The 55583-nt window shown below is 60.4% G+C and carries 56 protein-coding genes and 5 pseudogenes (2 of these 61 cut by a window edge); 23 read left to right on the forward strand and 38 right to left on the reverse strand.

The genetic code is table 11. The features are described 5' to 3' along the window. Positions 1–164, reverse strand: partial view of an ABC transporter substrate-binding protein gene (locus tag ACTIEN_RS09985; protein ID WP_439522987.1) — the 5' portion only. 850 nt of this gene lie to the left of the window's left edge; only the first 164 of its 1014 coding nucleotides appear in the window; the start codon lies at positions 162–164; its stop codon lies beyond the left edge, outside the window. Positions 165–516: 352 nt separating this feature from the next. Then, complete coding sequence (locus tag ACTIEN_RS09990; RefSeq protein WP_439522988.1) at positions 517–1461, reverse strand: hypothetical protein; 945 nt, start codon at positions 1459–1461, stop codon at positions 517–519. A 73-nt stretch (positions 1462–1534) separates the two neighbouring features. On the opposite strand from ACTIEN_RS09990, the gene ACTIEN_RS09995 reads away from it, so the two are divergent. Continuing rightward, positions 1535–2314, forward strand: coding sequence for an IclR family transcriptional regulator (locus ACTIEN_RS09995; RefSeq protein ID WP_439522989.1), 780 nt, complete (start codon positions 1535–1537; stop codon positions 2312–2314). 101 nt (positions 2315–2415) lie between these two features. Here the strand turns inward: ACTIEN_RS09995 and ACTIEN_RS10000 are convergent, their stop codons facing one another. The 4 genes from ACTIEN_RS10000 to ACTIEN_RS10015 form a co-directional block, all read right to left on the reverse strand. After that, complete coding sequence (locus ACTIEN_RS10000) at positions 2416–3735, reverse strand: TRAP transporter large permease (RefSeq protein ID WP_439522990.1); 1320 nt, start codon at positions 3733–3735, stop codon at positions 2416–2418. Beyond that, complete coding sequence (locus ACTIEN_RS10005; protein WP_439522991.1) at positions 3735–4235, reverse strand: TRAP transporter small permease; 501 nt, start codon at positions 4233–4235, stop codon at positions 3735–3737. Before ACTIEN_RS10005 ends, ACTIEN_RS10000 begins: the two co-directional genes overlap by 1 nt. 72 nt (positions 4236–4307) lie before the next feature. Further along, positions 4308–5279, reverse strand: a complete 972-nt coding sequence (gene dctP, locus ACTIEN_RS10010; RefSeq protein WP_439522992.1) for a TRAP transporter substrate-binding protein DctP — start codon at positions 5277–5279, stop codon at positions 4308–4310. A 25-nt stretch (positions 5280–5304) separates the two neighbouring features. Continuing rightward, positions 5305–6435 (reverse strand): FAD-dependent monooxygenase, encoded by a 1131-nt coding sequence (locus ACTIEN_RS10015; protein ID WP_439522993.1) that lies wholly within the window; start codon positions 6433–6435, stop codon positions 5305–5307. 197 nt (positions 6436–6632) lie between these two features. Between ACTIEN_RS10015 and ACTIEN_RS10020 the strand changes: the two genes are divergently transcribed. Then, the gene (locus ACTIEN_RS10020; RefSeq protein WP_439522994.1) at positions 6633–7436 is read left to right on the forward strand and encodes an IclR family transcriptional regulator; all 804 of its coding nucleotides are present in this window, start codon (positions 6633–6635) and stop codon (positions 7434–7436) included. Here ACTIEN_RS10020 and ACTIEN_RS10025 read toward each other — a convergent pair. From ACTIEN_RS10025 to ACTIEN_RS10055, 7 genes are read right to left on the reverse strand one after another with little or no spacing between them, the layout of a single operon-like run. Beyond that, positions 7433–8917, reverse strand: a complete 1485-nt coding sequence (locus ACTIEN_RS10025) for an aldehyde dehydrogenase family protein (protein WP_439522995.1) — start codon at positions 8915–8917, stop codon at positions 7433–7435. The genes ACTIEN_RS10020 and ACTIEN_RS10025 overlap by 4 nt on opposite strands. Positions 8918–8927: 10 nt before the next feature. Then, entirely contained in the window at positions 8928–9755 is an 828-nt protein-coding gene (locus ACTIEN_RS10030; protein ID WP_439522996.1) for an aspartate dehydrogenase, read from the reverse strand. Further along, positions 9755–11407 carry a thiamine pyrophosphate-binding protein gene (locus tag ACTIEN_RS10035; protein ID WP_439522997.1) on the reverse strand — a complete coding sequence of 551 codons (1653 nt, stop codon included), beginning with the start codon at positions 11405–11407 and terminating at the stop codon, positions 9755–9757. Before ACTIEN_RS10035 ends, ACTIEN_RS10030 begins: the two co-directional genes overlap by 1 nt. A gap of 27 nt (positions 11408–11434) precedes the next feature. Next, a complete protein-coding gene (locus tag ACTIEN_RS10040) occupies positions 11435–12226 on the reverse strand; it encodes an SDR family oxidoreductase (RefSeq protein WP_439522998.1) in 792 nt (263 codons plus the stop codon). 3 nt (positions 12227–12229) lie between these two features. After that, entirely contained in the window at positions 12230–13144 is a 915-nt protein-coding gene (locus tag ACTIEN_RS10045) for a VOC family protein (protein ID WP_439522999.1), read from the reverse strand. Further along, entirely contained in the window at positions 13141–13995 is an 855-nt protein-coding gene (locus ACTIEN_RS10050; RefSeq protein ID WP_439523000.1) for an alpha/beta fold hydrolase, read from the reverse strand. The genes ACTIEN_RS10045 and ACTIEN_RS10050 overlap by 4 nt, the downstream gene beginning before the upstream one ends. Then, positions 13992–14489 carry a hypothetical protein gene (locus tag ACTIEN_RS10055; protein ID WP_439523001.1) on the reverse strand — a complete coding sequence of 166 codons (498 nt, stop codon included), beginning with the start codon at positions 14487–14489 and terminating at the stop codon, positions 13992–13994. Before ACTIEN_RS10055 ends, ACTIEN_RS10050 begins: the two co-directional genes overlap by 4 nt. A gap of 217 nt (positions 14490–14706) precedes the next feature. On the opposite strand from ACTIEN_RS10055, the pseudogene ACTIEN_RS10060 reads away from it, so the two are divergent. Continuing rightward, positions 14707–15066: pseudogene (locus tag ACTIEN_RS10060) on the forward strand (ISKra4 family transposase); the annotation flags it as partial. Positions 15067–15107: 41 nt separating this feature from the next. Here the strand turns inward: ACTIEN_RS10060 and ACTIEN_RS10065 are convergent. Genes ACTIEN_RS10065 through ACTIEN_RS10080 form a run of 4 tightly spaced genes read right to left on the reverse strand, consistent with a single transcriptional unit; the run spans position 15108 to position 19287 of the window. Next, complete coding sequence (locus tag ACTIEN_RS10065) at positions 15108–16277, reverse strand: ABC transporter ATP-binding protein (RefSeq protein WP_439523002.1); 1170 nt, start codon at positions 16275–16277, stop codon at positions 15108–15110. 15 nt (positions 16278–16292) lie between these two features. Further along, complete coding sequence (locus ACTIEN_RS10070) at positions 16293–17117, reverse strand: carbohydrate ABC transporter permease (RefSeq protein WP_439523003.1); 825 nt, start codon at positions 17115–17117, stop codon at positions 16293–16295. After that, entirely contained in the window at positions 17117–17986 is an 870-nt protein-coding gene (locus ACTIEN_RS10075) for a carbohydrate ABC transporter permease (RefSeq protein ID WP_439523004.1), read from the reverse strand. The genes ACTIEN_RS10070 and ACTIEN_RS10075 overlap by 1 nt, the downstream gene beginning before the upstream one ends. A gap of 53 nt (positions 17987–18039) precedes the next feature. Next, positions 18040–19287 (reverse strand): extracellular solute-binding protein, encoded by a 1248-nt coding sequence (locus ACTIEN_RS10080; protein WP_439523005.1) that lies wholly within the window; start codon positions 19285–19287, stop codon positions 18040–18042. A gap of 261 nt (positions 19288–19548) precedes the next feature. Between ACTIEN_RS10080 and ACTIEN_RS10085 the strand changes: the two genes are divergently transcribed. Next, positions 19549–21570 carry a glutaminase domain-containing protein gene (locus ACTIEN_RS10085; protein WP_439523006.1) on the forward strand — a complete coding sequence of 674 codons (2022 nt, stop codon included), beginning with the start codon at positions 19549–19551 and terminating at the stop codon, positions 21568–21570. A 218-nt stretch (positions 21571–21788) separates the two neighbouring features. On the opposite strand, the gene ACTIEN_RS10090 is transcribed toward ACTIEN_RS10085, so the two are convergent. From ACTIEN_RS10090 to ACTIEN_RS10125, 8 genes are read right to left on the reverse strand one after another with little or no spacing between them, the layout of a single operon-like run. Continuing rightward, the gene (locus ACTIEN_RS10090) at positions 21789–22541 is read right to left on the reverse strand and encodes an ABC transporter ATP-binding protein (RefSeq protein WP_439523007.1); all 753 of its coding nucleotides are present in this window, start codon (positions 22539–22541) and stop codon (positions 21789–21791) included. Next, entirely contained in the window at positions 22538–23401 is an 864-nt protein-coding gene (locus tag ACTIEN_RS10095) for an ABC transporter ATP-binding protein (RefSeq protein ID WP_439523008.1), read from the reverse strand. The genes ACTIEN_RS10090 and ACTIEN_RS10095 overlap by 4 nt, the downstream gene beginning before the upstream one ends. Next, entirely contained in the window at positions 23398–24312 is a 915-nt protein-coding gene (nikC, locus tag ACTIEN_RS10100) for a nickel transporter permease (RefSeq protein WP_439523009.1), read from the reverse strand. The genes ACTIEN_RS10095 and nikC overlap by 4 nt, the downstream gene beginning before the upstream one ends. Next, a complete protein-coding gene (locus ACTIEN_RS10105) occupies positions 24309–25370 on the reverse strand; it encodes an ABC transporter permease (protein WP_439523010.1) in 1062 nt (353 codons plus the stop codon). The genes nikC and ACTIEN_RS10105 overlap by 4 nt, the downstream gene beginning before the upstream one ends. Further along, positions 25371–26966, reverse strand: coding sequence for an ABC transporter substrate-binding protein (locus ACTIEN_RS10110; protein WP_439523011.1), 1596 nt, complete (start codon positions 26964–26966; stop codon positions 25371–25373). A 25-nt stretch (positions 26967–26991) separates the two neighbouring features. After that, complete coding sequence (locus tag ACTIEN_RS10115; RefSeq protein ID WP_439523012.1) at positions 26992–28041, reverse strand: dipeptidase; 1050 nt, start codon at positions 28039–28041, stop codon at positions 26992–26994. After that, positions 28038–28505, reverse strand: coding sequence for a GNAT family N-acetyltransferase (locus ACTIEN_RS10120; protein ID WP_439523013.1), 468 nt, complete (start codon positions 28503–28505; stop codon positions 28038–28040). Before ACTIEN_RS10120 ends, ACTIEN_RS10115 begins: the two co-directional genes overlap by 4 nt. A gap of 59 nt (positions 28506–28564) precedes the next feature. Next, a complete protein-coding gene (locus tag ACTIEN_RS10125; RefSeq protein ID WP_439523014.1) occupies positions 28565–28765 on the reverse strand; it encodes a DUF2783 domain-containing protein in 201 nt (66 codons plus the stop codon). A 40-nt stretch (positions 28766–28805) separates the two neighbouring features. Here ACTIEN_RS10125 and ACTIEN_RS10130 point away from each other — a divergent pair. The 6 genes and pseudogenes from ACTIEN_RS10130 to ACTIEN_RS10155 all read left to right on the forward strand — a co-directional run. Beyond that, positions 28806–29147, forward strand: a pseudogene (locus ACTIEN_RS10130) (ISKra4 family transposase); the annotation flags it as partial. 303 nt (positions 29148–29450) lie between these two features. Continuing rightward, a complete protein-coding gene (locus ACTIEN_RS10135) occupies positions 29451–30980 on the forward strand; it encodes an ABC transporter substrate-binding protein (protein WP_439523015.1) in 1530 nt (509 codons plus the stop codon). Between the two features lie 53 nt (positions 30981–31033). Further along, positions 31034–31951, forward strand: a complete 918-nt coding sequence (locus ACTIEN_RS10140; RefSeq protein ID WP_439523016.1) for an ABC transporter permease — start codon at positions 31034–31036, stop codon at positions 31949–31951. Then, positions 31948–32907 carry an ABC transporter permease gene (locus ACTIEN_RS10145; protein ID WP_439523017.1) on the forward strand — a complete coding sequence of 320 codons (960 nt, stop codon included), beginning with the start codon at positions 31948–31950 and terminating at the stop codon, positions 32905–32907. Before ACTIEN_RS10140 ends, ACTIEN_RS10145 begins: the two co-directional genes overlap by 4 nt. A 1-nt stretch (position 32908) precedes the next feature. Further along, complete coding sequence (locus tag ACTIEN_RS10150) at positions 32909–34735, forward strand: dipeptide ABC transporter ATP-binding protein (RefSeq protein ID WP_439523018.1); 1827 nt, start codon at positions 32909–32911, stop codon at positions 34733–34735. Further along, the gene (locus ACTIEN_RS10155) at positions 34732–36069 is read left to right on the forward strand and encodes a lyase family protein (RefSeq protein WP_439523019.1); all 1338 of its coding nucleotides are present in this window, start codon (positions 34732–34734) and stop codon (positions 36067–36069) included. Before ACTIEN_RS10150 ends, ACTIEN_RS10155 begins: the two co-directional genes overlap by 4 nt. A gap of 4 nt (positions 36070–36073) precedes the next feature. Here ACTIEN_RS10155 and ACTIEN_RS10160 read toward each other — a convergent pair whose 3' ends face one another. Continuing rightward, positions 36074–37003, reverse strand: coding sequence for a LysR substrate-binding domain-containing protein (locus ACTIEN_RS10160; RefSeq protein WP_439523020.1), 930 nt, complete (start codon positions 37001–37003; stop codon positions 36074–36076). A 291-nt stretch (positions 37004–37294) separates the two neighbouring features. Between ACTIEN_RS10160 and ACTIEN_RS10165 the strand changes: the two are divergent. Beyond that, positions 37295–37465: pseudogene (locus ACTIEN_RS10165) on the forward strand (IS6 family transposase); the annotation flags it as partial. Between the two features lie 359 nt (positions 37466–37824). Here ACTIEN_RS10165 and scpB read toward each other — a convergent pair. Both scpB and ACTIEN_RS10175 read right to left on the reverse strand, forming a co-directional pair. Further along, positions 37825–38421 (reverse strand): SMC-Scp complex subunit ScpB, encoded by a 597-nt coding sequence (gene scpB / locus ACTIEN_RS10170; RefSeq protein WP_439523021.1) that lies wholly within the window; start codon positions 38419–38421, stop codon positions 37825–37827. Positions 38422–38423: 2 nt separating this feature from the next. Continuing rightward, positions 38424–39308 (reverse strand): DUF1403 family protein, encoded by an 885-nt coding sequence (locus tag ACTIEN_RS10175; RefSeq protein ID WP_439523022.1) that lies wholly within the window; start codon positions 39306–39308, stop codon positions 38424–38426. Between the two features lie 156 nt (positions 39309–39464). On the opposite strand from ACTIEN_RS10175, the gene ACTIEN_RS10180 reads away from it, so the two are divergent. Further along, on the forward strand, positions 39465–40562 hold the full coding sequence (locus tag ACTIEN_RS10180; RefSeq protein WP_439523023.1) for a tyrosine-type recombinase/integrase: 1098 nt from the start codon (positions 39465–39467) through the stop codon (positions 40560–40562). Positions 40563–41298: 736 nt separating this feature from the next. Here the strand turns inward: ACTIEN_RS10180 and ACTIEN_RS10185 are convergent. Beyond that, positions 41299–41880 (reverse strand): Crp/Fnr family transcriptional regulator, encoded by a 582-nt coding sequence (locus ACTIEN_RS10185; RefSeq protein WP_439523024.1) that lies wholly within the window; start codon positions 41878–41880, stop codon positions 41299–41301. A 90-nt stretch (positions 41881–41970) separates the two neighbouring features. On the opposite strand from ACTIEN_RS10185, the gene ACTIEN_RS10190 reads away from it, so the two are divergent. Then, positions 41971–42507, forward strand: coding sequence for a hypothetical protein (locus ACTIEN_RS10190; RefSeq protein ID WP_439523025.1), 537 nt, complete (start codon positions 41971–41973; stop codon positions 42505–42507). Here the strand turns inward: ACTIEN_RS10190 and ACTIEN_RS10195 are convergent. After that, the gene (locus ACTIEN_RS10195) at positions 42494–43378 is read right to left on the reverse strand and encodes a LysR family transcriptional regulator (RefSeq protein ID WP_439523026.1); all 885 of its coding nucleotides are present in this window, start codon (positions 43376–43378) and stop codon (positions 42494–42496) included. The two genes, ACTIEN_RS10190 and ACTIEN_RS10195, sit on opposite strands and share 14 nt — an antisense overlap. A gap of 97 nt (positions 43379–43475) precedes the next feature. On the opposite strand from ACTIEN_RS10195, the gene ACTIEN_RS10200 reads away from it, so the two are divergent. The 8 genes from ACTIEN_RS10200 to ACTIEN_RS10235 all read left to right on the forward strand — a co-directional run bounded on the left by ACTIEN_RS10200 (position 43476) and on the right by ACTIEN_RS10235 (position 49808). Beyond that, on the forward strand, positions 43476–44456 hold the full coding sequence (locus tag ACTIEN_RS10200; RefSeq protein WP_439523027.1) for an NAD(P)-dependent alcohol dehydrogenase: 981 nt from the start codon (positions 43476–43478) through the stop codon (positions 44454–44456). A 50-nt stretch (positions 44457–44506) separates the two neighbouring features. Beyond that, positions 44507–44845, forward strand: coding sequence for a VOC family protein (locus ACTIEN_RS10205; RefSeq protein WP_439523028.1), 339 nt, complete (start codon positions 44507–44509; stop codon positions 44843–44845). Between the two features lie 151 nt (positions 44846–44996). Then, positions 44997–45962 (forward strand): LysR substrate-binding domain-containing protein, encoded by a 966-nt coding sequence (locus tag ACTIEN_RS10210; RefSeq protein WP_439523029.1) that lies wholly within the window; start codon positions 44997–44999, stop codon positions 45960–45962. A 107-nt stretch (positions 45963–46069) separates the two neighbouring features. Beyond that, the gene (gene wrbA, locus ACTIEN_RS10215; RefSeq protein ID WP_439523030.1) at positions 46070–46693 is read left to right on the forward strand and encodes an NAD(P)H:quinone oxidoreductase; all 624 of its coding nucleotides are present in this window, start codon (positions 46070–46072) and stop codon (positions 46691–46693) included. Further along, the gene (locus tag ACTIEN_RS10220; protein WP_439523031.1) at positions 46693–47346 is read left to right on the forward strand and encodes a DsbA family oxidoreductase; all 654 of its coding nucleotides are present in this window, start codon (positions 46693–46695) and stop codon (positions 47344–47346) included. The genes wrbA and ACTIEN_RS10220 overlap by 1 nt, the downstream gene beginning before the upstream one ends. A gap of 168 nt (positions 47347–47514) precedes the next feature. Beyond that, positions 47515–48504 (forward strand): EamA family transporter, encoded by a 990-nt coding sequence (locus ACTIEN_RS10225; protein WP_439523032.1) that lies wholly within the window; start codon positions 47515–47517, stop codon positions 48502–48504. Next, positions 48504–49202: a DUF4386 domain-containing protein gene (locus ACTIEN_RS10230; protein ID WP_439523033.1), complete on the forward strand. Its 699-nt coding sequence runs from the start codon at positions 48504–48506 to the stop codon at positions 49200–49202. The genes ACTIEN_RS10225 and ACTIEN_RS10230 overlap by 1 nt, the downstream gene beginning before the upstream one ends. Before the next feature lie 99 nt (positions 49203–49301). Next, the gene (locus ACTIEN_RS10235) at positions 49302–49808 is read left to right on the forward strand and encodes an AAA family ATPase (protein ID WP_439523034.1); all 507 of its coding nucleotides are present in this window, start codon (positions 49302–49304) and stop codon (positions 49806–49808) included. 322 nt (positions 49809–50130) lie between these two features. On the opposite strand, the gene ACTIEN_RS10240 is transcribed toward ACTIEN_RS10235, so the two are convergent. The 8 genes and pseudogenes from ACTIEN_RS10240 to ACTIEN_RS10275 all read right to left on the reverse strand — a co-directional run. Continuing rightward, positions 50131–50388, reverse strand: coding sequence for a hypothetical protein (locus ACTIEN_RS10240; protein WP_439523035.1), 258 nt, complete (start codon positions 50386–50388; stop codon positions 50131–50133). After that, positions 50385–50606 (reverse strand): annotated as a pseudogene (locus ACTIEN_RS10245) (YcbK family protein); the annotation flags it as partial. The gene ACTIEN_RS10240 and the pseudogene ACTIEN_RS10245, both read right to left, overlap by 4 nt. Before the next feature lie 361 nt (positions 50607–50967). After that, a complete protein-coding gene (locus ACTIEN_RS10250; protein WP_439523036.1) occupies positions 50968–51690 on the reverse strand; it encodes a recombinase family protein in 723 nt (240 codons plus the stop codon). A 67-nt stretch (positions 51691–51757) separates the two neighbouring features. Further along, positions 51758–52270, reverse strand: a complete 513-nt coding sequence (locus ACTIEN_RS10255) for a phage terminase small subunit P27 family (protein ID WP_439523037.1) — start codon at positions 52268–52270, stop codon at positions 51758–51760. After that, positions 52270–52728: a hypothetical protein gene (locus ACTIEN_RS10260; RefSeq protein ID WP_439523038.1), complete on the reverse strand. Its 459-nt coding sequence runs from the start codon at positions 52726–52728 to the stop codon at positions 52270–52272. Before ACTIEN_RS10260 ends, ACTIEN_RS10255 begins: the two co-directional genes overlap by 1 nt. A 73-nt stretch (positions 52729–52801) precedes the next feature. Continuing rightward, positions 52802–53290, reverse strand: coding sequence for a phage terminase small subunit P27 family (locus ACTIEN_RS10265; protein ID WP_439523039.1), 489 nt, complete (start codon positions 53288–53290; stop codon positions 52802–52804). Continuing rightward, positions 53290–53613 carry a DUF7220 family protein gene (locus tag ACTIEN_RS10270; protein WP_439523040.1) on the reverse strand — a complete coding sequence of 108 codons (324 nt, stop codon included), beginning with the start codon at positions 53611–53613 and terminating at the stop codon, positions 53290–53292. Before ACTIEN_RS10270 ends, ACTIEN_RS10265 begins: the two co-directional genes overlap by 1 nt. After that, positions 53610–53981 (reverse strand): annotated as a pseudogene (locus ACTIEN_RS10275) (DNA methyltransferase); the annotation flags it as partial. The pseudogene ACTIEN_RS10275 and the gene ACTIEN_RS10270, both read right to left, overlap by 4 nt. 224 nt (positions 53982–54205) lie before the next feature. Here ACTIEN_RS10275 and ACTIEN_RS10280 point away from each other — a divergent pair. Further along, positions 54206–55432 (forward strand): NAD-dependent epimerase/dehydratase family protein, encoded by a 1227-nt coding sequence (locus tag ACTIEN_RS10280; protein WP_439523041.1) that lies wholly within the window; start codon positions 54206–54208, stop codon positions 55430–55432. A gap of 46 nt (positions 55433–55478) precedes the next feature. Then, positions 55479–55583, forward strand: partial view of a hypothetical protein gene (locus ACTIEN_RS10285; protein WP_439523042.1) — the 5' end (the start) only. The gene runs 1458 nt beyond the window's last position; only the first 105 of its 1563 coding nucleotides appear in the window; the start codon lies at positions 55479–55481; its stop codon lies beyond the right edge, outside the window.

The following is a 55583-nucleotide window of genomic DNA, read 5'->3' on the forward strand; positions in this document are numbered from 1 at the left end:
GCATCGCCATAGAGCACAGAGGCAAACGACAGCGAAAAGCTGAAGGGCGTGATGAAACGGAAAGTCGTGTCCTGGGCGAAGGCCGGGCCGCCTGCTGACAGGCAGGCAAAGCCGGCGGCTGACGATCCGAGAAACGTGCGGCGGCTGAACGGGATACGGGTCATGGTTCTGGTCCTCTGCTGTTGGAGCAGCCCTTTTTTGTCGGCTGCTTTCTGTTTTCCGGACACGATAATGATGCCCCCAAGGCTCACAATTAGCCGTTTTCCAGGTAAAACGCGGGGCGTCGGATCATCCATTTTTCTTGACAATGCACGAGTTCGTTTTTGCTGGCGGACCATTTTATTCACGTTAAGACCATGACTGCATCGGTGGTCGAACACACGTCAGCGCCCGACACGCCACGGCTTGGCCGTGTCATGGATTTGGCCACAAACAAGGAAACAAGCTGTCGACGTGAAACGACAAAACGCGCCGGGCGCTCCCGACGCGTTTTGCCATGTCATGTGACGGCGACCCTTATGCCGCTTGGTATTTCACATCGTCCTTGTCTGACGAGCCGATCACATGCCAGACCGTTGCGGCCTCGACACCGTCGTTGCGGATCCAGTGCCGGCGCCCAGCCGGCGTCTTGACCAAGTCCCGTGGGCCAAGCTCGACTTCCACTGTTTCGCCATTTTCTTCCCAACCCATCTTCAGGCTGCCTTCAAGCACCAGAAAGGCGTCTTCGACAGCGCGGACGAACGGCTTCAGACCGCACCGTGACGGGATACCCCACATTTCCTTGCGGCAGGTGTCATGCGTGAGACCACCTTCACCGACATAGACTTTCCGGGTGAACCCCGCTTCTTCCCAGATCGTGGGCTGTTCGGAGTAGCGGATCACATAGTTCCGCATCAGCTGTTGCAGTGGGTGATCTCCGTTCGGGTCGTATTTGATGGTCTCGCCCGGCTTTGCCCCAAAGCGGCGGGCAAGCTCGGTGTCGTGCTCCTTTGGGTGGTAGTGATAGACCGGCGGCAAGGGCTTGCCGACATCGACCGAAATCGACATCAGCACCGGCTCGACCCCGTCAACACGAAACCCGTGTCCGATTTCGCGGGCGTTTAGGATCATGTCCCTGGGTCCGAGGTTGATTTCGCAAACTTCTCCGTCCTTTTCCCACCCCACGACCAGGGTGCCATCAATGATCAGAAAGCTTTCTTCGATCTCATGGCTGTGGCAAGCAGCAAAGCGTCCCGGCTCCTTGTAGATCAGCGACACTGTGAAATTGTCGGCCTTGAGCGTGGACGTGTCCCCGACCTTGGGTGAACCACCTGCCCCGACATAGCGCATCTGTGCGCGTGCAAGCTCGGGATAGCCCGAATTTGACGGGAAGGCGTCCCAATCAAAGGCCTTGTCAGTAAATCGGCCCGTATGAGCCGCGAGTTCCGCCGCGAGCGGCGATGCTTTCGTGTACATGTTCATGGTTGTCTCCCTTGGTCGATCCTGTTCGATCCGGGTATAGGCAAAGCGAAAAACAGGGCCTATGCTGCGTTTCATGGATAAAACGCTATCAGAAGCTGACCGCTACCTTGTCCCGGGCCTCATGCGCGGGCTTGCAGTGCTGGAGGTCTTCAAACCTGACAAAAGGGAGATGTCGCTGAGCGACATTGCGCGCGCTTTGGGACTGTCGCGGTCGGCGGCCTTCCGAAGTGTGTATACACTCGCGCATCTGGGCTTCCTGCTGCATGATTCACGCCGGCAGACCTATTCGCTTGGCCCGGCGGTGTTGCGACTTGGCCATGGCTACATGGTGGCGCGGGAGCTTGTGCAGATCGCACTTCCGGAGCTCGAGAAACTGCGGGACGAAACCGACTGGTCGGCACATCTGGGCGTACGGGACGGACGCAATGTGTTGTACCTGTTGCGTGTACCAAGCCGCCACGGGATGGGAAGCATCGTGCATGTCGGCAGCCGTTTGCCAGCCGCCGCCACGACCATGGGGCGGGTACTGCTCACCGATCTGGACGAAGCGACGCTTGTTGCCCTTTACCGTGACGAGCATTACGAGCATATCCCCGCCGACGCGCCCCGCAACACGGCAGATCTGCTAAGGCAATGGCGCGCCGATAAAGAGCGTGAAGTGGTCGTGCATCTGGGCAGCTTCGAGCGTGGTATGGCTTCAGTAGCCGCACCTGTGCGCGAGTTGTCCGGCGATGTTGTGGCCGCGGTCAGCGCGACACGGGCCTTTGGGCGTCCCAGCCGCCCCGACGACAGGGTCATTCAGGCCGTACAGACCTGTGCAACCGACATTTCAAAGCTGCTTGGCAGGTTTTGACTGCCAGGCGCCTATCCAGCCCTGTCCGGAAACGATCATATGGCTTCCTGCGGGGCGATTCCCCTTTGCCAAGCAATTCGATGCGAAATGCCGATACGCGCTTATCGGAACATGTAATCGACCGGGACGGTCACCAGTTCGGGAAAGACGAACAGGATCGCGATTGCGGCAAGGTCACACAGAATGAAGGGCACCGCCGCCCGATAGATGTCATTCATCGTGGTGCCCTTGGGAGCCACTGCCTTCATCACGAAGAGCGCGCCGCCCAGTGGGGGCGAGGTCGATCCTGTCTCGATCGCGACAAGATACATCGCGGCGAACCAGATCGGATCAAACCCGAACTCACGGACAACGGGAATGAAGATCGGCAGCGTGACCAGCATGATCGGCAGCGGGCCCATGAACATGCCCAGAAAAATCACCGCTCCGAGCATGGTGAGAACAATCGCACCGTGGCTGATTTGCAAGTTGATGATGGCGTCCACCATGCCGTAGGTCGCGCCGGTGAAGGCCAAGAGCTGGGTGAAGGTGACGGCGCCTGAAACGATCAGCAAGACCATGACCGAGATGTTGGCGCTGCCGAGGATTGACTTTGAAAAGACATCCCAGGTCAGCCGTCGCTTGAGCGCGGCCAGCGCAAGAGTTGCAAAGGCCCCCGTGGCGGCGGCCTCGCTCGGCGTTGCCCAACCCAGGAAAATGACACCGACGACCGAAAAGACGACCAATCCGAGCGGCAAAATGTTGATTGCCGTCGCATGTAGTTTTTCGGACATCGGCACCGGCTCGACATCGAAGGCGGGTGCCAGATCTGGTTGCAGGTTGATTCGGACGACGATGTAGATCGTGTACAGCAAAGCCATCAGAAGGCCTGGCACGATAATGCCGATCAGGATGCGGCCGATGGACAGTTCGGCCACCACGCCCAGAACCACGGCGAGAGAGCTGGGCGGTATCATGATCGCGAGCCCGGCCGACCCGAGGATCGGACCCAGCGACATCGGTTTCTTGTAGCCGCGTTTCTCCATCTCGGGAACGAGCGAAGACCCCAGCAGGGCAATGGCCCCCATGGAATTTCCGGTCAGCGAGGAAAACAGCACGCCTCCCCCGACGGCCATGAAGGCGAGCCGACCGCGCAGCTTGCCGAACCACTTGTCCAGCGTGTCCATCAGGTCGATGGCGATGCGGGATTGGAACATGCCTTCGCCCATGATCATGAAGAGCGCAACAGGCAGCAGGGTGAAACTGGTCACCGAGTCTATGGTGTTCATCACCACCTGGCGAACGCCGGACACCCCGCCCAGAAGCAGATAGGCTCCGACCACGTTGACCGCGAGGAACGAGAACGCCACCGGCAAGCCGAGCACCATGAGAAACAGCAATGGCCCGACGACCAGTGCGATAACGTAATACCATTCCATCATTACAGGCCTTCCCGGCGGAGAGCATCAATACCCTGGAACAGGAACTGTACGCTGAGCAGCAGCATCCCGACCGGAAGCGCAAACGAGACCAGGTAACGGGGCGGGGCCATGACCGTCGCCGTCCGCACCCCGGTGTCGATCTGGTCCAGCACCACGTCGATGCCGACGATTGTGAGAATGGCACATAGCACGAAGCCGATTGTGGAATTGAGAAGCCGGACGATCACCTTCGGCCCAGTTGACAGACCGGCATAGACCAGGTCCAGCGTCACATGCTGGTTCTTTTCCAGAAGGTAGGGCGCACCGAGCAGTGTGATGTACAGCAGCGAATACTCGCTGACCTCGATCACCCAAAGCTGTGACGATCCGGTCAGCCCCCGAGACAGCACTTCGATGAAAATGATCGACGCGGCGAAAAACAGAAGCGCGGCTCCGACAATGGCCAGCCCGAGGTTCACGCGGCTAAAACCCGTCTTTATCCGGGCGTATTGGCTGAGCATCCGAGGCTCCTGATTTTGCGGAATGGGTCCACCCCGAAAGGCAGACCCCATGCAGGCCTTACGGCACGAATATCAGCGGTCCAGCATAGCCCGAAGTTCGGCGGCGACCTCTGCGCCAGCCTCATCGGCGATAACCGCCCAAGCTGAGTCCATCGCGATGGCACGCAGGCGTGTCGAGTCTTCATCGGAGAGCTCGATCACCTCGAAACCGGCAGCAGCCATTTCTTTCGCGCCGGTGGCAACATCCTCGGCCCAGATTTGGTCGATCCGAGGAGCGGCGTCATCGCGCACGAAGGTGATGATACGCTCTTGCAGGTCTTCGGGAACCTCGTTCCAGGCGTCCTCGTTGACCACGACCGGGAAACCAGCCCTATAGACGCCCGGATAGACCACATGCGTCACAACGCCCTCGAACTGTTCGGCCCAGCCGACGGTGCCGCGCATGAAGCCGTCGATTGCGCCGCGCTCCATTGCCGTGAAGATCTCGCCCATCGGCAACACCAGAGGCTCGGCCCCAAGCGCCTTCACCATGGGAAGCAGCGTCGGGAAGACCCGGATGCGAAGCCCTTCGAAGTCAGCCAGGGACGCTACGGGCTTGTTGAGGAACATGTGGAACGCAAGATCGGTCGCGGGAGCCTCTCCGAGAAGAACAAGGCCTTTTTCCGCGTGCAGTTCCGTCATGCGCTCATAATAGCCGGTGGGACGGATCTCGTCATAACGCATGAAGGACAGGTTCATCGTGGACGAGGTCGGCACAAGGCCCGAATAGTAGCTTGGGCTTGTGACAGCCATGTCGATCGCGCCGTTGCGCACAGCCTCGGCCTGGCCGAAAGGGGGCATGACTTCGGGGCCACCGCGCCAGTTGATCTGGAATTCGCCCTCGAACTTCGTGTTGATCTCATCGACCAGCATCGCGAAGCCGCGCACGATATCGGCCTGGCGCGGGGCCAGCGACACCGCATTCATCGTGATTTCTTCGGCGACCGCCGCGCCACCGAAGACCGTCATCGCGGCCGCAAAGGTCACGGATTTCAGCATGTTCATTCAGTTTCTCCCTGTTGCTTCGTATTCAGGCAAGCGCCACCGACCAGGCGTCATAGCCATAAACCCAGTCGGCGTTTCCACCTTTTTTCAGCCAGTCATTGGCCAACGAATTCTTCTGTACCTGCGCAGTGCGTGGTTTGCGCGCATCCTCGTAGCGTTGCAGCGCCGCAACGACATCCTCGGGACCGGCATCTTCCAGTGCACGCGCCAGGACGACGGCATCCTCGATCGCCATGCAGGCGCCCTGCGCCATGAAAGGCACCATCGGGTGTGCGGCATCGCCCATGATCGTCGCGTGACCCCTGGACCATTGCGGCATCGGTTCGCGGACATGCAGGGCGGATTTGGTGACCTCGCCACAGGCATCCAGCAGGGCCCGCGCATCGGGATGGAAATCTCTGTATTCGGCGCGGAGTTCCTCCACATCGCCAGGCAAGGTCCAGCCTTCCTCTGTCCAGTCCCCTTGGGGCGTGGTTGCGAATACGAAAATCTCCTGTCCCAGCGTCAGCGGGAAAGTCACGATCTGTTTGTCGGGGGTGTCGCCCCACCACTTGGTGAAAGCATCGGTATCGGGGGTATCGGGCGCCTTGTCCCTGGGGAAAACCGCGCGATAGGACACGATACCGGTAAATTTCGGATCGTCCTTGCCCCAGAGCGCGGCGCGCACAGCGGAGTGGATGCCGTCCGCGCCGATCACGACATCGAAATCGCGTCGGCTGCCATCATCGAACACGATCGTGGCACCCGTTTCGGTCAGGTCGACCGACTTGGCCGACATGCCGGGATGCACGATGTCCTCTGGCAACTGGTTCTGCAGGGCCAGCAACAGGTCGGCCCGGTGAATGGTCAGTTGCGGCGCGCCGTATTTTTCCTCGGCTGCGGCACTCATCGGAAGACGGGATGTCTCTTCGCCGGTCTTGCCGTCCCGGCTGATGCGAAAGGTCGGGCGCGCGGCGCTCTTGCGCAGGTACTCTCCCACGCCAAGCTGATCCAGCGCAAAAACTGCGTTCGGCGTCAGGTTGATATCGGCGCCGACCCGGTTGAATGCGGCCGCTCGTTCGAAGACCTCGACCTCATGCCCAACCTTGCGCAGCGCGATTGCAGCACTGAAGCCACCAATTCCACCGCCGCAGATCCCGATCCTGAGTTTAGACATCCGGTCTCCTTTCGAGTGTTCTATTTTGAACTTGTTGTTCAAATATACGCGGCAGTTTTGAACAGGTCAAGCAGAACCTTCGTCCGCGGATATGCTTTTGCGGCAAGATAAAGGAAAATCCGGCCCAAGACGCGAGGGGCCTGTTCGATTCTGCTCAATTCGTTCTATATTGAAGGCCAGCAAAAGAGAGAGGCCAAATGTCAGATAAGAACACCGACGCGACGGCCTATTCCGTTCCACCTGTGGAGCGGGCCTTGAAACTGCTGCGTCATATCGGCGACGGGCACAAGTGCGGCAATCTCAGCACCACTTCCAAGGAACTGGGAATCAACCGGACGACTCTCATCCGGCTGATCCACACGCTGGAAGCCAACCGGATGATCGAACGAATCGAAGGCGGAGCAGGATACCGGCTGAGCGTCGGCTTGATCAGCCTTGCCGCACAGGCAGTGCATGGACGCGACATTGTCCAGATCTGTCAGCCTATCCTGGCCGAATTGACCCATTCGACCGGCATGTCCGCGCATCTGGGTGTGCTGGACGGGACCGACATTGTCTACCTGAGCCGGGAGACACCCAACACGCATCTTGTCAGCAACATGCGGGCTGGATCACGCTTGCCGGCCCACGCTTCATCCAGCGGTCGGGCCTATCTGGCGGCGTTGACCGACAGCGCGATCCGCGAAGTGTTGGCTGGGGTGGAGCTGAAGGCGGCGACAGGCAAGACGCCGACCACGCTGGACGCGGTGATCGAACAGGCGCACCTGGATCGCGCCGCCGGGCTGGCCTGGAGCGAAGGCAATTTCGAGCTCGGCATCGGCTCTTGCGCAGCTGTGATCCTGGACCACAAGGGCGAACTGGCTGGCGCTATCAATGTCTCGGGACCGGAGAGCCATTTCAAGGAAGAAGGGCACAACCCGGATGGCCCGATCAAGCGCGCGGTGCTGAAGGCGGCCCGAAAGGCCTCGGCAGGACTTGGCCATGTGACGCAGGCAGATTAAGGCCAGCGCGCCCACCCCAGCGGCGCGCCAGAATGGTCTTCATAGATCGATTTCTGGCGCTGATAGGCGCGCAGGCCCGCCCTGCCCTTTTCACGCCCCATGCCGCTTGCCCCGTCACCGCCGAAGGGGGTGGTGATCGAGAACTGCTTGTATGTATTGACCCAAACCGTCCCGGCCCGGATCGCGCGTGCCACCCGCCAGCACTTGCGATGGTCGCGCGACCAGATGCCGCAGGCGAGCCCGTAGTCATTGTCATTGGACATCGCGATCACGTCATCTTCGTCGTCAAACGGCAGGACGACAAGGACAGGACCAAAGATCTCCTCTCGGCAGGTGCGGGCGCTGTTGTCCAGACCCGCAATGATGGTCGGCCGGTAATAGGCACCATCATCCAGACCCACACCTTCGGGACGCGCGCCCCCGGTCAGGATCTCGCCGCCCTCATCCAACGCCTGCTGGACATAGCCTTCGACCGCTTCACGATGATCGGCATGGACCATCGATGACACCTGCGTGTCCGCGTCGAACGGATGGCCGATTTTCAGCGCCTTGGTCGCCTGCACCAGCTTGGCGACGAACCTGTCGAAGATGCTGCGCTGCACAAAGAGGCGTGACCCGGCGATGCAGCTTTGTCCGGTTGACGAAAAAATCCCGAAGAGCACCCCGGCGATGGCCTGATCCTCGTCACAATCCTCGAACACGATTGTCGGGGACTTCCCGCCAAGTTCCAGAGAAATCGGCATCAGCTTTTCAGCGGCGACATGGGCCAGGTGACGCCCCGTCGACGTGCCACCGGTGAACGACACCTTGCCGATCTCGGGATGTTCGACCAGCAGGTTGCCGACGTCGCGCCCCGATCCCGGCAGCACTGAAAACAGCCCCTTGGGCAGGCCCGCCTGCTCGATGATCCGCGCTAGTTCCAGGCTGATGATCGGAGACCAGCTGGCCGGCTTCAATAGAACCGCGTTTCCCGCCGCCAGCGCCGGGGCGGCCTTTTGCGCGTCGGACGCGATAGGGGAATTCCATGGCGTGATTGCAGCGACAAGCCCGATCGGATCGTGGACAGAGTATGTCTGGTAGTCGCCTCGGGAAGCGGTCATCAGGTCGTCTGAGGTTTCCAGAACCGCCCCGAAATAGCGAAAGGTCGCGGCGGCGGATGCGACAAGCGCCCGCGCTTCGGTGCGGGTCTTGCTGGTGTCGCGACTTTGCAGCCAGGACAACCGGTCGACCTCCGCCGCGATCGCCTCGGAAATCCGGTACAGGTAGGTGGCGCGCTCATGCGGTTTCAGGTCACGCCATGCTGGATCGGACTGAGCCGCTTTGGCCCGGTCGATGGCCGTCAGAACATCCTCGCGCGACGCGCCCTTGAACGCCATGTTCTCCGTGCCCTCGGCAGCAAAGACCGACACGATCTCTGCCCCGGTGCCGGCCTGCCATTCGCCCCCCACAAAGAGGTGCCCGTTCGGAAAGGAATGCGTCATCGTTACCTCGTCAGATGATGATGGCCGCGCTGCGGTTCAAAACGACACGCGCCAGGCTGTAGGCCGTTGAAAGCGACGTCTTCGGGTTCAAGTGTGACGCCCTGCCGGCCAACCGTAGGGAAAAATCCATCGCCTCGGATACGACCCACACTTCGTGGGTGTTGGCAATTGCAAGCGGATCCGCGATCAACCGCACACGGGTCTCGTCCAGCCCTGCACCAGCAAGCGCGACGGTCGCGGCGACATTGGCGTTCTTTGGGAAGGTCAACGCGGCTTCGCGCGCAGTGCCTTCAAAGAAGACCGCTTCCTCCGTTAGCGACTCCAGGTCGAGGCGGTTCTCCGCATCGGTGCCTTTCCAGGCGGCGGGCGGCTTGCGCCCGATATAGGTAACCTCGTGCAGCCCCGAGAGCCGCGCCGCACCCAGCGCATCAAGCCCACCGACGGCACCGGCAGGGATGATGAGCTGAGCAGAACCTGACCGGGCGGCCCCCTGCAAGCGGTCGTGGAGATGCGCGTCGGCGAGCGACCCGACCGATGCAAGCAACAGATCGGTCCCGCCCGACAGCACTTGCGCGCCAAAGGCCGAGACCGCGGAGTGCCCTGCGCACTCAACGACCAGATCGGGCCGCGACGCCAGCAGATCGGGAAGCTGCGTATGCACGGTGAACGCCACAGCATGGGTTGCGCACATGGCGTCGAGCCGCTCTGCCGTCTGCTCAACCTGCGTTGCGCGGACGAGTACCGACAGCGTGCCCATCGCCGTCTTCGGCTGCGCTATCAGTGTTTCGACCAGTGTCTGGCCGATCGCGCCAAATCCGATCAAGGCGAGATGCTGCATCAGGTCCTGCTTCCCGCCGCCCCGGCGGGTGGTCCGGCGAAGGCCTCGGCGAAGGGACCTATGGAGACCATGTCGACCTCGACCACAACCGGGCCGTCCCGCCTCATGCTGGTATCGAACGTGTCCGCGAACGCCTCGATATCGGTAACCTTCATGTGCGGCATGTCGATCGCCTCGCATAGTTTGGCGAAATCGGGCGTCTTGAGCGCCGAGTAATGACGCCGCCCGTCGTATTGAGCGTCCTGAATGTTCTCGATTACGCCGTAGGCGGTGTCGTTCATCAACACGAAGGTCACGTTGAGATTTTCGTCGACCGCCGTGATCAGTTCGGCGATGCCCAGCATCGCCCCGCCATCACCAAGCAGCGTCACGGTGCGGGCGTCGGCAGAAGCAAGCGCCGCACCGCACCCCATTGCAATCCCCTGCCCGATCCCTCCGCCCAAGGCATGCACACCAAGGTTCGGGGTCGCGATCTGGACATACCGATTGCCGAATGTCGAGTTCGAGATCGTCACATCCCGCACCCAGGGATGGGCGCCCGCCGGGACCACGGACAACAGGTGGTCGGCCACCATCTGGTAAGGCCCCAGACGGGTGCGCAGCGCACCTTCGGATTTCGCGCGCGCCACAGAAATGTCGAACGCGAGTTGCGGATCGACCGCCAGCGTTTCGGGAAGGCGGTCAAGAAGACCCTGCAACGCCAAGCCCGCATCCGCGTGCAGGAACAGGTCCACCGGGTAATTGCGCCCACATTGGGTGGGTTCCGCGTCGATCTGCACCAGTGGCTTGGGCAGCACCATCTTGTTGTTCATGGTCTCGTTGCCGCGCAGGCGGGATCCGACGACGATCATCAGGTCACAGTTCGCGTAGATCTCGCGCGCTTCAGGCGTCATGTTGAAGGCCCCCAGCGTCGCAGGACTGTCTTCAGGAACCACGGCGCGTCCCTGGGTCGAGGTAACGACACCGAACCCGCGCGCCACCAGAGCTTTTGCTTCCGCCGAAGCGCCCCGCGCACCGCCGCCCAACCAGAGCATCGGACGTCGCGCGGCCTTCACCATTTCGGCCAACCGGTCGAGCTGCGCGTCGGCGGCTCGGGGCAAGGATGGTACCGTCGGCGAAAGATCGAACGAGGTCACGGAGGCAAGGCGTTGCACATCCACCGGAATTTCCAGGCTGACCGGTCCGGTCGGCGGCGTGCAGGCCGCGCGGATCGCGGCATCAAGCGTGCCAATCGCGGATTTCTCGTCCCAGACCCGGAAATAGGCCTTGGACACGCCTTTCAGCATTTCCGGCTGTTTCGGCACGTCATGGATGGCGGCGCGGTCGCGGTCCATGAATTCGCGGTCGACCTGGGTCGTGATATGCAACAATCGGCTACCGGCGGTCAGAGCCTCGGCCTGGCCACCAGCCGCGTTGCCCGCCGCCGTACCGGTCGACGTGAGCACGACCCCCAACTGCCCCGAAACCCGCGAAAACGCATCCGCCATGTTCATTGCGCCGGCTTCGCCACGCGCGGGCACAAAACGGATGCGCCCCTGTTCGGCGATCCCGTCGAGGATCGGCATGTTGTGGATCGAAATCACCCCGAACACGGTTGTAACACCGGCATCCGCAAGGCTTCGGGCAATCTGGTAGCCAACGGTTTCAGTCATGATCGGACTTTCATTCTTATTGTTCAGTCAAACAAAACGGGACACGCCGCCGGAGATCTCCAGTCGTGCCCCAGTCACATAGCTGGCGGCGGGAGAGGCGAGGAAGACCAACGCGCGCGCTGCTTCCTCTGCCTGGCCAAGGCGGCCAAGCGGGATGGATTTGCGCCGGGCCAGATCGGCGAACCAATCCTCGCGGGACTGGGTCTGGTCTTCGCGCGCCTCGAACCGGCGCTGCCACTGGTTGCTGTCGACCAGCCCCAGCAGAATCGAATTGACCCGGATCTCGGGGGCCAGTTCGGTTGCAAGCGATTTCAGAAGGCTCTGCACTCCGGCGCGCGCCGCAGACGTGCAGACCATGTGCGGTTCCGGCTGATAGGCAAGCAGCGAGTTGACGGCGGTGATCGACCCGACGGGACTATGCCGCAACTGGGCTTCGAAGGCACGGATCGGGTGGATCTGGGAAAAGAACTTCAGCTCCAGCTCATCGTGCCAATCCGAATCCGTTGTATCGGCATAGGTGGACATCCGTCCCTGCCCGGCATTGGTGATCAGGGCATCACAGCCGCCGAAGCGCTCGGCAACCTCGTCGGCAAACGCGACATTGGCCTCGGGCTCGAGGACCGAAAAGGCTCGTGCGCAGATCCGGCCTTCGCCATATTCCGCGGCCAGTTCTGCGGCCACGGCGTCCAGCCGCTCGGCACCGCGGGCACAGAAAGCAACATGCGCTCCCTCTTCCAGCGCATGACGAACCGTGGCCAGACCAATCCCCGACGAGCCGCCGGTGACGACGACCGTCCTGTTCTTCAATCCAAGATCCATGCGTCAGTCTTTCCGCAGCTCCGGGAACCCCGGATCGGGTCGCCCGGCCATGACCGTGCGCTGTGCCGGGGTCGGCGGGCCTGCGGTCATCCAGCGGTCCATCGCTTCGGGGTCGGTGCGCGACCAGACCTTCGCCTCGTGAGTCGTTTCGTCGATCTGCTGAAGTTCGGACGTGAACTCGATGACGTAACCCGAGGGCGAGACGAAATAGGCGAACGGATTGTTGCCCGGTCCGTGCCGTCCCGGCCCCCAGCTGGGCACCTGGCCCTTCTGTTTCATCCGTCCGATCCCACGCATGAAACTGTCGAGATCCGGCATTTCAAAGGCGACGTGATTGACCGACGGATACTGGGCGCGGACAAGAGCGATCGAATGGTGGTCGCGGTTGCAGCGCAGGAACACCATCATATCGGCAGAATAATCGCTGGCGCGGAAGCCCAGAACGTCCTTGTACCATGCCTCCAGCCCATCCATGTCGGGCGTGTTCAGCACCACGTGGGACACCTTGCGCGGATAGGCATAGACGTCTTCGGGTTCGTTCATCTCGAGGTCCGTGGTGAAGCGAAGACGCCGGTTGTCCGGGTCAAGCAGTTCGAAACCGTAGCCACCGATCGCATCGTCGAACAGTCCGGGCTTTCCCAGAACGGGCGCACCCTTCGCTGTCACATGTGCATAAAGCGTGTTCATCTCGTCCCGGTCGTTCATGCCGAAATGCACGTATTCGATACCGTAAGTGTCCCCGTCCTTGAGCCCATAGATGAAAGGCTCCGCCCCGGTTCCCCGCAGATAGGTTATGCCCGGCTCGGACTTGGCGACCTGTAGGCCCCACAGTTCCGTATAAAACTCGGCCGTGTCCGTCATACCCGGAGCGCGCATCACGATGCCACGCAGGAATCCGGCCCTTACAGGATCGGTCATGTCAGTCCTCCCTCGATTACGTCAGCGCCGGCCGCCCCATCCGCTGTCGAAAATGCGATCACGGCGTTGGCAAAGTCTTTCGGCTTTTGCAGATATACCGCATGCCCGGCCTGATCGATCCGGACAATCCTTGGGCTCTGACCATTTGCCCTGCCCCAAGCGACGGCTGTGTCGAGAGTCTGCTGCTCCGGCGTCACGCGATCATTGATTCCAATTATAAAGTCAGTCGGCAAACGGACCCGACTCATCATCTCCGGCAGATCACCCGACGCCAGCATTCGAACCGCCTGCGCGTAGCCGCCCCTGTCCACCGCGGACATCGCGTTGCGCACGGCGTTGACGATATCGGGATTCAAACGCGGCTCGAACACCAGACGTGGGGCGCGTTCGGCGGCAAAGGCGTCGGCTCCAAGCAACTCGAGCTCCTCGATGCGGGCACCGACATTGCCGGGAAGCTTGCCCCGTTTGGGCACCTTGTAGCCAGTGGCACAGGACGCCAGGATCATCTGCTCGATCCGATCGCCGTGGCGCATCGCGAAGGCACCTGCGATCAGCGTACCCAAAGAATGCCCGATCAGCACCACCCGTTCGAGGCCCAGCCGATCCAGAAGCGCGGTCAATGCGTCGGCATAATCGGATGCCTCGGGCCAAGTGGCCGCAAGGGGGCGCGATCCGCCATAGCCCGGAGCGTTCCAGGCAATCAGGCGCGCATCTTCAGGCATATGGTCAAAAACGGAGACGAAAGAAGACGCGTTTGACCCGATACCATGAAGAAACACAAACACACGGCCCGGTCCGGGACGTTCGAGGCAAGTGATGCCGCCGCTGGTGATCTCTGCACAGCCTGTCATCGCTTGATCGTGGCCATCAGGTGATCTTCGGAATAGGTGTGCGTCACCGGCGTGAGGCTGGCTATCGTCACGAACATCAGTGCTTCTTCGAACCCGTTGTTGTGCAACCCGCAATAGGCTCCCGCAGGAACGGATGCGATATCGCGCTCAATCGGGACAGCAGCAACCTTTTCGCCCAGGCGTTCAACGGACAGGCACCCCTTGCCGCCCTTGGGGATGAAGAAGGCCTCCTCGGAATTGCGATGGACCTGCGACGACCCTTCGCATGGCACAGGAAGCACCATCGTCGAAAAGGTGAAATGCTCGCCCGGAACCTTATTGTCACCGCCCAAAACGCGCGTGGCCCCCGTCCCAATAAAACGCGTCTGCGCATACATGTTTTTCGGGTCGCGATTGACCTGGAACCTCAGCGCGCTCCGGTCGGCCAGTGCTTTGGCATTGGGGATGACAACATCCCTGGGTTTGATCGAGGAGAACGTTTCCGGGGTGGCCATGTGATCTCTTCTTGTTCTATTGTGAACATTATGTTCATATTAGAATTGCAGCGCGCTTTATCAGTGTCAACACCTAAGAACAGAATTTCGTGATCCGTTCCGTTCCAAAGCACTCCGAGACCCAGTTGGGGGAGTGGGTAAACCCTGGTGGTCGACGTGTTAGTGTAAGGGGTTCAGAACAAGACCTGGGTTCTCAGGTCAGTTCCATGTCCCAAACCTATGGCAAGGGAAGGTGAAGACCGCCGCGACACACATCACGGTTCTCATAATCGGCTGTGGCCGGTTGCGCGCCGAAACCAGAGACTCTGCGCAGCAGACAGCCGCGTCAACGCGCGATGTCAGGAACTCGACACATATCTTCCCAACAATTTTGACGCGCTGCCAGACTATGGTCGTCGCCATCGAAACGGACTCGCAATCTCTTCATCATGTGCGGAAGGTTGCGTCGATGACATTGGAAACACCCGTATGGCGAAAAGACGCCGCATGAGATGGTTCCCAAGCGGGTGTGCATCGCGTCGTTGTTACAAGAGTTGCGGTTCCAGAGGGAAGACGTTCCGTCTCGCAGATCGCAGCCAGACCACCAACCTTTGCACACTCCCTCATCCGAGTCTTGCCTCAAGTGGCGGCACCGGTTGCCAATGGCGATTGGGCGTCGGTTTTTACCTGATCGTTCACATGGCAAATCACAGCCTCGGAATTGGGATCAAAATAGTGGGAGTCCGCTGCAGGGATGGATACTTGCACGTCTTGACCTGCCCTTAAATTCTGAGAGTCGCTCGCGACGGCGGTCCAGGTTTGGTTTCGTGCCTCCAGGTGCAAGATGGTTTCGGTTCCCAGTTCCTCGACCGAGCCGATTTGCGCAGCGAAAACAGTCCCGGTTTCGTGCGCAATAGAGGTGCCCGCTTGGGATACTGCAAGATACTGAGGGCGCACACCGAAGACGACCTCTTTGCCCAAATAAGGGCGCAGTTCTTCTGCGCAGGCGTCCGGAACGCCATGCACCAGATCACCAATCCGCAGCTCCAAACTGGCGCCCTCTGCCTGTGTCAACGTTCCACTATGCAGGTTCATACTGGGCGAGCCGATAAAGCTGGCCGAAAACACGGAATTGGGACTATGAAACACCTCCAAGGGAGTACCAAATTGAACCAGCTCACCCTTGTTCAGGATTGCGATCTTGTCGCCCATGGTCATTGCTTCTACTTGGTCATGGGTTACGTAGATCATTGTCGTTCCAAGCTTCTGGTGCAGTTTGATCAACTCCGACCGCATTTTGACGCGCAAATGGGCGTCTAGATTGCTGAGCGGTTCATCGAACAGAAATACCTTGGGGTCGCGCACCATCGCCCGACCCACTGCAACTCGTTGTCGCTGACCTCCGGACAACTGACTGGGTTTTCGACTCAGGAGATCCTGCATACCAAGTATCTCGGCGGCTTCTGCGATCGCCTCGCTGATCCGCTGCTCGGTTTGACGTCGCATCCTGAGCCCAAAGGCCATATTGTCGTAGACAGTCTTATCGGGGTAAAGCGCGTAATTCTGGAACACCATGGCGATGTCCCGATCTTTGGGATGCACATCGTTTACTCGGTTCGCATCAATCTCGATGTCGCCACCGGTTACTGTCTCGAGCCCGGCGATCATTCTCAGAAGAGTCGACTTTCCGCAACCGGAGGGCCCGAGCAGCACGAGGAAGTCTCCCTGCTCCATGTCCAGATTGATCTGGTTCAGAACCCGGACAGATCCAAAGGATTTTTTGATGTTCTTAAGGCTTACGAAGGCCACAATACTTTCCCCTAGTTAACCCTTGACGGCGCCGTTGGTCATGCCTTGCACAAGGTGTTTTTGGGCAAAAAGCATGAAGACGAGGATCGGCAGCATGATCCCGATCGCGCCGGCGGCTGAAAGGGACCAGTAATTGATGTCTTCTGCACCGTATTCGGCAATAGCTACCGGAAGGGTCTTGGTGTCTGATCCGGTCAGGACCAAGGCAAACAGAAACTCGTTATAGGCAAGAAGCAGGCTAAACAAAGTTGTAACGACCAATCCGGGCTTCGCGACCGGAAGTATGACCTTGGTGAAGACCTGCCAGTCGTTGCAGCCGTCGATCCGCGCCGCCTCGTCGATTTCGATCGGGACATCGACCAGGAAACTACGCATCAGCCATATGGTAAACGGCTGATTTACGGCCACAATGGCTAATATCATTAGCGGGAAGCTGTCGATCATATTTAGAAAATTGTCCATTACAAAAAAGGGCATCGCCAGCAAGATGTGCGGAAACATGCGTATCGTCAGAAGGCCAAACAGGATCGAGCGTGTGTAGCGTGTCCGGATGCGCGACAATGAGTAGGCTGCCATTGTCCCGATCGGAACCGATATGAAGACCACGCCCACCGCTATTACAGCGCTATTGATCAAGTAACGCCAGAATTCACGATCGACCCAGATAGCGTAGTGGTGCTCGAACGTCGGATCAAAGATCAACTTCGGAGGGATCGAGAAGGCATCGACGGGCTGCTTGAAGGAGGTCAGGAAAGCCCAGAGGACCGGAACCAGATTGAAAAAGGTGAAGAAACAAAGCGCGAGAAACAGCAGCCATTGCGTACTCATACGATCATTCATCAGAAGGCACCCCGTTCCTTTCGGTACATGATCCACATGATCGCGCCCACTGAACCCGCTATCACAAGCAAAGTGAGCACGCCCAAGGCCGATGCCTTGCCGATTTGCAGCATGCGAAAGCCCAACTGGTAAGTGTAAATCGTGATCGTTTCGGTGGCTGTCCCGGGCCCGCCTCTGGTCAGAACGTAGATGGAATCAAAGAATCGGAAGGCATCCATCGTCCTGATCGCGAGGACGAACAGGATCAGCGGTTTGAGTGCAGGAAGAATAATGTGCCAAAGAAGCTTCCAACCCGAAGCGCCGTCAATGACGGCGGCCTCCAGAAGGTTGCGGTCCATGCTTTGCAAGCCTGCAAAAAGCACGAGCATGATCAACGGTGTAAATTTCCAGCTGTCAGCGATGATAACAGTGAAAACTGCCATGGTCGGATTGCCAAGCCAGTCCGGAGGGTAGATGCCGATACTGGCCAGCGTCGCGTCAATGAGGCCCCAACGTCCGACGAACATCCAGCGCAGAAACAATGCTCCAACGACGGGCGTGATGATGTGCGGCAAGAAATTCAGGACAAGAAACGCCTTTGGTCGGATCGTTAGGCGATAAAGGGCCAGAGCCAGTGTAAGGCCCACAACGAATTGAAGCCCGACTGCGCCGATCACGATCACAAAGGTCTTTCCCATCGATGACCAGAAACGCGACTCGGACAAAAGATCTGCGTAATTCGCCAAACCGATGAAGTGCTTTTCACCGTCCGCGAGATAGTAATCGAAAAGGCTGAGATAAACGGCGTATCCGAGAGGGAAGAAAAGTACTGCTCCCAAGAGTGCGGCGCTTGGCAGAAGAAAGAAAATCAGGCTTCGAGTCCAGTTCATTTCAAACCTGCCAAGCACCGCATTCGGTTTCGATCACACAAGATCTATTGAAATCAGTAGTAGCCGTTCATCGAGAGCAGTTCTTCCGTTTCCGCAGCCGCCCTGTCCATCGCTTCCTGCACCGGCAGTTCGCCGGTCACGGCCTGAAGCACGTAGCGGGTTACGATGTCACCCACCTCGAGGAACTCGGGAAGTTCCGGGAAGGGTTTGCCAACGTCGATCGATTTGAGCGCGGCATCGTAGTAGCGGTATTTTTCCTGCAATTCAGGATCCTGGATCAGCGACCGACGGGGCGGCATCGTCATGGATGCAGCTGTGCGCATATTTTCCTGGTTGCTGGCGACTGCCATCATTTCGAACAGCTTTTCTTTGTCGAGAGAGGAAAACTTGGAAATCGCGTATCCGGAAATGCTGACGCGCGCGCCACCCTGCGGAGGTTGCGAAAAGCCGATCTCGTCGACCACACGAGACTGGTTGGGGTCGTCCATTGCGCCTGCGCGGGTCAACCACTGCAAACCCATAGCGGCAAAACCCTGCTGAAATGCCACAGTTGATTCATCATTGGAATGGGACGTGAATCCGCGAGGCGCGTACTGCGACATTGCCTTCAAGGTTTCGATGGCTTTAATACCGTTTGCGTTGTTGAAGATCGGTTTGAAATTTTCGTCAAACCAGCCGTCGCCAATCGAGTTAAGGTACCAGTGTGTCTCGTTCAGCGCGCCATCGACAGGTTTAAGGGTCATGGTTGTGCCCGAAAGCGCCGGAGAATTGAATTGTTTCGCCGCAGCCAAGTATTCATCAAAGGTTTGTGGTGGCTGAAGCCCGTTCTCCGCAAAGAGGTCCTTGCGATAGAAGAACATCATCGCGTTGGTCTGAAACGGTACGGCATAGAGCTTGCCGTCGTAGCGTAACGCGTCAAGCACCGGTTCCGGGAAGTCGGCAAGGTTATATTCTTCCTTGTAGGCCTCCCAGTAGTCGTCGAGCGGTTCGAGCCAACCAGCTTTTGCAAAACGCAACAGTGCCGGTCCATTCACATAGATGATGTCCAGCCCGTCGGAACCGGACGAGAGCGTGATTGTAGATTTCTCTTGCTGTTGGTCGATCGGCATCAGTGTGACGTCGGCCGGCATATCCGGCAGCGCCTCGGCCATCTTGCTGGTATAGAATTCGAGCGCTGGATGGCGGTGACTTATGATCTGCGCTTCCTGTGCCATGACCCCTGATGAGACCGACGTCAGGGTTCCCGCAAGGATTCCTGCCGAAATCGTGGCTACAGTTTTCATGTTGAAATCGTATTTCATGGCTAACTCCTCCCCGAAGTTATTTTTTTGCGCCCAGAGCAGCAAAGGGCACCGCTCCCAAGCCTCCCGATGCTCCAATGGGACTTTTGGCAGCGACACTCTTTTCTACTAGCGCGCCGACCGCTTTGTCAACATTTCATGGCTATGACTTTCGTTTTCGTCCAAAAGACGTATTTTTGTTGACAAAATATCCAGAGAGTACGAAATATTCCCAACCATAGTGTATTCATGCTGGACTCATCTGAAGTCGGAAAGGGAATCATGACCAAGGCTCTCCGCGCTCCTGCTATTCCGCTGGTGACCATTGATCCCTATACAAGCTGCTGGCTGTTTGGTGATCAGCTCCACGACGACTGGCCTCGCCACTGGACCGGAGTCGAACATTCAATGCTTGGGCTTGTCCGTGTTGACGGCAATACATTCCGGTTCATGGGCCACCGCGAAGTGCATGAACGCGCCGCAACTCAGACATCCTGCACGATCACTGCAACACGAACCGTATTCCTGTTTGATGCCGGCGGAGTTGAACTCGAGGTCGTCTTTGCCTCGCCGCTTTTGATGGACGATTTTGACCTATTGTCCCGGCCGGTAACCTATCTTGATATTTCGGCGCGTTCCAAAGACGGAAAGGCGCATTCAATTTCCGTGTATTTCGACATGACAGGCCAGTGGGCGGTGAACCAACCGCACCAGAAGGTAAACTGGGCGCATGCGAGCACTGAAAGCCTGGATGTCCTGACGTTCAGACATGATGAGCAACCGATTTTGGAAAAGGCTGGTGACGATCTGCGCATCGAGTGGGGCACTCTGATGTTGGGCGCACCCAAGGGTCAAGGCTTGTCCATGATCGGTGACAAAGACTTCTGTCGGTACGGTTTTGTCCGGGACGGGGCGCCGAACGACAACCACCTTCTGCCCATGCCTCGCAAGACCACCTATTGGGGAGAGCCATGTCTTTCGATGACATTTGATCTTGATTGCGCAGCTGGAGCCAAGGAAAGCGGCCAACTGCTTATCGGCTACGATGATGAATATTCCATCGAATATTTCGGGGAGAAACTTCGCCCTTGGTGGCGGCGAGACGAACGTATCAATGGTCTCGATGCGATGGAAACCGCTCACTCAGAGCACGACGAGGTGCTGGCCCGCTGCGCTGCGTTTGATGATGACCTCTGCGATGAAGCAACGGCCGCCGGCGGTACCCGCTATTCAGAGCTTCTCGCACTCGCCTATCGCCAAGCTATCGCCGCCTGTAAGCTGGTGGCCGGCCCTTCTGGCCAACCGTTGTTCCTGTCCAAAGAGAATTTTTCCAACGCGTGCATCGGAACGGTGGACGTCAACTACAAGTCTGCCCCCATCTTCATTCGCTACAGCCCTGCCTTGATGCGCGGGATGCTTGATCCGATTTTCGATTATTGCCGCAGCGACAAGTGGTCTTTTCCATTCCCGGCGCACGATCTGGGTGTCTATCCCAAAGCAAACGGCCAAGCCTACAAGAACTTTCATGTGCCCGGAACTGAAGATGCTCTTGCTGCGCAGATGCCTGTGGAGGAATGCGGCAACATGCTGCTTTTGACCACCTCGGTCTGCATGCGTGAAGAAAGCGTGGATTACGCCCGGGACAATTGGGACTTGCTTCAGCAATGGTGCGACTATCTCGTCGATCACGGATTGGACCCGGAACCGCAACTGGTCACTGACGACTTTACCGGAATGATGGGCCATAACGTCAATCTGTCGGCCAAAGCTGTCATGGCAATCGGAGCGTTTGCTCTGCTGGCTCGAAAAATGGGGGCAACTGAAGTCGCAACGAAGTACCGAACCATCGCTGAGAATTTCGCCCGCCGTTGGGTCGAGATGTCCGACGACGGTGATCACAGCCGTCTTGCCTTTGATCAGCCCGGCACCTGGAGCCAGAAATACAATCTGGTCTGGGACAAAATCTTCAATCTCGATCTTTTTGATGACGAAATCATTCAGCGCGACATTGACTACTACCGCAGCAAGCGGATGCAATACGGTACACCGTTGGACAGTCGCAGCGAATTGACCAAGCCGGAATGGGCGATCTGGGTAGCCACCATGGCACCGGATAATGAGGCTTTCGCCGAGATGGTTCATCCGATCTATGACTATGTAAACGAGACACCCAATCGGGTGCCTGTGGCCGACATCTATTTCGCGGACAGCGGTCGACGACGGGCCAATCAGGCCAGATCAGTAGTCGGTGGTTTCTACATGAAACTGCTGGAACGGAAAATCTCAAGTCCGGACAGTTGGTAGTTTCCCAAGTGCCCGATCCAATACCGGCTGAGCGGGTTTTGCAGGTTGTGATACTGCTTCCACGTTTGCCCACTCCCAGACGCGCCAATGGCAACAAATCTCCCGCGTCAGCGGGTTCGTTCAATCCTGAATCGGATTGGGCGCAACCCGCGATAAATTCAGTTCCTTGAGTAGGCCATATTGGGCCGGCGGAGAGCCTGCCAAGGTAAACATTGGGACTACCGGATGGAGTTAATGGAGCTTTCGAGCAGATGTTTCGTATAGGGGGATTTGGCTTCCGAGCGGCGCATGTCCTCGACCGTCAGAACCTCTTCGAAACGGCCTTCCTTCATCACCCCGATGCGTTCGCACAGATGCCCGACGACGCCCAGATCATGAGAGACCATGATGTAGGTCAGCTTGTGTTCGCGTCTCAGGTCCACCAGCAGGTTCAGGATCTCCGCCTGCACCGACACGTCCAGCGCAGAGGTTGGTTCGTCCAGCAGCAGGATCGACGGATCGCAGGCAAGCGCGCGGGCGATGGCGACGCGTTGGCGTTGCCCCCCCGAAAGCTGGTGCGGATAGCGAAACCGGAAGCCGGGGCCGAGGCCCACATCATCGAGCAATTTGCCGATGCGGGTGTCAATGTTCTGAACGCCGTGCAGGGTCATCGCCTCGGACAGCACGCGGTCAACGGTCTGGCGCGGGTGCAAGGAGGCGTAGGGATCCTGAAAGACCATCTGCACCTTGCTGTAGAACGCCTTGCTGCGTTTCGGTCCAAGGGTTTCCCCCGCCACCGTCATGTCGCCCGACCATGTGGGCACCAGCCCTGCGATGGCCCGCAGAATGGTCGATTTGCCCGATCCGCTTTCCCCCACGAGGCCGAAGCTTTCACCATCGGTGACGTCGAAATTGACATCGCGCACGGCATAGGATCGGTCCGCGCCGACGCCGAACCAGACGTTGAGGTTCTTGATCGTGACCGCGCTCATTGCCGAGCACTCACGGACGGGGCCTCGCGCCAGGCCGGATCGCGTTTGAGCACTTCCAGATGGTCGCGCGGGCGTTCCAGATCGGGCACCGAATTGAGCAGGCCCAGCGTGTAGGGGTGTTTCGCGTTTCGCAGTTCGCTGGCCTTGCAGGTTTCAACGATGCGACCGGCATACATGATCACTATCCGGTCGCAGAACTTTGCCACGAGGTTCAAATCGTGGCTGATGAACATCAGCCCCATACCCCGGTCACGGACCAGCTTGTCGATGATGTCGAGCACCTGAAGTTGCACCGACACGTCGAGCGCCGAGGTGGGTTCGTCCGCGATCAGGATTTCAGGGTTTGGCAGAAGCATCATGGCGATCATGATGCGTTGGCCCATGCCACCAGACACCTCGTGCGGGTAGAGGTCGTAGACCCGTTTGGAATCGCGGATCGCCACTTCGTCCAGCACCTCCAGCGCGCGTTTCTGCGCCTCGCTGCGCGAGACCTTTTCATGGGCACGCAGGGCTTCGACAAGCTGCTGGCCCACGGTCATCACCGGGTTGAGCGAAAATTTGGGGTCCTGCATGATCATCGACACCCGCCCGCCGCGCAATTTGCGCATGCGTTTTTCCGGCAGGGACAGGATGTCTTCACCGTGGACGTCAAGCTTGTCCGCCTCGATAAACCCCGGTGGCCGGATCAGGCGCAATACTGCCCTGCCCGTCATGGATTTGCCCGAGCCGCTTTCGCCGACGATGCCCAGCCGTTCCTTGCCGAGGGTAAAGGAAATTCCGCGCACCGCGTCAAAGACCCCCGTACGGGTGCGGAACTTCACCCAGAGGTTTTCCACATCCAGAAGCGGCGCGTCGGTCATGAATTGTCCTCTTTCGGATCGAGCACGTCGCGCATGCCGTCGCCCAGCAGGTTGAAGGCAAGGCTGATGGCAAAGATCGCGATGCCGGGGATCGTGGCGACCCACCAGTAATCGAGGATATACTGACGCCCGTCCGAGATCATCGCGCCCCATTCCGGGCTTGGCGGTTGCGCGCCAAGACCTAGAAAGCCAAGCCCCGCCGCCGTCAGGATGATGCCCGCCATATCGAGTGTGACCCGGATCACCAGTGACGAGATGCAGAGCGGCCAGATGTGTTTCGTGACGATGCGGAACGGCCCTGCCCCCTGCAATTTGATCGCGTGGATATAGTCGGAATTTCGGATGGTCAGCGTCTCGGCCCGCGCGATCCGAGCATAGGGTGGCCACGCGGTGAGCGAGATCGCAAGCACCGCGTTTTCGATCCCGGCCCCGAGTGCTGCCACGAAGGCCAAGGCGAGGATCAGGCGCGGGAAGGCCAGGAAGATGTCGGTCACCCGCATCAGCACAATGTCGATCCAGCCGCCCGCATAGCCCGAAACCGTGCCGACGATCAGGCCCACGAGGGGCGCGACCATGACGACAAGCAGCACGATGTAGATCGAGATCCGCGCGCCATAAAGTAGCCGGGAATAGATGTCGCGCCCGAGGTGATCCGTTCCAAAGAAGTGCCCGGCTTCGCCCGGCGCCAGAAGGCGTTGCCCCAGATCCTGTGCAAACGGATCATGGGTTGCCAGAAACGGCGCAAAGATCGCGCAGAGGATGAGGAAGGTCAGAACAAACAGGCCCAGCATCGCCAGTGTGTTGGACCGCAGAGTCAGCCAGCCGTTGTACCAGGAGGCAAATTTCGCCTGTCGGCGGGAGGTCGGCTCTTCGCTCAGGAGCCAGTCGCGCAAGCCTTGCGATATGCTCATTTGGACCTCGGATCAAAGAAGCGGTAGAGAAGGTCGGAGAAGATGTTGATGCCGACGAAGATCGTGCCGATTACGATTGTGCCGCCCAGCACGGAATTCATGTCATTCGCCAGCAGCGAGGTGGTGATGTATTGGCCAAGTCCAGGCCAGGCAAAGATGATCTCGGTCAGGACGGACCCTTCCAGCAGGTTGGCATAGGCCAGCGCGATCACCGTCACCAGCTGGATGCGGATGTTTCGGAACGCATGCCCCCAGACGACCTGCCATTCGCTGAGCCCTTTGACCCGCGCGGTGGTCACGTATTCGGACCCGAGCTGTTCCAGCATGAAGGACCGCGTCATGCGGCTGATATAGGCAAGGCTGTAATATCCCAGCAGGGACGCGGGCAGAATGATGTGGGAAAACGCGTTGCGGAACACCTGCCATTCGCCGCGCAGGGCGCTGTCGATCAGGATCATTCCGGTTATCGGCTCTACAATACCCTGGTAGAAGATGCCAAGCCGGCCCGGACCGGCGACCCAGCCGAGGATACCGTAGAACAGGAGTAGCCCGACTAGCCCAAGCCAGAAGATCGGCATGGAATACCCGATCAGCCCGACGAACCGCGCCAGCTGGTCGATCCAGCTGCCGCGTCGGACGGCGGCGATCACGCCCAGCGGCACACCCAGCACGACGCCGATCAGAGTGCCAAGCGTGGCCAGTTCAAGCGTCGCGGGGAAGACGCGGGCAATATCGGTCGTGACCTCTTGTCCGGTGCGGATGGATTTGCCGAAATCGCCTTGCAGCACGTCGGTGACATAAATCCAGAATTGCACCAACAGCGGCTGATCCAGCCCAAGCTCTATGAAGGTCTGGTTATATTGTTCCTGCGTCGCCCGTTCACCGATGACGGCCAGAACCGGGTCGATCGGCATGACGCGGCCGATCATGAAGGTCACAAACAGCAGGCCAAGGATCGTCGCGGCGACTGTCGCGAGCGTCGCCAGCGATTTCCGCGCCCAGATGGGAACGGGCGGCAGAAGCCGCCCGCCCGTTTGGTTGACGTTTTGATCCGCCATTTACTTGGTGATCACCCAGTAGGAGACCGCGGTGGTAGCACCACCAGCAACGAAGTTTTCGACAGTCGACCGCATACCGTTCTGTTCGATTTGCTGGAACATCACGCCGAACGGGCTGGTCTGCTGATGCTCGCGCTGCAATTCCCGATACATCTCGGCGCGGGTCGCGGTGTCGTTTTCCACCACGGCGGCAAGGGTCTCTTCGCTCATTTCGGGGATGCCCCAAGCATTGCGCCAAGCCAACAGCCCGGTTGCGCCCGCTTCATCCGAGTTTTCGGGATTGAATGCGAACGTGCCCGCGTTGGTGTTGGGATCGGGATAATCCGGACCCCATGCACCAAGATAGATGTCGTGTTCGCGCGCGCGGTAGCGGTCCAGTGTCTGCGCACCGGTTCCGACGATCAGTTCGACGTCGCATCCCAACTGACCCCAGGTGTTCTGGAGCGACTGGGCAATGTCCATGCGTTCCTGCGCATCCCGCACCGAAATCTTGATCGGGCCGCAATCCGGGAACGCAGAGTCGGCCAAAGCGGCTTTGGCGGCGTCGATATCATAAGAGAACGGCGTTTCCTCCAGCGCGCCAAGGAATGTGCGCGGCAGGAAGGCCTGATGCACGGTGTACTGGCCCTTGAGGAAGGAATTCGACATGCCTTCGTAATCGGCCGCCAATTTCAGCGCTTCGAGCACCTTTGGATCGGACAGCATCTCGTTTTTCTGGTTGGCCGAGAAATACATCAGGCGGCCGCGCAGTTCGTCGATCACCTTGACACCTTCGACATCCGAGAGGCCAGCCACATCTTCGGGCGACAGGTTGCGCGCCACATCGATATCCCCGCGTTCCAGCTGAAGGCGCTGTGTCGCGCTTTCCTGAATGTGCTGCACGATCACCCGCTCCATTGCCGGTGCGTCGCCGCCATAGTTGGGGTTGAGGTCCATCAGGACGCTTTCGCTCGGCTTCCAGTCCACGACCTTGTATGGGCCGGAACCGGCGGTGTTGGTGCGCAACCATTCGTTGCCCATGTCACCATCGACCGCGTTCGCCATCGCGGTTTCCATGTCGACGACGCCACCGATGGTGGCCGTCAGGCAGTTCAGAACAAAGGACAGCGCGTAGGGCTTGTCCAGTGTCAGAACGAGCGTCTGGTCATCCGGTGCGACAATGGTCTGTTCGACGTTTTCCGGTGTGAAACCGAACTGCGTCAGGATAAACGACGGTGTCTTGTTCAGCGTCACCGCGCGGCGCAAAGAGAATTCGGCATCCTTTGCCGTCACCGGATTGCCCGAGGCAAAGACGTGACCGTCGGCCATGGTGAACGTGATGGTCATTCCGTCCTCGGAAATCTCCCAGCTTTCGGCCAGTTGCGGCTGAAACCCTGCATCAAGATCAAGCGGGTCGAAATTGACCAGCTTCTGATAGACATTGCGGCTCACGTCAGCGCCCGCGAATTCAAAGCTTTCGGCCGGATCAAAGGTCTTGATGTCGTCGATCCGATTGGCAATGACCAGCATGTTCGGCGGCGTTTGCGCAAAGCTTGGCGCGGCGATGCCGACGGCCAGAAGTGAGGCAACCGCAGCTGCAACGAATTGTGTTTTCATGATGTAAGTCCCCGTTCAGGTTTTCTTATTCGCCCCACGTTTGCCGCAGGACCCGTAGCCAGTTCCCATGCGTGACCTTGGTCATGAGACCATCGTCCACGCCGCGAGACCGCAAGGCAGTGAGCAGGTTGGGCAAGCCCGCGCAATCCCCGATCTGATCCGGGACAAGCGCCCCGTCAAAGTCGGACCCAAGGCCGACCCGATCCTCACCAACGCTACTGACCAGATGGTCGAAGTGTCGGAGCATGATGTCAAGCTCAAACTCGGAGTCCATCCGACCGTCGGGCCGCAGAAAGGCGCTGGCGAAATTAATGCCCACCATGCCATCGCTGTCGCGGATCATTGCCAGTTGACGATCGGTCAGGTTGCGCGAATGCGGGCAGACCTCCCAGGCGTTGGAATGAGTCGCAACCAGCGGCGCGTCGGTGATCCGGGCCACGTCCTCGACCCCCTTGGCATTGAGGTGTGACAGGTCGACCAGGATTTTCAGCCGGTTGCATTCGCGGATCAGCGCCTTGCCGTCTTCCGTCAGGCCCGGCCCGGTGTCGGGATCGGACGGGTAGCGAAACGGCACGCCGTGTCCCCAGATCGTCTCGCGGCTCCAGACCGGGCCCAGAGACCGCAGCCCGCGCGCGTGCCATGCGTTCAGTTTCTCGAAGTCGCGGTCGATCGCCTCGGCGCCCTCGATATGGATGACGGCGGCCATCTCGTCGGCAGGCAGCGCCGCTTCGATCTCCTGCGCGCTGCGGCAGATGCGAACGGCCCCGGCGGCGGCAAGGTTGTCGATCTCGTCGAAACCGCGTTTGGTCCATTCCGTCGCCTCGGCTTCGTCCACCCGCGTCGGCAGCGCGATGTCGTAAGGCGGATTGCGCATCTCGTCATGGCGCACGGCCTTGTCGTCGGGGCTGGGCACGAAGATCGCGAACATCCCGCCACCGAACCCGCCTCTGATGGCACGCGGCTTGTCGATATGTCCATCGGGCAAACCCGACGCCACGGCATCCGCCGTTACATCACCCCGAAGCAAGCGCAGGATCAGGTCATTGTGGCCGTCAAAGACGGGAAAGTCGGTCATGGTGTCTCCAGTGACAGTTTGTAGCCGAAATGGGTGGGTTCAAATCCGGCGCGTTCATAAAACCTGTGCGCATCATCGCGGCGTCGATCCGATGTCAGTTGAATCAGGCGGCACCCTCTTTGTCTGGCCTGATCAATGGACCAGTCAATTAAGGCCTGCCCAATACCCTGCCCGCGCAGCTCCCCCGAGACCCGCATCGATTCGATCTGGGCACGCCACGCGCCATGGCGCGACAGGCCGGGCAAGAACGACAGCAAAAGCGTCGCCACGATCTTTGCGTCGCGCTCACCAACGACAAGTATGTGGTTCGGGTCGCGCTGGATCGCATCGAAGGCGCTTTGATAGGCCTCGTCCGGTTCCATCGCCTCGCGGTTCACCCCTATATCATCATCACCGTAAAGCGCGATCAAAGCAGCAATATCGCAGTGTTGGGCGGATCGAATGGACAGCTGTGCACGAGTCATCGACCAAGCTTTGGCGAAGACGGCCCGGACCGCAATCAAATTCCGATCATTGACAGTCTTTACCCGGACGCCTCGGCGTCTGCTGCGGCAGTCAATGCCAGGCGCAGGACGGCGCGGTCGCCAATGTGCTTCGCCAGAACTAGAATCAACCGGGCGTTGAGCGTGATGCTTTCGTCATCGGACAGCCCCTCATGTGCGCCCAGAAGATCAGCATAGACCCCATCCGGGTCAGGGATATTGGGGGGCGTATTCAAAGCCACCAGATTATCCCTTTCCGAGAGCGCGCGCCAGCGCGGCTGATATGGGAACGTGATGACCGCTGCGACAATTCTCAAAGTGATCCAGTTCGAATGTGATCGTTTGCCTACCGAAGCAAGGAACCTGCGAGAAGCAGCCAGACGTGTCAAAGCCAGAAGACAGGAGTTCTATGCCTACCTTTCCAACAATTTTGACGCGCTTGCAAACTACGGGCAGCGCTATCGAAACGGTCTCCCGATCTCGTCGTCCCGCGCGGAAGGCTGTGTAGATGACATCGGCAACGCACGCATGGGCAAACGCCGCCGCATGAGGTGGTCTCCACAGGGCGCACATCGATGTGCTGTCACGAGAGTCGCAGATCTAGACCGAAGGCTTAGTGTCACCAACCTGACCACATCAGAAATCCCTCACCTGATCGCCCGCCTCTTGCTGCGACCAGCATTGACCGTAACCTTCATCTGGGAATGGTCGCGATGGCGACGACAACACCAAACCGTTGCCGCCCTCTCTCATCGGAAAGCTTGGCTCAATGCGCAACTTTAGCACTATGCGAGACAAAGACGCATCAGATCGGTCTGCCGGGAAGCAACTCTTCCAATTATTGCAACATATAGTCCATTCATTGCAATTTTGGCATCTTAAGTAAGAATGTAAGATCGATGCATCATTACTTTTGGGAGGAGTAACATGTTGAGAACCACCGTTGCCGCCACTGCCCTTGCCACCGCGCTTGCGGGTGTGACACCGGGTGTCGTCCATGCCGGAAAGCAGGACGATACGATGCGGGTCGCGCTGGCCGAGGAAATTCTGAACCTCGACTACAACTACACGACCAAGCGTGAATACATCATCATGGCAGAGCTGACCGATGCCACGCTCTTCGATCTCGACCCCGAGACGCAGAAATACAATCCTGCGGTTGCAGCAGAATGGGAATGGATCGATGACACCACGCTGGATGTCACATTGCGCGAGGGCGTCAAGTTCCACGACGGGTCAGATCTGACAGCCGAGGATGTGGCCTATACCTACAACTGGATTGTCTCGGACGAAAGCGAAGCTCAAGCCAAGGGTACGATCGGACGCTGGCTCGACAATGTCGAGGTCACCGGCGACCTGTCGCTGCGTTTCAACCTGAAATCAGTCTATCCACTGGTGCTGCGCGATATGGCACAGCGGGTCAAGTTGCGCCCCGAAGGCGCCTACGAGACCGACGATGGCAGCATCGACGAGAATGCAATGGCGATTGATCTCGTTGGCGCCGGACCCTACCGGGTCGTTTCGTTCGAACCGGGACAGGAAGTCGTGCTGGAGCGCTTCGAGGAGTATTGGGGCGACGCACCGGCAATCGAGAACGTCGTGGTCCGCAACTTGCCTGATATTGGCACGCAGCAGGCCGAACTGATGTCCGGTGGCGTGGACTGGATGTTCAAGGTGCCGCTGGACCTGGCGGAATCGCTGGGAGAGACACCTTTGGCGACGCATCTGTCCGGGCCGGACCTGCGCGTCGGTTTCCTGGTGCTCGACGCTGCGGGCTACACCGATGAGAACGGCCCGCTGACCAACGTGAAGGTGCGGCAAGCCGTCAATCACGCACTCAACCGCGAGGAAATGGCCGAATACCTGATCGGCGGTTCGGCGGAGGCGATCCATACGCCTTGCCATCCCGCGCAGTTCGGCTGCACCGAAGACATCCCGGCCTATCCCTATGACCCCGAGGCCGCCAAGGCGCTGCTCAAGGAGGCCGGATATGGCGACGGTTTCCCGATGGAGCTTTGGGCCTATCGTGACAAGCCGGCGGCCGAAGCCGTAGCGGCGGATCTCGAGGCCGTGGGAATTGACGTGAACCTGCGATACGTCAAGCTTGCATCGCTCAACCAAGCGCGCGCGCAGCAGGAGATCCCTGCCTATTTCGGCACATGGGGCTCGGGCGGCACCGCCGACACCGCAGCGATCGCGCGCGTACACTTTGCGGGCGACAGCGACCGGAACCTGTCGGGCGACGAGGATCTGACCGAGATCGTTCTCGCGGCAGAGCAAACCGCCGATGCCGAGAAGCGCATGGCGCTTTACGAAGAGGCGCTGACGACCATTGCCGAACAGGCATACTGGGCACCGCTCTTCTCCTACTCGCAGAACTATCTGGTAAGCCCCGAGCTCGACTTCCCGCTTAGCCCCGACGGGCTGCCGCGTCTCGACGACGCGTCCTGGAAGTAACCTGATCGGTCCTGCGCCATTCAGGCGCGGGACCATCCCCGAGAGGAGACGACATGCTCAGATACATCTTGCAGCGCGCGGCGCTTGCGCTTGCGGTCGCCTTCACGGTTTCGCTGGCCACGTTCTTTCTGTTGAACGTCGCGACCGATCCCGCCTACGCCATCGCCGGCGAAGACGCCACGCCAGAGATGCTGGCGCAAATCCGCGATACATACGGCCTCGACCGGCCGCTGGTGACCCGGTATTTCGACTGGCTCGGCGGTGTGCTGTCGGGCGATTTCGGAGAAAGCTACTACTGGAACAAGCCGGTGGCCGAACTCGTCGCCAGCAGGGCACCGACCACAATCGCACTTGCGCTGTCCGCGCTGTCGGTAACGATCCTGATCTCGATCCCGCTGGGGGCGCTGGCCGCATTGAAGCCAAATTCCTGGGCCGACCGTCTGGCGCTTGGCGTGGCGGTCTCGGCACAAGCGGTACCGAACTTCTGGCTCGGTCTCATCATGATCATCCTGTTCGCGGTGACAATCCCGATTTTCCCGGTCTCCGGCGATGACACCTGGTTGCATTTTGTTCTCCCTGCCTTTGTTCTCGGAGCCAGCTCTGTGCCAGCCGTAATGCGGCTGACGCGGACCGGCCTGATCGAAGTGATGGACAGCGACTACATTCGCACCGCGCGGTCCAAGGGATTCCGCGGCATGCCGTTGCTCACGCACCATGCAATGCGCAATGCGATCCTGCCTGTGGTTTCCGTCCTGGCCGTACAGCTTGGGCAGAAGTTCGGCGGATCGGTCATCACCGAAAGTATCTTCGCGATCAACGGACTGGGGCGGCTTGCGCTCGAGTCGATCCTCGGGTCGGACATCCCGACCGTGCAGATGCTGATCTTCGTCTTCGCACTCGTCTTCGTGGCCATGAACCTTCTGGCCGATATCCTGAACGCAGCCCTGGACCCGAGGATCCGTATCGGATGACCCAGACCAGAACCGACCCCACCCACGCGGCCACGTCCCAGACCGGCGAAACGCTTGGCCAGACTCCCGATGCCGCAGTCACCACCGAGGCCCTGCCACCGACGCCACGACGCCTTGCCCTGAACCGGGCACGCGGCCATGGCGGGCTGATGATCGGCGGCACGATCATCGCGCTGCTGGTCCTGACCGCGATCTTCGCGCCGCTTCTGGCACCGCATGACCCATATGCCCAGTCGCTGAGCACGCGCATGTTGCCACCGGTCTGGGCCGAGGGGGGCAATCCCGAATATCTTCTCGGCACCGATCAGAACGGTCGGGATTATCTGAGCAGACTGATCTTCGGAGCGCGCATCTCGCTCATGATCGGCTTGGGCGCCGCCTTCATCGGCATGATGATCGGCGTCACTCTGGGTGTGATCGCCGGCTATTTCGGGGGTTGGATCGATCACGCGGTGAGCTTTCTTCTGACTGCCCAGCTCGCGCTGCCGGGTCTGCTGCTCGCGATGGCACTGGTGTTCATCATCGGCCCGTCGGTCTGGGTCGTGATCTGCATCGTCGGCGTGCTGCACTGGACCTATTACCTGGTCGTCACACGCGCCGCGACGCAGCGCATCCGCAACCTCGATTTCGTCGCCGCCGCGCAGGCAGCGGGATCGACGCCCGGTCAGATCATCCGTCACGAGATCCTGCCGAACCTCGTCAGCGCGATCATCGTGATCTTCACCTTCGAACTCGGCATCGCCATTCTTGCCGAATCCAGCCTGTCGTTCCTCGGTGTCGGCATCCAGCCACCGACCCCGTCCTGGGGCCTGATGATCGCCGAGGGCAAGCAGTCGATGTTCTATCGCCCCTGGCTCGTGGTTCTGCCGGGCCTGTGCCTGTTCGCGCTGGTGATCGGCGCGAACCTTCTGGGCGACGGTCTGCGTGACGTGACCTCACCCGACGGGAGGAACTGATATGCCCATGCTCGAAATCGACAACCTCTCTGTGACGCTCGATCTGCCCGCAGGACCACTTCACGCTGTGCGCGATGTTTCACTGACGCTCGAGCGGGGCGAAAGCCTTGGGATCGTCGGTGAAAGCGGGTCGGGCAAATCCATGTCGGCGCTCGCGCTCATGCGGCTTCTGCCACGCCGGGCGCGGATGACCGCCGACGCGGTGCGCTTCGACGGAGTCGACCTCGACGGCGTGGACGACACGACCTTCGCCTCCGACTACCTCGGCCCCAAGCTGGGCATGATCTTCCAGGAGCCCATGACCTCGCTCAACCCGGTCTACCGGATCGGACGGCAGCTGACCGAGGCAAGTGTCCGGGGCGGCAAGCTTTCCGCATCAGCCGCACGCAGCAGGGCGGTGGAACTGCTTGATCGGGTCGGCATCCCCGAACCCGAGGCGCGCATGACCCAGTACCCCCACCAGCTTTCGGGCGGTCAGCGCCAGCGCGTGATGATCGCGATGGCCCTGATGATGGAGCCCGACCTGCTTATCGCTGACGAGCCGACCACAGCGCTCGATGTGACGGTGCAGGCGCAGATCATGGAACTGCTTGAAGACCTGCGTCGCGAGATGGGAATGGGCATGATCCTGATCACCCACGACCTTGCCGTGGTTGCCCGCAATGTTGACCGCGTCGCGGTGATGTATGGCGGCGAGGTGGTCGAGGCCGGTGGCGGAGCGCGGGTTCTACACGGCCCGCGCCACCCTTATACGCGGGCGTTGCTGGGCGCGATCCCCCGCACCGACGGCCCGGTACGCAAACTCGAGGCGATCCCCGGAACGGTGCCGTCGCTATACGCCCGCCCCGATGCCTGCATCTTTGCCCCGCGCTGCGCCCAAGCGCGCCCGGAATGCCGACGCGACCGCCCGCCGGTGAGGGGCGATGCGGATCACTGGCGTCGCTGTGTTCTGGCCGACGCCGATCTGCGCGCACTTGAACAGTCGCCCGAGGTGATCGCGCACAATACGGCCCGATCTGACGAAATCGCGCTTGAGGCACGAGGTGTGACGCGCGTCTTTCAGAGCCGGAAGGGGCTGTTCGGTCCGCAATACGAAATCCGCGCTGTTGATGATGTGGACCTGAGCGTCGCGCGCGGCGAGATCCTTGCGCTGGTCGGAGAAAGCGGATCGGGCAAATCCACCCTCGCGCGGATGTTGCTGGGGCTCGACACGCCGACATCTGGACAGATCCTGCTCGATGGAGAAGAGATTTCACGCATGGCGCCGATGGACCGTGCGGGCCGGGTGCAACCGATCTTTCAGGACCCGTATTCGTCGCTCAACCCCCGCCGTACCCTGGCCGAGATCATCGCCCGGCCGCTGGCCCTGCGCCACGATGGTGATGCGCGGTTTCGTCTGTCGAAGGCGCGCGAGATGATGGAACTGGTGCGTCTGCCGGACCGACTGCTGCATTCTTATCCCTCGCAGCTTTCGGGCGGACAACGACAGCGTGTCGCCATTGCCCGCGCACTGGTGACCGATCCCCGGATGCTGGTCTGTGACGAGCCGACCTCGGCGCTCGATGTGAGCGTGCAGGCGCAGATCCTCAACCTGCTGAGCCAGCTGCAACGCGACCTGGGCCTGACTTGCCTGCTGATCACCCACGATATGGCAGTGGTCCACCAGATCGCCGACCGCGTCGCAGTGATGCTGGACGGCAAGCTGATCGAGACAGGTCCGGCCGAAGACGTCATGACCCGGCCCGAAACGGACTACACCCGGCGCCTTCTCGCGGCCGCGCCGCGGTTCGAACATCACGACTTCGCGGCCGAGGATGCGACGGCATGAAGGACGACCATATCATGGACCTGACGCCAGACACGCTGTTTTCGGATTCAGCACTCTGGCAATCGTGGCTCGATGTCGAAGCGGCGCTGGCGCGGGCGCAGGCCGGAATCGGGATGATCCCCGCTTGGGCCGCAAAGGATATCACTCGACATGCCCGTATCGACGCGATTGGAGAAGACCGTCTGCGCGCCTCAATCGCGCAGACAATGGCACCGATCCTGTCGCTGACCCGGTGCCTTGCCGAAGATGCCGGCGAGGCGGGGCGCTATGTCCATTGGGGCGCGACCACGCAGAACGTCATGCAGACCGGGAGGCTGCTTTTGATCCGTAGGGCGCGCAGAGCCATGAACGAGGAACTGGAACGGATCTTCATCCGACTTGCCGATCTCGCACGCGAATATGCGGATACACCCATGGCAGGGCGCACCAATCGGCGCCACGCTGTGCCGATAACCTTCGGTTTCAAGATCGCTGGCTGGATCGAGGAATTGGCACGCGCGGTGGACCGGCTCGACGATGCGGGGCGGCGCACGTTCTGCCTTCCGTTCGGCGGCGCGGTCGGCGCCTTTCACGGCTACGGTGAAGATGGACCCGCATTGATGGCAGCCTTGGCGGAAGAACTCGACCTGATCGAGCTTGCCGTGCCGGGCCGTACGGTGAATGACGTCTTCGTCGAATACGTTCTGCAACTTGGCATGTTCGGCATGACGGTCGAGCGGATCGCCCGCGAAATCTACACGCTTATGACCGAAGAAATCGGTGAGTTGAGCGAGCGTCTTGATACGGGTGTTGTCGGAAGTTCCACCATGCCGCACAAGGTCAATCCCAAGCATGTAGTCCGCTTGCAGGCCCAATGCGCTCGCCTGAGGGCCCAGGTTGCTCCGGCTCTCGAGTCCGGGCTTTCAAGTCACGAGGGCGATGCGGCGGCAAACCATCTTTTGTCCGCGATTCTCGATACCGCATTGCCGCTGGGCTGGACGATTGCGAAGGATCTTGATCGGCTGCTGAATCGGCTCGAAGCAAACCCCGCTCGCATGCGTGAAAACCTGATGCGTTCGGGCGGCCTGGTGGCAACCGAACGGCTGATGATGGAGTTGGCGTCTGTCACCGGGCGGTCGCGCGCGCACGACCTGGTGCATCAAGCGGTCGAGGACGTTGCTGCTGCCGGCGCAGATTTGGAAACGAAACTGCTGGACGTGCCAGAGGTGCGCGCACTTGGCGAAAGTGCTGTGCGCGCCCTTCTCGACCCAGCAAGCTACACCGGGCAAAGCGCCGCCATAGCGCACCGGCTGGCAGACTCCGCCGCACAGCGAGCGAATATACTCAAGCGCTGATATGTCAGATCAGTTCCAGCATCTCCGCCGCCGCCGGGTCGGCAGCGCGCCGCGCCTCGATGACCTCGCTGATGGCGTCCAGGAACGCAGTGGCCAGAGGTGCCCGCGGTCCCGGCGCGTGGATCGCTGCATATGTCACCGGCGGCGTGTCGACGAGCGGACGCAGCACCGCCTCGTCACCCGGCAGCAATTCGACCGACGCGCGGTCTGTCAACGTAATTCCCAGTTGGTCGCGGACCAGTTGCAGCGCGACGATGCTTGAACTCGTCTCGACCGCGACCAAGGGTTTGTGGCCGACGATCCCCAGCAGCTGATCCAGGCGGTCGCGCCAGCGCTGGCCCGGGCGCAGCGAAACGAACCGCTCGCCCGCGATATCCTCGACCGTCAGCGATGCTTTCGCCGCCAGCCGATGGCTCCTCGGCATCAAAACTTCGGTTCCAACCTCGAGCAGCGGTTCGACATCGACCTCCAGGATCGCGTTTTCGACCGGCAGCGAAATCAGGCCAAGGTTGTAGCCACGCGCGGCAACCTTGCTTTCAATGTCGAAGCGGGTCTCGACATTGAGCGAGCACTGCATCGACCATCCACCGGATTGCATCAGCGCCAACGCTGGCGATACGAGCGTCCTCGCAAGTGGCGCGGCCGTCACCAATGACAGGCGGCGATGCGAGCGATTGCGAATGTCGGCGGCAAGTGTCGGGATCTCGTCCAGCCCGTCCAGCGTCTGAACCAAGCGCCGGTAAAAGATGTCTCCGTCATCGGTCAGGACCAACTGTCGCTTTTCCCGGCTGAACAGCTTGATGCCAAGCTCTGACTCGAGCAGGGACAGTAAACGACTGGCGGCGGATGCCGAAACGCTGAGGCGCTCTGACGCTTCGGCCAACGAGCCACTTAGAACGATCTGTCGAAATAGCTGGAGCGCCTTCAAATTCATCTGAGGACGCGCAACATCGGTGGCTTGCCACGTTCCACGGTCGGGTCCACGGATGGCGTAGTGCCCAAGAATGACAGGCCCGGCGCGTTGCAACCGCTATTCAGTGATACCTCTGACATCGCTATTATTGTATCCACTATCGTCGATTATATTGTGCGCGATCTGCTCCAGAGCGGCAAGACCGCGCCGTTTTTCATTATTACGAACGACCATCTTGGTTTTCGGTGTTTTCTCGTTAACAGGCCTGAGGTTGCCGGTTCATTGATCTGGGCGTAGGCGGTGTCTATGTCTATGCAGACCTTGAAAATCAGCCACAAGCGCCACCGTTTTCCGCCTCAAGTCATCGCTCATGGTGCCTGGCTCCAGTTGCGGTGCGTCTTGAAGCTGCGTGAGGTCGAAGAGCTGATGCTGGAACGTGGCGTGAATGGTTCGTATGAAACGATCCGGCGCTGGAGCCGCAAGCATCGCCTGATCGATACAGTCATCCGTCCGAATGGAGAAATGTGCCGCCCTCTCCTTAAGCTATATGTGCGTTTGGCAAATCAGTCGCCTGCCGCAAATGTCCTAGGTCCCGCAGCACACGCTTAACATCTGCGTGCATGGAATGCCCTTCGTCAGGCAAGACAAACCGGAAGCCGGCCCGAATCCGTCAGAGGCCCCCCCAATGCCCCTCTTCCATCAGTCACACAGCCCGAAGGACACTTCACAGGACGTGGTCGTCTCCAGCAGACGCGTTCAGCATTGAACCGATGACAGAAGAAGAATTTGAACCTTGAAGACACTGTCAGTTCCAACGGCCACCCCGCACAACCTTGAGCGTGTTACCCCTCGGCAATAACCCCGGCATCCTCAAGCTGCTCTCTGTCGGGAAGTTCCCTTAAGCTTTCCAATCCGAACGCAACCAGAAACGCGTCCGTCGTGACGAAGGTATAGGGGGCGCCGCGTCGTGGCGACCGTGGGCCCGTCCCGATCAGCCCCTGTGCGTGCAACCGGCCGATCAGGTCGCGGCTGATCTCCTTGCCGAAGATGTCCTTGAGCCCGTCGCGGGTGATCGGCTGGTGGTAGGCAATCGCCGCGAGGACAGCGACGTCGAACTCGTTCAGGTCCAATTGCTGATCACTGACATCCGCCGCGGCCCGGATCGCGGGCGCGTAGACGCCTCGTGTCCGGAACATCCAGCCGCCAGCCACCTGGACCAATTCGAAGGCGCGGCCGTGCAGATCGGCGGCGAGATCCTCGACCAGAAGGTCAACCGACGCCCCTTGCCCCACCACGCGCGTCAGGTCCTCGCGCGCGACTGGCGAGGCGGAGGCAAAAAGCACCGCCTCGATCCGGCGCATCCATTCACGCCAGCGCAGCTCGGGCGGAAGGTCAGGTAACTCGCGGTCAAACTCGATTTCAGAGCGATCCTTCGCCATCCCTACACCCCGTAGAGCCGAAAAGTGTCGCGGCTGGTCAATTCGCGTATCGCGCCGAGGTCCACCAATCGGTCACAGAGTCTCCGCGCCGCCCTGTCGGGCAAAGGCAGCGCTGCGGGCGCAACAGCATCGCGGGTCAGGAACATCTCGACCGCGTCCCCCGCCCCCTTGGCCCGCAGTTTCGGCGCAACCGTTTTCAAATGCGCTGTGCGACGCACAAGATCGGCAGCCAGGCGCACGGCCTCGATGGCCGATGCGGTGACTGCACGGTGACAGGCGAGGCGCAGGTCGTCTCCACGCTTTCGCAGGTCGGCGCGCGTCAGACCCGCGGCCAGGAGCGGGACAATGTAATCCCAGCCAAGCGCCTGAGCCAATGCGACATCCGCCAGAACGAGCGCCGAAACGTCCGCACGCGGAGCCTCCGTCTGTACTGCCGCCAGAACCGTCGATGCGCGAGTCACCGGCCCGCCTTGCCCCACGTCGAGCCAACCCGCGATCCGCGTCGCATCCAGACTGGGTAACTCACGGCTGAGTGCCTTGATCGAAACCGGCCGCTCCACCGCGCGCCGCCAGACCAAATAGGTTTCCCCTGCTGGACCGGGCAGGTCGCCGGGGCGCAACAGGTGTACTGCGTCGCGCAACTCCCTGGCACCTTCCGGTCGCCCCGAATACGCGACACAAGCCTCCGCCGCGCACAGCGCCAACCGCTCTCGCAACAAGGAATGGGGGACATCCGCCTGCCCCAGCACGACATGCAGGTGAGCAAGCGCTGCGCCCGACAGAAACGCCACACCTTCAAGAGTTTCGACGCGGCCTGAGGTGACCCAAGAGGGTATCCGGGGTATCGTTTCAAAGTCGCGGATGAGGGGATCTCGGGCGAATGTCATAAAGAGACACTACCCCATGGCGGCGGTTACTTCCAATATTTTTCACCAAAACCGCCCCACTCAGTCACTCAAAGCCATGTCCAATAAATTTGCCTCATCGGAGGTGAAAAGATATGTTTGAAATCAGTTCAATTTCATTGCTGGAGTCACTGGAAAATGCCCTCAGAGACCAGGAAATCAACTTCAACGCCCTCTGGTTCATCAGAACCTGCTCAGGGTGACGAGACAGATCAAGAAAAATCTGATGCGCTCGCCCTGCCCTCCCATGTCGCCGGTTCCGGCACCCTTGATCGGCTTGTCGACACCGCTCGCGATTACGCGCGCGCTGCTGCTTCGGACAATACGCTGAAGGCCTATGGGAAGGACTGGGCACATTTTGCACGCTGGTGTCGGATGAAGGGCGCCGAGCCCATGCCGCCTTCGTCCGAAATGATCGGTCTCTACCTCGCGGACCTGGCCTCCGGGTCAGGCGCCTCCCCTGCCCTCTCCGTCAGTACAATCGACCGCCGCCTCTCGGGCCTCGCCTGGAACTACGCTCAGCGAGGATTCTCCCTTGATCGCAAGAACCGACACATCGCCACGGTGCTGGCCGGGATCAAGCGCAAACATGCGCGACCGCCGGTGCAGAAGGAAGCGATCCTGACCGAAGACATCCGCGCGATGGTGGCCACCCTGCCCTTCGACCTGCGCGGGCTACGGGATCGCGCGATCCTGCTGCTGGGATATGCTGGCGGGCTGCGCCGCTCCGAAATCATCAGCCTCGATTGCGGGAAGGACGACACACCGGACTCGGGTGGCTGGATCGAGATCATGGAGCAAGGCACCCTGCTTACCCTCAATGCCAAGACCGGCTGGCGCGAGGTCGAGATCGGTCGCGGCTCCAAGGACCAAACCTGCCCCGTGCACGCGCTTGAGCAATGGCTGCATTTTGCCAGGATCGACTTTGGCCCGATCTTCGTGGGCACATCGCGGGACGGCAAACGCGCATCCGGGACGAGGCTGAACGATAAGCACGTTGCGCGCCTGATCAAGCGCACGGTCCTGGACGCGGGAATTCGATCCGACCTGCCCGAGAAAGACCGCCTCGCGCTGTTTTCCGGGCACAGCCTGCGCGCTGGTCTCGCGAGTTCGGCAGAAGTCGACGAACGCTACGTCCAGAAACAGCTGGGGCATGCCTCAGCCGAAATGACCCGCCGCTACCAGCGCCGCCGCGACCGGTTCCGAGTGAACCTGACCAAGGCGGCAGGACTATGATGCCTCAGATCAACGAGACGAGGACGCAACAGATCATCATGTTCAGCGAGGCGTTTACGGTGTTTCACGGCGGGATCAAATTGCTGGGTTTTCAGCAAGATCCTAAAAAACCTTGCAGTTAAAGGCGACGTAAATCACCGCTTTCTCAAACGACTTCAACACCTTGGAAGTTGTTGAAACCGGACTGACATAGCGCAGCATGGACATCAGCGGTGTGATGCCGGCCTCGCCGGACAACATGACAATGCGCTTGCTGGGCCTGGTGGAGATCAGGTCGAAATTCCGCCGGTGTTGATTTGAACCCCCTACCGGCTCACTTCTGGGTGCAAATCAACAGTCAGCATGTCTAACGCCTCAAATAGGTACAGACACAGCTCCAAACGGTTCGACTTGGCCCATGCGTTGGTTCGATTTCAGTTCCATCTCGCGAACGCCACTGGCGTCGAAGTGTTCAGCTTCGACGTCGGAAAAACCGCTCAATTCCAAATGCTTGCAAGCTATGAACCAAATCGGCGCAGTCATCAGGTGCGGAGAATACCGGCCCTGAGAGACCGCTCCCGGGGCTCTTGGCGCCGGGGGCAGTGCTCAGCCCCTCCCACATAACCCTCGAAAACAACGCAAAAATCTGCCCGCGGCCGGATCGGGAGAACGTTTTCGCGGGGGCAGGTGGCGGAGGGAACGGGCCCCCCATCGAACCTTCTCCACCCCCTAAGGTATTGTAAATTAGATTTACCCCCTATTTTCTACCCGGATTTCGCAGTCGGCTAAGCGTCACAGGGGTCATTCCCAAGAAGGATGATATCTGACTGTGATTGAACAGGGTTTCATGATCAGGATAACGGCTGCGAAACCACTCAAGCCTCTCCTTGGCCTTGAGTGCGGCGAGGCTCCATTCCCGACTTGTCTTGCGCGCCAGTTCGGCACGCAGGATGGCATTGGCCCAATCCTCGATGGCTGGAAACCCGCGCATCAGGTCCAGCAGAACCGTGGCGTCCACTGAGGCGGCGTGTCCGTCCGTCTCTGCCCTCAGGCTGACAAGGGACGTGGCCCCGGCCGTGCGCGCCAGATTGGGCGTGATCACGCACGGCCCGACGAAAAAGCCAACACACACTTCGCGCCCTTCAGCGTCACCGATCAGACTGACCATCTTCCCGGACAACAGGATGTATTCCTTGTCATCCGGATCACCCTGTCGCGCGAGGTGCTGGGCCTTCGCGATAGTTCTGGCCTCGAACGCTCTGGCCAATGCGTGAGCATCGGCAGTCGCCAAGTCACCGAAAATCCGCCGGTCCCGTTCAAAGCTGCTAACGCTCTGCATGTCTGACGCTCCGTTAACAAAAGACAATGCCTCGCAAGCAAGGTGCCCCTAACAAACACTCATATCCCAAACGCGACAGGAGTTCTTCACATGAAAATCGGGCACAACGGCAAGGCTGCAATCCTATTCGGACTGAGCGCCATGATCATTTATCTCCTGATGGTGCTGGGAACGCTCAGACACCTGAGCGATCTCGCAATGGTGCATCCGTTCGATCTGCGGCCCACAGGGTACTCACAGGCCGCTGCGTCAGGTCTGTTGGAAACGCTCGGCGAGGCCGGACGCCAATATTATCTCACTCGGCAAATTCCTCTGGACACGCTCTACCCGGCATTGCTGGCGCTGACCCTGATATCGACGCTGAGATGGCGTGCCGCGAGGTTTGGGCCGACACTGATGACCCGGATCGGCGGACCTTTGGCAATCCTGGCTGCGGCCTTCGACTATCTCGAAAACCTCGGGATCATCTTCATGCTATTGGCCGGAGCCGGATCGCACCCTACGCTGATACACGCGGCAAGCATGGCGTCCATTCTGAAATCCGCTTTTACGACCGTTGCCATACTCGCCGTCATCGCAACGCTGGTACCGATCTTGTTTCAGCGATTTTTCGTCAGCGTCCGATGAAATCCGTGCGCCGCTCGAGCAGGCTCTCGTAAAGGAAATCGACGAAGAGCCGGACCCGTTGCACACGGCGCAGATCGCCATGCATCAGCACCCATGTCGAGCGGCTTTGGTCAATGTCGGTGCCCGGCACTCGCTGCAACTCGGGAAAGACGCTTTGAACCCAAGCCGCGAGAAAGGTCATCCCGGCCCCGGCGCGGGCAAGATGCAGGTGCATGGCTGGATCAGGGATGGCATGGCGCACGGTCGCGCACGGAAAGGGTGACGCGGCGATCATCGCCTGCAATTCCGGCACCTCGCCGTAGCCTAGCCAGGTCAGACCCTCGCCGCGTGGACTGGCGTCGTGCAGATGCCTGTCGATGTAGTCGCGTGACGCAAAAACCCCAATCGAGAGCGGGAACAGCTTGCGCCCCACGGCATCGCCGGAAAGCTCGCGCACATGGCGTATCGACACGTCGGTTTCCAGCTTTTCAATCGAGTCGATGGCGTAGGACAGGTTCATGTGGATGTGGATGTCCGGATAAAGCGACAAGAACTCGCCGAGAACCGGCGCCAGCAGGAAATGCGCCGTCATCGGATCGACAGACAGACGTATGCGACCCACCGCCTCGCTGTCGAGCCCGCGAACGGCATTGAAGCCCTGGCGTAAGGACGCTTCGGCTTCGAGCGCCTGTGGCAGCAGCTTGCGACCTGCCGCCGACAGTTCCAGCCCGCCCGCACTGCGCCGGAACAACTGCACACCAAGCTGCGCCTCAAGCGCTTCGACTTGTCTGCGCACGGTCGCGTGGGTGCCGTCCAACTGCTCGGCAGCCCCGCGCAGCGAACCCGCCCGCGCAACAGCCAGAAAGGCCGGAAGAGATTTCCAATCCACCATGCGGAGCGATTATGAACCACAGCGGCGCATAAATTGCAATATTTGGAAGGGAATCGGTCCGTTAGATAGAGGGCAATCGAACCAAAAGGAGATCACCATGACTACAACACTCTCTGCCTGGAGCATCAATCACTACGGCACCCCCGAGGTGCTGAACCCGGTGACCCGTCCCATGCCGGCACCCGGTCCCACCGAGATCCTGATCCGTATCCGCGCCTCGGCCGTGACGCGCGCCGATGGCATGATGAGGGCCGGCCAGCCCCGCTTTGCACGGCTATTCCTTGGCTTGCGCCGCCCGCGTCAAAACCTTTCGGGCACTGGGCTCTCGGGCGAGGTGATCGCCGTTGGCGATAATGTAAACCGGTTTGCCGTAGGCGACGCCGTCTTCGGCGAGGCGGGATTGAAATTCGGGGCAAATGCCAGCCACATCTGCCTCAATGAGTCCGGCGTGCTAATGAAAAAGCCGGCTGCACTGTCGCACGAAGAAGCCGCGATCATATGTGACGGGCCGCTGACCTCGCTGAACTTCCTGCGAGAGGTGGCCGAATTGCGCGCAGGGCAAAAGGTTTTGATCCTTGGCGCCTCGGGCAGCCTCGGAAGTGCTGCGGTGCAGATCGCCGCTGCAATGGGGGCCGAGGTCACGGGCACCTGCAGCGCCCGCAACGCCGACATGGTGGCCGCCCTCGGGGCCGGCAGGGTCATCGACTACACGCAGCAGGACTTCACCAAGAGAGCCGAGCGGTATGACGTGATCTACGACACGCTGGGTGTTTCGTCCTTCGCCAAGGCCAAGGGCAGCTTAACCCGCTCCGGCCGATACGTCTGCCCGGTGCTGGGCCTCGGCCTGCTCGGCGCGATGATGCGAACCGCGATTTCTGGCACGCGCAAGGCACGCTTCTCGGCGACAGGTATGCTCAAGCCGGACGTTCTGAGGCCGATGCTCGCCACCCTCGTCGAGATGATCGAGGACGGCAAGCTGGTCCCTGTCATCGACCGGGTCTACCCATTGGGCGACCTGATCGAAGCGCACCTCCACATGGAGACGGGTCACAAGCGCGGCAATGTAGTCGTAGTGTAAGCGCGCGCCATGCAGTCAGTTTAACCACCAATTCAACCGGAGAGATAACCATGAAAATGAATTACTTCGTCGTCGGAACGAACGACATGCGCGCATCGAAGGCCTTCTACGACGGACTTTTCGCGGGCGCGGGTCTTCAGACCATGTCGCCGTCGGACCGCATGACCTACTGGCTCGGCGAGGACTTTGCCTTCGCAATCGCGACACCCTTCGATGAGGCGCCGGCAACCAACGGGAATGGCACGATGGTTGGCTTTTCTGTCGGAGCAAAAGAAGACGTTGAAAGGATGCACGGTCTGGCCCTTGAATTGGGCGGCACCTGCGAGGGTGCACCGGGTCAGCGTGGTCCGAAATTCTCGGCCTATGTGAGAGACCTTGATGGCAACTAGCTGTGTCTGTCTGCCTAGGGAATAAACGCCCGATACATTGGTCGGTCCGCCATCCTCGAGGCACATGATGCACCGTCTTGCTGGCTATTTACTCTGGGTGAAACGCGACTCAGCACTCTAGGCGGAATGCGACACAGCCAAGCCTTTAACAATGCTGGGCGAATTATGCTATTCTCATGAGTATGCGCTCTTTCGTGGACCGAACGTCAACCAATCGGATTTCAGCCAAGTGGACAAGCTGTCTGTCATGCACGCCTTTCGCCGCATCGTCGAACGCGGCAACTTCGCGCGTGCGGCGGAGGATCTTGGCGTGTCACCCGCGCTTCTGAGCCGCGAGGTCAAGCTGCTCGAGAAAAGCCTCGGGACCACGCTGCTGACGCGCACGACGCGGTCCATGTCGCTCACTGATGCCGGGCGGCTCTACTACGAAGAGGCGAGCGGCATCCTTGATGCAGTGGCCGGGGTCGAGACGCGGATCCGCGACGGCGCTGGGGCGGTACGGGGGCATCTCAATGTCAACGCCTCCAGCTCGTTCGGGCAGACGGTCATCGCGCCGATCCTGACCGGGTTTCTCGAGGCCTATCCCGATCTGCGCCTCACGCTGTCGATGGACGACCGGGTGCTGGACATGGTCGAGGGCGGGTTCGACGTCTCGATCCGCATCCGGCCCGCGATGCCGGACTCGGCGCTGGTGGCGCGCAGGATCGGGACCATGCAGCAACGGATCTTCGCAGCACCCGCCTATCTGGAAAGGGCGGGCGTGCCGGTTGTCCCGCAGGACATCGCCCGGCACAGGGTGATCGGCTTCCTGCTTGCGGACCACTTGACCTCATGGGCGCTGACTGGCCCTTCCGGCACGGTCAAGATCGATCTCGATCCGCCGGTTCGTGTCGGCAACAGCCTCGTCCTGCGCGACCTTCTGATCGCGGGCCAGGGCATCGGCACCTTGCCGGACTTCGTCTCGAACGAGGCCGAGGCGCGGGGCGCGCTGGTGCGCGTTCTGCCCGACTGGGAGCTTCCCGCGCCGGAAATCTTCGCCGTGACGGCCTCGCGGCTGGGGATGGACGCGAAGGTTACGGCCTTCCTAGACCACCTGCGCGCGACGCTCCGGTCCTGACATTCTTCAACCTGCGTAAAGAATGAAGTGACAGTCGGCGGGTTATTCCAGCCCGCTTGATCCCCGATCCTCTCAGGCATCGAAACCTGAAACTCCGAGAGGATCCCATGACCCGCGTTCTTGTTCTTTACTATTCCAGCTATGGCCATGTTCGTGCCCTTGCGCAGGCCGAAGTCGAAGGCGCACGCAGCGTGCCAGGCACCCATGTCGACCTGCGTCGCGTGCCCGAAACTGTTCCAGAGGGAATCCGACAGAAGGCTGGCTTCGTCCCAGACGACACGCCCGTTGCCGCATCGGCCGATCTGGAAGCCTACGACGCCATCATCTTCGGCACGCCGACGCTCTTCGGCATGATGGCCGGGCAGATGAAATCCTTCCTCGACCAGGCCGGCGGGCTCTGGGCGCGGAATGCGCTGGTCGGCAAGGTGGCCGCCGTCTTCGCCTCCACTGGCTCGCAGCATGGTGGACACGAGGCAACGCTGCTGTCGACCCAGATCCCGCTGCTGCATTTCGGAATGCTGATCGCGGGCATGCCCTACACCTTCGCCGGTCAGACGACGGCCGACGGCATCGTCGGCGGTGCGCCCTATGGCGCGGGCACCATCGCCGGGGCCGATGGCTCACGCGCGCCCACCGAGACCGACCTCGCCGGCGCGCGCTTCCAGGGCGCGCATGTCGCCCGGATCGCCGCGCGGCTGGCCGGAGGCAACCTGTCAGAGGAGGCCGCGTGATGGCTTCCCTCACCGTCGACTTCTTCCACGACGTAGTCTGTTGCTGGTGCTTCAACATCTCGTCGCGGATGCGGGGGCTTGCCGCCGAGTTCGACCTCGACATCCGGCACCGAACCTTCGTCCTGCAAGCCAGCCGCGCCGAGATGGCCTCCCGCTGGGGCATGCTGGAGGACGCCCGCGAGACCATCCTCGGGCACTGGGCGGCGTGCCGGAAAGTCAGCGACCGGCCGGAGCTCGTCGATATCGACGCGATGCGCGCCGCCCCGTTCGATTATCCCCACGGCATGACCGCGGCGCAGGGGTGCAAGGCCGCGGAGCGGCTCGGCGGGCAGGCCGCCCACTGGGACATGTTCGACCGCTTGCAGTGCGCACATCTGACCGAGGCGCGGAACATTGCGGATCCCGAGGTCGTGCTTCACGCCGCGCGCGAGCTTGGCTTTGAAGCCGCAGTCTTCGCAGAGGTCTTCGAAGACCCGGAAACCCTTCGTGCCATCGAGACCGACCGGGAACACGCCCGCGCCCTCCAGGTCCGTTCCATTCCAACCCTCATCGTCTGCGAGACCGGCACTCGGCTCGTCAATGGACCGCGTGAGGATCTGGCCGCGCAACTGCGCGCCGCCCTCCGCCTTGTCGCCAGAAAGGAAATGCCATGACCTTCTCGTTCCTCCGCACTGCAGTCCGGTACCGCCACCGCATCCCGCGCGGCGTTCCGTGCGATCTGCCGCCTCACCTGATGCGCGACATTGGCCTCGATCCCCGGCCGGACCGCCCGCGCTTGCCCCTCCATCCGCTTTGGTAAACCCCCGCCAGGAGACACAGCCATGTCCCGTACCACCGACATCCTTCTGACAGCGCTCGCCCCGGCGGTCTGGGGAAGCACCTATCTTGTCACGACCGAGGCACTCCCTGCGGGCTATCCCGTGACCCTTGCAGCACTTCGGGCCTTGCCGGCCGGACTGCTGTTGCTTGCTGTCACGCGTTGCCTGCCACCCCGTGCCTGGCTCGGTCGCGTTTTCCTGCTCGGCAGTTTCAACTTCGCGCTGTTCTGGGCGCTGTTGTTCGTGGCCGCCTACAGGCTTCCCGGCGGGGTTGCGGCCACGCTGGGATCGCTGCAGGCCATGATGGTGATCCTCATGGCGCGCGGGTGGCTCGGCACGCCGATCCGGGCGGGTGCGGTCGTCGCAGCTGCAACTGGCGTTCTGGGCGTGGCGCTTCTGCTGATCTCGCCGGGCGCCGCACTTGACCCGGTGGGTATCGCCGCCGGGCTTGGTGGTGCCGCGTCCATGGCAGCGGGCACGGTACTCAGCCGGAGATGGCAGCCGCCGGTATCCGCCCTCAGCTTCACTGCGTGGCAGCTGACTGCCGGGGGTTTGATCCTGTTTCCTCTGGCGCTAATCATTGAACCCGCGCTGCCGCCGCTCACGACGACGAACCTGGCCGGGCTTATTTGGCTCGGGCTCATCGGTGCTGCGGCCACCTATGCGCTCTGGTTCCGGGGCGTCGCCCGGATTGAGCCCAGCGCGGTCTCGATGCTGGGCATGATGAGCCCGGTGACGGCGGTGATCCTTGGCTGGGTGGTGCTGGGCCAGTCGCTGTCCCTGCTGCAGGGACTCGGCGCGGTGATCGTCCTCGGCTCGGTCTGGGCAGGTCAACGGGCGAACCGCCCGACGACGCCAACGCCGGCAAAGCCGGAGGCGAGGCCCGACCCAGCTGGCGGAACGCTCATGAACCGCATCGCTACGTTTTTGGCAACGTTCGGCGCGAATTCGCTCCAGTACGTCATGTCCGATCGCACCAAAAGGAGGCCCTGATGACCGATCCCGCGCTGGCGCCCGAGTTTGCCCGAAAAGCCCGCCTTGCCGGCCTGTTGTACCTGTTCATAATCGTCGCAGGCCTTGGGGCCGAGCTGGCCCTGCGTGGCCCATTGATCGACCTTGGCGATGCAGCAGGCACCGCGGCGGCGATACTGGCCGCCCCGGGCCAGTTCCGGCTGGCCATCGCCGCCGACCTGGTGATGGCGCTTTGTGATGCCGGGCTCGCCATACTGCTTTATCTGATCTTTCGGGCCGCGTCGCCGGGGCTTGCCCTGTCCGCGATGGTGTTCCGACTGATCCAGACCGTGCTGATCGCCGCGAACCTCATGACCCTGCAAGCCGCGTGGCTTCTGATTTCTGGCCCCAATGAGCTTGCCGATGCCAACGCGCTTGCGCTGGTGTTTCTCGATCTGCACGGTCATGGCTATGATCTCGGCCTCGTTTTCTTTGGCGTCAACAGCTTGATCATGGGTCTGCTTGTCTGGCGATCAGGTCATTTTGCGAAGGTATTCGGGGCCGGCCTGGCGATCGCCGGACTCGTCTATCTTATCGGCAGCGGCCTGCGCTTCTTCTCCCCTGAATGGTCCCAGGCATTCGTACCGGCGTATCTGCTGACGATCCTCGCCGAGACGGCGTTCTGCGTACGGCTGCTTTTTCAAAGGAACAGTCACCGAGAAAGGAATGCGGCGGCATGATCTGTCAATGGCTTGGCGCGCGAGGCCAATACTTTGGCATCAGATCCCGCTACAGGCCAATCCTGAAATCTTTTCATCCGTAATGAGGGAGCCATAACAATGTTATCTGAATCTCCGACGCTGCATATGCTGTGCGGTAAGATTGCGTCCGGGAAGTCCACCGCGGCCGCCCGGCTTGGGGCCACGCCCGGAACGGTTCTTATCGCTGAGGACGCCTGGCTCAATGCGCTCTTCGCAGATGAGCTGCATTCGCTGAAGGATTATGTGCGGTGCTCATCGAAGCTCCAAAGTGTCTTGGGGCCTCATGTGGTCGCCTTGCTGAACGCGAGTGTGTCGGTCGTCCTCGACTTCCCGGCAAACAGCGTCGCGCAACGCGCCTGGATGAGGGAGATCATCGCCGGCACTGAGGCCGCGCACCAGCTTCATGTGTTTGACGTGCCAGACGAGGTCTGCTTGGCTCGGCTGCGCGCGCGAAACGCGGCGGGAGACCACCCCTTCGCGGTGACAGAGGCACAATTCCACCAGTTTTCCAGTCACTTCGTATCGCCGACCGCTGAAGAAGGCTTTGATCTCGTGGTGCATGGCGGGGCACACGATCAGGTGTAGGAGACCCGAAAATCAGATCAGAAGCCGTGCAGAACACGCTCCTCCAAATGTAACTTGGTCGCAATCAATTTGCGCACTGCATGCCAATCATCTTGCTCGCAAGTGTTCGCGGCTTCATCGCCATTCCCCACTAGTGTTTCCTGGGCCGCTTGGTGAGGCCGGACTACCCACATGCCCGAGTCTGCTCCCGCATCACGGCGTAGTCCGCCAGCATCTCCACGACCGCCGAACCCTCAGGCAGCAGGGCCAGCTCCTCGGCCGCCCGCGCCTGAAACTCACTGCTGTACTCGACGACAGGTGAACACGCCCCGGCCCGCTACCGTCAGAAATGCCTGTCGCGCAGCCGCTCAGCAAGCTCGTTGCGATCGCGAGGGCGGCGAGCCGCAGCCTCAAGCATCCGGCGTCGGACGTCATTGATCTTCTCCGTTGTCTCAAGGCGTTCGGCGAGGCGTCCCGCTCGCTCGCCGGATCCGCGAAGCGAAATCAGGAACAGGACCGCGGCGAGGACGATGGCGCCGTAGCGCAGCGCCGCTCGCATCCATGGGCTCGCGGCGATCCCGGTGAGCAGCCCGGCGATCATCGCCGCCCTCGCTTCCAATCGTCGAGCCGCGCGTAGATCGTGATCGCGATGCCACCGAGCGCCACTGCAATGAACACACAGCGCAGGGTGTCGAGATACGGCACAAGCGGCAGGATTGTGGATTGGGTCTCCGCCAGGACGCTCTGCGCCACCTCGTCCCCGGCCCCGCCTAGCGTCGCCATACTGGCCGCCCCGCCGCTCTTCATGGTGCGGCCGTCGAAAACTGTCAGGGTGTGGCGATGTAATCTGCGGAAACGTATCCCGAAACAGCCGGAGCATCCGTAAGTGAGACCCGACACCAGAGTTGGGATGCTTCGGTTACACAATCCCGTCGGATCAATTCAGTACCGTCTGGCAAGCCCACAATCACCCTGAAGCCAAGCCCTGGTCCCGCTCGAAGCTTCAGCATCTCATCTGGCCCTGCACCCCGAACCACTGTGCGATCCCCGGCAAGCGGTCCACATCCGGCAATCATCGTAAGTGTGATCAATGCGCTCAGTGCTGCGATCTTCATGACTTGTGGCCCACCATTTCCCCTTCCCTTCTGCCTCAGTGGACTGCGTATGACAACCGATCGCATCACAGAGTCCGCAGTTTGGCGATCCCATGGTCGATCCTTGCAATCAGGTTTCTGACAGTCGAAACATGCCATCGGCCTCCTCGGCGGGTACGAATGCCCTTTGCGTTGAGCTCTGTTGCAATAGCTCGCAGCGAAGTGCGTCCCTGCTCACGGATATCCCGGAGAAGGGGAACAAGGCTTTCTGCAAAGGCATCAACATTGTCGTAGACAGTCTTCCGGAGCGCCTGACCATCCTGCCCTGCCCGTCTGAGCGCCGCAGCCCCATTCGGGTTGCCCAGTTTGACCCCGCGCGCCTTGGCCGCCGCCAGCGCCTCCTTGGTCCGCCTGGAGATCGCCTCGCGCTCCTGCTGTGCGACCAGCGCCATGATGCCGACAGTCAGATCGTTGGCCTCGGGCATGTCCACCGCGAGGAAGCGGACGCCGCTGGCTTGCAGAGTGAGCAGGAAGGCGGCATTGCGGGATAGACGGTCGAGCTTGGCAATCACCAACGTCGCGCCGGTCAGCCGGGCCAATTGCAGCGCCTTCTCCAGTTCCGGCCGGTCGTTCTTGCGGCCGCTTTCAATTTCCGTGAAGCGCGCAAGGATCGTCGCGCTCTTGGCATCGGCGTAATCCTCGATGGCCTTTCTCTGAGCTTCCAACCCGAGCCCCGATCTGCCCTGCCGGGCCGTCGAGACCCGTTCATAGGCAACCAGCTTCGGATTTGGGGCAGCAGTCCTGACCATGTACACACCTGCGCAACGTTCGTTTGGCAGTTCTGTACGGTGACAGCGGCGCCCTAGTCCACTGATATCAATTGGTTTCTTTGTCCTCGGATGCGTTCACGAGCCGGATCGCCGACTTGTCCGTGCCATCCGATCCGCGCTTCGGCATTTCCGGTGGACCAATGACAATGCGCCTGATCGTCGGTATCGTGCTGGCAGCAGCCGTATCGGCCAATGCCGTCCGCGTGCGCGCCACCGGTGTCAGCCCCAACTCGGACATGTACCGGCCCATCAACTCCATCTGTTTGTTGGCCACCGTCAGCCAGGGCGACTGCTGGACATAGCCGCTCGGTGTCTTCAGCAAGGTTGGTGTTTCGGCGAGCCTTTCCTCCGCCTCCACCCAGCGGGCGTAGGCCACGCAATAGGCCGCCAGTGCCGCGCGATCCGCCAGGGTCAGGATACCGGCGTCGTGCAGCGGTGTCGCCAGCCTGCGCCATTCCTTGCGCGCCACATCGTTCAGGTGGTTCGGGCATCGCGGAAGCGCAGACAGGGGTGTTGCGGCCAGCGTTCCTGACTTCGGCATGGGTTTGCGGCCTCTCATCACAGCCTCCCATTCGGGACAGGCAGGGCTCGTTGGGCAAACCGGTCGCGGTCTTTCACCACCGTTTCGATCAGGGCCTTCGTGACCTCCAGGTAATCGAGCAGTTCATCGTCGCTCATCTCCGACAGGTTGGTTGGCTGCGGCTCAGGCTGAGGTGCGACATGGTGCAATTCGTTTGTCTCGCGCCAGCCTGCTTGCGTCTTGAGATAGAAGATCGACGATACGGTGTCGCCTGCCCGCGCGCGCTGCAGCAATCCGTTGGCCACATGGGCAATCGCCTTGGCCTTGCCCCTTTTGTAGCGTGCAAGAACCTCCTCGTCGCGCTCGCAGATGGCCCGGAACGTGTTGCGCGCGATCCCGAAGTAATCCGCGATCTGGTCCTGATTCAGCAAGGCCGCAAGTGTCTCCACCTCGCGCACCTGATCCTCGGTCAGGGTGATCGGTGGACGGGCCATCATTCCGCCTCCCGCATACGAACCATTGCAGACAAGTCCCCGAAGACCGACATCCAGTGTTGCACGTTGCCCTCCCTCACGCCCGATCAAAAATGGCAAACGGATCGTCGTCATCTGAACACCCTGCCCCTGACACCCGCGTTCGCGAAGAAGGGGTCAGCCCGAACTCGGCGGCGTAGCGCACCATGTCGGCCATCGCCTTGTTGGCCGCGCCGACCAACGGGTTCTGGATCGCATTGCCCGCCTTCGTCCGGATGATCAGCCCATGGGTAATCGCGTCCTTCTCGGCCATGCGCGCCAGTGCCGTTTCCGCAGACACCCAGCGCCCGTAGGCCTGGCAATAGGCGGCCAGCGCCCCGCGATCGAGATTGGTCAGGATGCCGAGATTGAGGGTTTCCTCGATCACTCGGTCCCATTCCAGTTGTGCCGCAGGCGTCAGATGATGCGGCACATCGGGTCGTGCGATCTCCGGGCGTGGCTCATGCGCATTCAGCCGGTGCTTGCGCGCCGTGCCGGACAGCAGTTTCAATTGCGTGGGTTTGGTCTTTGGTCCGCGTCGCGCCATCACTCACCCGCCTTTGCCCCCCGGTTGGAATCATGGCCATGCGTGCACATGCCGGGGCGACCGGTTAGGGCATTGATTTTCCCAGAGATTGACCCGCTCCCCGGGGTTCCGGTCCGGCCAAGATGCTCGAACACCCTGCGCACCCAGTAGCTGCGGGCCAGGCACAGAACCGTGAAGCCAAGAGCCAATTTGAGGTTCTGCGTAAGCGTGGACTGCAGGCCAACCGCCGGGAACAGGACCACCTGCATTCCCAACGACAGCAGGAACCCCGCGGCCACGCTTGTCGCGGTTTCCATGAACGACATCGTGCGGGTCTGGCTCATGCCGGCACTCCCACCTTCTGACGCTCCTGCGTGACCTCTGCAAAGCTGCGTCCATCGCCCTCGAGAACAGCGGCCTTGCCGGAGAAGGCCTGCCAGCGCAGCACAGCCACGTCGACATAGGCCGGGTCCAACTCCATGGCGTAACAGGCGCGTCCCGTGCTCTCGGAAGCAATCAGGGTGGTGCCCGATCCGCAGAAGGGTTCGTAGACGACCTGACCGGGGCTGGAGTTGTTCAGCATTGGGCGGCGCATACATTCCACCGGCTTCTGCGTGCCGTGCACCGTCTGGGCGTCCTGGTCCCGGCTGGGGATCGACCAGAGCGTCGATTGCTTGCGATCGCCCGACCAGTGCCCCTTGCCGGTATTCCTATGTGTCGAACCGATACAGTTTCCTGTTTCTTGATCACCGCAATGTTTGGGGCTGTCAGGAAACGGCTCCTTTGCATCCTTTTGCCCCGGCATAGAGGTGAACCCTCACTCAGTCAGAATGACGCAAGTTGAGGTGCGGATATAACCTTTAGCTTGTCTCTGCTATCTAAAGGTTATAAATTAAATACTTAAGTTACATTTTTGTGAGTCGTGTAGAGGAAAATATGCCTAGTCGGATAGTGATTGTCGGTGGCGACGGATTTTGCGGATGGCCAACCGCGTTGCACCACTCAAGACTTGGACACGAGGTTACAATCCTCGACAACCTGTCTCGCCGTGCCATCGACGAAGAGTTGGGCGCGCAAAGCCTTACGCCCATCTGCAGCATCGAAGACCGGATTGACGCATGGAAAGAGGTCACTGGTAACAGCATCGAATTTTTGAATGTGGATGTATCAAAAGACTACGACTTGTTCTTTTCGGTCCTGAAGGAAAAACAGCCAAAAACCCTGATCCATTTTGGCGAGCAACGTGCCGCCCCATATTCGATGAAAGACCCGACACGGAAACGCTATACCGTCGACAACAATATCGGAGCAACGCACAACATACTGGTCGCTCTAAGCCACTTGGCCACGGATGTGCATCTGGTTCATCTGGGTACGATGGGCGTCTATGGATATGACGAAGCGGGCATCGAGATCCCCGAAGGTTACCTGACGATCTTTCTAAAAGACGGTGAAGGAAACATGATAGAGCGGCAAATCCTGTACCCGTCGCAACCCGGGTCGGTCTATCATATGACCAAGGTCATGGATCAGCGGATGTTCCAGTATTACGCCAAGAACGACAACATGCGGATTACGGATCTGCACCAGGGGATAGTCTGGGGCACCCAGACCGAAGAAACCCGACTGGATGACCGTCTTATCAACAGATTTGATTATGATGGCGACTACGGTACCGTTCTAAATCGCTTTCTCATGCAAGCTGCTTCCGATCTTCCCCTGACGGTACATGGAACAGGCGGGCAGACGCGCGCATTCATCAATATTCAGGACACGGTCAAGTCGGTTGCCCTAGCGGTCGATAACCCGCCAGCACGAGGCGACAAGGTGAAGATCATGAACCAGATGACCGAAACCCATCGGGTGCGTGATCTGGCCAAGATCGTTTCCGATATCACCGGGTCGAAAATTGCGCTTGTTCGGAACCCGCGGAAAGAGGCTATTGAAAACAACCTGAGTGTTTCCAACAAGACCTTGCTGGGAATGGGGTTGAACCCGATCACACTTGCTGAAGGGTTGCTGGAAGAAACAGTCGAGATTGCCACCCGGTATTTCGACCGTGTGCGCACCGACACTGTGGCCGCCACCGCAGTCTGGACCGCTGACCAAAGGCCGGGGATCGTGACCGAAGCTGCGTTGGACCGCGGCAAAAGCATTCAGTAGCGGTCATGCGGCTGTTCCTCTCTGCGTGAGTCGGAAAGACTGTGCGATGCGATTGATTGGACTGCTCTGCGTAACACTCTTGCTGGCTGCCTTGGCGACGCTTGCCTATGAGCAGCGCGAAATTTACTTGCCCGACATTGCGGCCTTGGCG

Origin of the sequence: Marivita sp., from assembly GCF_051859345.1 — a bacterium.
In the GTDB taxonomy this organism is placed as follows: Bacteria; Pseudomonadota; Alphaproteobacteria; order Rhodobacterales; family Rhodobacteraceae; genus Marivita.

What these genes read in the sequence shown, in the direction of transcription:
- ACTIEN_RS09990 (WP_439522988.1), bottom strand. Translation starts at nt 1,461, where the DNA reads ATGAACATGTACACGAAAGCATCGCCGCTCGCGGCGGAACTCGCGGCT.
- ACTIEN_RS09995 (WP_439522989.1), top strand. Translation starts at nt 1,535, where the DNA reads ATGGATAAAACGCTATCAGAAGCTGACCGCTACCTTGTCCCGGGCCTC.
- ACTIEN_RS10000 (WP_439522990.1), bottom strand. Translation starts at nt 3,735, where the DNA reads ATGATGGAATGGTATTACGTTATCGCACTGGTCGTCGGGCCATTGCTG.
- ACTIEN_RS10005 (WP_439522991.1), bottom strand. Translation starts at nt 4,235, where the DNA reads ATGCTCAGCCAATACGCCCGGATAAAGACGGGTTTTAGCCGCGTGAAC.
- dctP (WP_439522992.1), bottom strand. Translation starts at nt 5,279, where the DNA reads ATGAACATGCTGAAATCCGTGACCTTTGCGGCCGCGATGACGGTCTTC.
- ACTIEN_RS10015 (WP_439522993.1), bottom strand. Translation starts at nt 6,435, where the DNA reads ATGTCTAAACTCAGGATCGGGATCTGCGGCGGTGGAATTGGTGGCTTC.
- ACTIEN_RS10020 (WP_439522994.1), top strand. Translation starts at nt 6,633, where the DNA reads ATGTCAGATAAGAACACCGACGCGACGGCCTATTCCGTTCCACCTGTG.
- ACTIEN_RS10025 (WP_439522995.1), bottom strand. Translation starts at nt 8,917, where the DNA reads ATGACGCATTCCTTTCCGAACGGGCACCTCTTTGTGGGGGGCGAATGG.
- ACTIEN_RS10030 (WP_439522996.1), bottom strand. Translation starts at nt 9,755, where the DNA reads ATGCAGCATCTCGCCTTGATCGGATTTGGCGCGATCGGCCAGACACTG.
- ACTIEN_RS10035 (WP_439522997.1), bottom strand. Translation starts at nt 11,407, where the DNA reads ATGACTGAAACCGTTGGCTACCAGATTGCCCGAAGCCTTGCGGATGCC.
- ACTIEN_RS10040 (WP_439522998.1), bottom strand. Translation starts at nt 12,226, where the DNA reads ATGGATCTTGGATTGAAGAACAGGACGGTCGTCGTCACCGGCGGCTCG.
- ACTIEN_RS10045 (WP_439522999.1), bottom strand. Translation starts at nt 13,144, where the DNA reads ATGACCGATCCTGTAAGGGCCGGATTCCTGCGTGGCATCGTGATGCGC.
- ACTIEN_RS10050 (WP_439523000.1), bottom strand. Translation starts at nt 13,995, where the DNA reads ATGACAGGCTGTGCAGAGATCACCAGCGGCGGCATCACTTGCCTCGAA.
- ACTIEN_RS10055 (WP_439523001.1), bottom strand. Translation starts at nt 14,489, where the DNA reads ATGGCCACCCCGGAAACGTTCTCCTCGATCAAACCCAGGGATGTTGTC.
- ACTIEN_RS10070 (WP_439523003.1), bottom strand. Translation starts at nt 17,117, where the DNA reads ATGAATGATCGTATGAGTACGCAATGGCTGCTGTTTCTCGCGCTTTGT.
- ACTIEN_RS10075 (WP_439523004.1), bottom strand. Translation starts at nt 17,986, where the DNA reads ATGAACTGGACTCGAAGCCTGATTTTCTTTCTTCTGCCAAGCGCCGCA.
- ACTIEN_RS10080 (WP_439523005.1), bottom strand. Translation starts at nt 19,287, where the DNA reads ATGAAATACGATTTCAACATGAAAACTGTAGCCACGATTTCGGCAGGA.
- ACTIEN_RS10085 (WP_439523006.1), top strand. Translation starts at nt 19,549, where the DNA reads ATGACCAAGGCTCTCCGCGCTCCTGCTATTCCGCTGGTGACCATTGAT.
- ACTIEN_RS10090 (WP_439523007.1), bottom strand. Translation starts at nt 22,541, where the DNA reads ATGAGCGCGGTCACGATCAAGAACCTCAACGTCTGGTTCGGCGTCGGC.
- ACTIEN_RS10095 (WP_439523008.1), bottom strand. Translation starts at nt 23,401, where the DNA reads ATGACCGACGCGCCGCTTCTGGATGTGGAAAACCTCTGGGTGAAGTTC.
- nikC (WP_439523009.1), bottom strand. Translation starts at nt 24,312, where the DNA reads ATGAGCATATCGCAAGGCTTGCGCGACTGGCTCCTGAGCGAAGAGCCG.
- ACTIEN_RS10105 (WP_439523010.1), bottom strand. Translation starts at nt 25,370, where the DNA reads ATGGCGGATCAAAACGTCAACCAAACGGGCGGGCGGCTTCTGCCGCCC.
- ACTIEN_RS10110 (WP_439523011.1), bottom strand. Translation starts at nt 26,966, where the DNA reads ATGAAAACACAATTCGTTGCAGCTGCGGTTGCCTCACTTCTGGCCGTC.
- ACTIEN_RS10115 (WP_439523012.1), bottom strand. Translation starts at nt 28,041, where the DNA reads ATGACCGACTTTCCCGTCTTTGACGGCCACAATGACCTGATCCTGCGC.
- ACTIEN_RS10120 (WP_439523013.1), bottom strand. Translation starts at nt 28,505, where the DNA reads ATGACTCGTGCACAGCTGTCCATTCGATCCGCCCAACACTGCGATATT.
- ACTIEN_RS10135 (WP_439523015.1), top strand. Translation starts at nt 29,451, where the DNA reads ATGTTGAGAACCACCGTTGCCGCCACTGCCCTTGCCACCGCGCTTGCG.
- ACTIEN_RS10140 (WP_439523016.1), top strand. Translation starts at nt 31,034, where the DNA reads ATGCTCAGATACATCTTGCAGCGCGCGGCGCTTGCGCTTGCGGTCGCC.
- ACTIEN_RS10145 (WP_439523017.1), top strand. Translation starts at nt 31,948, where the DNA reads ATGACCCAGACCAGAACCGACCCCACCCACGCGGCCACGTCCCAGACC.
- ACTIEN_RS10150 (WP_439523018.1), top strand. Translation starts at nt 32,909, where the DNA reads ATGCCCATGCTCGAAATCGACAACCTCTCTGTGACGCTCGATCTGCCC.
- ACTIEN_RS10155 (WP_439523019.1), top strand. Translation starts at nt 34,732, where the DNA reads ATGAAGGACGACCATATCATGGACCTGACGCCAGACACGCTGTTTTCG.
- ACTIEN_RS10160 (WP_439523020.1), bottom strand. Translation starts at nt 37,003, where the DNA reads ATGAATTTGAAGGCGCTCCAGCTATTTCGACAGATCGTTCTAAGTGGC.
- scpB (WP_439523021.1), bottom strand. Translation starts at nt 38,421, where the DNA reads ATGGCGAAGGATCGCTCTGAAATCGAGTTTGACCGCGAGTTACCTGAC.
- ACTIEN_RS10175 (WP_439523022.1), bottom strand. Translation starts at nt 39,308, where the DNA reads ATGACATTCGCCCGAGATCCCCTCATCCGCGACTTTGAAACGATACCC.
- ACTIEN_RS10180 (WP_439523023.1), top strand. Translation starts at nt 39,465, where the DNA reads ATGCCCTCAGAGACCAGGAAATCAACTTCAACGCCCTCTGGTTCATCA.
- ACTIEN_RS10185 (WP_439523024.1), bottom strand. Translation starts at nt 41,880, where the DNA reads ATGCAGAGCGTTAGCAGCTTTGAACGGGACCGGCGGATTTTCGGTGAC.
- ACTIEN_RS10190 (WP_439523025.1), top strand. Translation starts at nt 41,971, where the DNA reads ATGAAAATCGGGCACAACGGCAAGGCTGCAATCCTATTCGGACTGAGC.
- ACTIEN_RS10195 (WP_439523026.1), bottom strand. Translation starts at nt 43,378, where the DNA reads ATGGTGGATTGGAAATCTCTTCCGGCCTTTCTGGCTGTTGCGCGGGCG.
- ACTIEN_RS10200 (WP_439523027.1), top strand. Translation starts at nt 43,476, where the DNA reads ATGACTACAACACTCTCTGCCTGGAGCATCAATCACTACGGCACCCCC.
- ACTIEN_RS10205 (WP_439523028.1), top strand. Translation starts at nt 44,507, where the DNA reads ATGAAAATGAATTACTTCGTCGTCGGAACGAACGACATGCGCGCATCG.
- ACTIEN_RS10210 (WP_439523029.1), top strand. Translation starts at nt 44,997, where the DNA reads ATGCTGGGCGAATTATGCTATTCTCATGAGTATGCGCTCTTTCGTGGA.
- wrbA (WP_439523030.1), top strand. Translation starts at nt 46,070, where the DNA reads ATGACCCGCGTTCTTGTTCTTTACTATTCCAGCTATGGCCATGTTCGT.
- ACTIEN_RS10220 (WP_439523031.1), top strand. Translation starts at nt 46,693, where the DNA reads ATGGCTTCCCTCACCGTCGACTTCTTCCACGACGTAGTCTGTTGCTGG.
- ACTIEN_RS10225 (WP_439523032.1), top strand. Translation starts at nt 47,515, where the DNA reads ATGTCCCGTACCACCGACATCCTTCTGACAGCGCTCGCCCCGGCGGTC.
- ACTIEN_RS10230 (WP_439523033.1), top strand. Translation starts at nt 48,504, where the DNA reads ATGACCGATCCCGCGCTGGCGCCCGAGTTTGCCCGAAAAGCCCGCCTT.
- ACTIEN_RS10235 (WP_439523034.1), top strand. Translation starts at nt 49,302, where the DNA reads ATGTTATCTGAATCTCCGACGCTGCATATGCTGTGCGGTAAGATTGCG.
- ACTIEN_RS10240 (WP_439523035.1), bottom strand. Translation starts at nt 50,388, where the DNA reads ATGATCGCCGGGCTGCTCACCGGGATCGCCGCGAGCCCATGGATGCGA.
- ACTIEN_RS10250 (WP_439523036.1), bottom strand. Translation starts at nt 51,690, where the DNA reads ATGGTCAGGACTGCTGCCCCAAATCCGAAGCTGGTTGCCTATGAACGG.
- ACTIEN_RS10255 (WP_439523037.1), bottom strand. Translation starts at nt 52,270, where the DNA reads ATGAGAGGCCGCAAACCCATGCCGAAGTCAGGAACGCTGGCCGCAACA.
- ACTIEN_RS10260 (WP_439523038.1), bottom strand. Translation starts at nt 52,728, where the DNA reads ATGATGGCCCGTCCACCGATCACCCTGACCGAGGATCAGGTGCGCGAG.
- ACTIEN_RS10265 (WP_439523039.1), bottom strand. Translation starts at nt 53,290, where the DNA reads ATGGCGCGACGCGGACCAAAGACCAAACCCACGCAATTGAAACTGCTG.
- ACTIEN_RS10270 (WP_439523040.1), bottom strand. Translation starts at nt 53,613, where the DNA reads ATGAGCCAGACCCGCACGATGTCGTTCATGGAAACCGCGACAAGCGTG.
- ACTIEN_RS10280 (WP_439523041.1), top strand. Translation starts at nt 54,206, where the DNA reads ATGCCTAGTCGGATAGTGATTGTCGGTGGCGACGGATTTTGCGGATGG.